Source organism: Exiguobacterium sp. SH0S7 (genome assembly GCF_004337195.1).
Classification (GTDB): Bacteria; Bacillota; Bacilli; order Exiguobacteriales; family Exiguobacteriaceae; genus Exiguobacterium; species Exiguobacterium aurantiacum_A.
The window spans coordinates 225,807-281,019 of the sequence record NZ_SJVA01000001.1; the positions used below are offsets into that span (position 1 = coordinate 225,807).

The window sequence follows — 55,213 nt, forward strand, 5'->3', positions numbered from 1 at the left end:
CCAGAGCCGAGACCAATTGACCAAAGTAATAGTCGCGACCGCAACAAGACCGGTCGTAACAAGTAAACGAGCGTGATCACGAGCAGCCAACCGAGAAACTGGTACAAAACGAACGGACCAAGGCCGAGTAAAAGCCCAGATAAAATCGGGACGAATAAAGCGAGCATGCCTGCACTCGTCCATCCAAAATAGAGCGCGGTCAGCATCAATAGTGCGGTCGTCGGTTGCACGTTCGGGATCGCCATGAAAAGCCACCGCCCGATGACGGCGAGCGCAAGAAGCTGCGTCAATACAGAAATAGGTGACTTCGTCCGCTCAAACTTCGACAAGAGTGCGAACGCGATTATGAGGGCGAGGACGTAAGTGACCATAACGCACTCCGATCCATGTACTGTTCGCGCGTGCCGTCAAAAACGACCGCTCCGCTCGCCATACATAAGACATGACCTGCCGCCGCAATCAAGCGTTCATCGTGGGTCGCACATAAAATACGCGCCGTCTCGGCTTTTTGTACGATTGCCGCAACGAAGGCGTCTCGTTCGTTCTCCGACAGTCCGACCGTCGGCTCGTCGAGGACGATGAGTGACGACGTGGACGCGAGTACCGCCTGCAACTGTTCGACCCGTCGATTCAACGATTTTGGGAACGGCCCGTACTCGGGGTCTGCCGGAAGATAGAGCGGCCGCTCTGATAACTTCACTTTCCCGTATAGCGGACGCAGACTCTTCGCCATCAGTTCTAGGAGTGTCGACTTGCCACTGCCGTTCGTCCCGATGCACACCGTTAACCCTGGTCCGTCAGACCGGTACGACACGTGTTCGACCGCGTAGGCGGGTTGCAACGGATGGCGATAGGACACGTCTTTGACGTTAATCGATGCTTCACTAGACGACTTTACGACCGTGAACGCATGTGTTGCACCGCCTTCACGCGACCGGTCCGTATAAGCGACGCTAATCCCGAGCTGTCCTAGCCGCCGAAGCAGCATCGACAAGTGTTCGCTTCGGAATCGATCGAGATAACGGAACGGCTCGATGAGAACGAGCGCATCGGGATTTTCGCCGAGCACGTGAGCGATTCGAACGAGTTGTTGTTCTCCGCTCGAGCATTCATCAAATCGTTTTTTGGACAGATGATCGATTTGCAAGAGAGCTGCCAGTTCGGCGCCGCGCATCGCATCATCACCGGCGAGCAGTGAGGCGACCGAACCAGCGAGCGGGTCATCGAGATTGACGATGTGGGCCCGCTCTGAAGCGACCCACTCCTCAATTGGCTGACGTCCGTGCTCTGAGGATAACCAACGCATCTCGCACACCTCCTTTCGTCAAATACGGGTAAAGCAACCAGATGAGTGGTGACCACTTAAGCGCCGCCACAAAACAACTAAACAAGATGAACAGATGAACGAGATCATCACCTTGGAATGGACGTAAGCGCGGCAACGCGTAAACGGGTTCACGGCGCTGGCTGTCAATCCCGACGACGATCGCTTCTCGCCAGTCTTGTCGCTGGTGACTGCGAAGCGACAAACGGATGGCCCGTTCCATCGACGGGACGAGCGCCCAAGCGCCGTACAGCAACCGGGTCGATTGCGGAAAGCGTCGCAAGAGCGGCAATAGCCGTTCTAATCGCATGAAACGGCTCGCCCAAACCATTCCGAATAAAAACGTCGCCAAGCGGACAATTTGGTCGCTGAGCGCACGGATGGAGACGTCCCACTGGAGCAAGATCGGTGCGAGCGAGATCAGCGCGAACGCGACGAGCAGACCGAGCATCGCGACGGGAAAGCGCCGCTCCAACAGTAACAACAAGACCAGCCCGGCGAGCAGACTTAACGAACCGTTCACATGGATCAAGACGTACAGATGGACGAGTAGAAAGAAAAGGAGCGTGACAGCATGTCTACGCTCCCAATCCGCCTCATTCGAAGAAAGAAATCGCATCTTCTTCAAACCGCCATTGGATGATGTCGGTGGACTCGACTTCTTTCGCAGCCGCCCCTTCATCGCCAGGGCTTCCGTTAAAGGCGTACACCCAACCAGATGACTGACCGGCCGATTTTTCTTGAATCCCGTCGATTGCCGTGACGTAGGTCATCTCCCCGCTTCCGACCGAATCAATCGGCAATTCTGTCGCCTTGAGGGCATCGAGCACTGTCGAGCCATCCTCTAGGCAGACACTTTTCTCATGGTACAACGTCTCTTCTGTCGACGCGTCGTAAACGGAAATCGTCGGTTCGACGTCACAAGACTCACTTTGTCCGTTCGATGTCTCTTCTCCAGCACAAGCTGCCAATAAAGGTATCATCATACCCATGATGAGCAATTTTTTCATTGATCCGTCAAATCCTCTCGTTGGTGGATGGAGTAGTTGTAAAGAATCGTATATTTTTCGCCTGTTGTTCTGCCTTCACGGGTCAAACCGGTCAATTGAATACTGTTGGCGAGCACGGGTTCCCGCTGAAGCCAGAATTTGACGATTCGTCCGTCCCGGTTGATCATGAGCATCGCTTCGTTCTCGAACGTGTACATGTCGTACAGTCCGTCAAATGAGAGCTGCAAGAGCGGTGCCTCGACTTGTTTGGCAAAGTCTTCCCACGCTGTCCCCCGTACGGCTTCGATCACGTGTTCGAAGTCGACGAGCTTCTCGAAAAAGGCTCGACCGGAACTTTTGTTCATCTCATCGACTTGACGATATTCAAGTTCCCCTGAGTCGTCATAGTTGATGCGGATTTGCTGGAACGAGCTGTTGCGTTCGACCATGAGCAAATACTCGAGTGATTGCAGTTCACCGTCCCGGTCGACAATCATCTTGCTGCGATCGAGCTTGATCACCTCGCCGTTGATCCGGCGTAAAATCGTATCTGTCATCCGGTCGAACGACTCGTCTTGCACCGACACCGGCCCGATTTGTTGAGATTCGGCCCGGAATTCAGATTGGTCGAACAAAGGTACGAACAGTAAAACGATAAAGAAGAAGAAGCCGACGAGCGCCCCGTACCATTTATACCGGCTGTTTCGTTTCGGAAAGAACAAGAATGACATCAGAAATCCGATTGGGATATGAAACCCGCCGATCGGAAACGAAACAATTCCGAGTAACGAGTAGAATAAGAATTTCGCGAAAAAATTTGGTTCTGGCTCTTTCAACTGATTCAATCTTACACCTAGCAACAGGCTGATGACGATGAAACCCAGCCAAACGTATAGTTGTATTGTCACATCAATCCCCCACTATAAACTCGGAAAAATCGGTTGCCACATGGCTATCCGCAAACCCAGACACGACCTCGTCCTCAAATTCTGCCTCTCGGCCTTGGTAGCGGGCTGAGATATGGGTGACGATCAAGCGGCCCGCGCCCGCCTTGTTCGCGAGCATTGCGGCTTCGACAGTCGTCGAATGACCATATTGTCTCGCAAGTTTTGACTCCCCTTGCATAAACGTCGCCTCGTGGACGAGGACGTCGGCAGCTCGTGCGAGCACGAATGCGTTCTCGCACGGAGTCGTATCCCCTAAGATGGCAACGATCGCACCGCGGACCGATTCTGTGACGTATTCTTTAGACGCGTATGTTTTCCCTGCAAATTCAAACGTGTCCGCTTGTTTGATTGTCCGATAGATGGGACCGCTCGGAATACCGAGTGCTCTCACCTTGTCGACGAGAAGCGTCCCCGGACGCGCCGGTGCCTCGATGCGAAACCCGTAAGATGGAAAGCGATGCGCGAGCTTCCGCACCGTGACGAGATGACCGTCTTGCTCGAACGTGTCCCCGTCCTCATATTCGACAATCGTCAGGTCATAGCCTAAATATGAACCGGTCAGTTTCAACGTCAGCTCGAGCCATTGCTTGATGCCACGCGGCCCGTACAGTGTGAGCGGACCTTTTCCGTCAAGGGCGGAACGCGTCGATAAGAAACCTGGCAACCCGAAGACATGGTCCCCGTGTAGATGCGTGATCCAAACGGCCGATACTTTTCGCGGTTTGATCGCGGTATGGAGAATCTGGTGCTGGGTCGCCTCCCCGCAATCGATCAGCCACGTCTGTTTAGGCAATGTGAGCGCGAGCCCGGAAACGTTCCGTTGTTTCGAGGGCATGCCTGACCCAGTTCCTAAAAAATGTAACTTCATAAATATATTTGTCCTTTCTGCTAGCCTAATCCATGCTATACTTGAGTCACTCGTTGAAAAGGATGTGATCCGTGATGAATAAAGTTGAACATTCCGACGCTTTGTATGAAGTGATTCGGGAGCGAGCGACTTCAATGAATCGCAAACACCAACAAGAAGCTGGCACCTCGATCCGAATTCACGACATAGCGACCGAACTTCACTGCTCAGACGAACTCGTCTTAGAATCGTTGGAGTTCGCCGCATAAACACACGAACACATAGGAAGAGCCGACTTAGCGTCGGCTCTTTTTTTAGTTTGTTTCCCGTGTTGCGACTTGCTCTACAATTTCAACAACGAGTTCAATCAACTTATACAGTTCGACGAGCGGCATGCGTTCGTTCGTCGTATGGATTTCTTCATACCCGACAGCAAGGTTGACCGTCGGAATGCCTCCACCGGCGATCACGTTCGCATCTGAGCCCCCGCCCGAATGAAGGATACGAATCGGACGTCCAATCGCTGTCGCGGCTGACTTCGCCACTTCGACGACCTCGTCGCCTTCTTCGAACTTGAAGCCCGGGTACATGATGTCAATCTCGACTTCGGCACGACCGCCGTGCGTCTCAGCCGCTTCAATATACGCTTGCTTCATCGCTTCGGCTTGCGCTTCCATCTTATCATGGATAAGCGAACGAGCCTCGGCGAGCACTTCGACGTAATCACAGACGATATTCGTCGCACGTCCGCCTTCGAAGCGTCCGATGTTAGCCGTCGTCTCTTCATCGATCCGGCCGAGCTTCATTTTTGCGATCGCTTTCGCTGCGATTTGAATCGCCGAGACGCCTTTTTCTGGGGCGACACCGGCGTGGGCCGTCTTCCCGTAAATTTTCGCGTTCACTTTTGCTTGGGTTGGAGCTGCCACGATAATATCGCCGACCGGTCCGTCCGAGTCGAGTGCGAAACCGAATTTCGCATCGATTTTCGAGAGGTCGAGCACTTTCGCACCGACGAGACCCGATTCTTCACCGACCGTGATCACGAACTGGATCCGACCGTGTGGGATTGCCTCCTCTTTCAAGACCCGAACGAGTTCGATCATCGCTGTAAGCCCCGTCTTGTCGTCGGCACCGAGAATCGTCGTCCCGTCCGTGACGATATAACCGTCTTTAATACTCGTTTTGATGCCTTTACCTGGTGTGACCGTATCCATGTGGGCCGTGAAGTAAATCGGGTCAACGCCCTGTTTCGTCGCAGCCAACGTGACGATAAGATTGTTTCCTGAATGCGCAGTTTTTGTCGATGCGTCGTCTTCGTAGACGTCACATCCGAGTTCTGTGAAGACCGACTTTAAATGCTCACAGATGACCGCTTCTTCTTTTGTCTCTGAATCGATGCTGACCAACTGTAAAAATGTGTCCAGCACACGTGTCTCGTTTACCATAAAAACATCCCTCCATCCAAACATTTCTTGGTTATTATAACAAACTCATGTCGTTTGCACGAACCTTTTCCATTCTGTACAATGAGGTCAAACACGTTTTGGAGGATTCTCATGAGAAAAAAACAACAAAAACGACAACGCATCATTCAAATCGGCGTCGTCGTCATCGTATCAATCTTCTTGCTTAGCACGTTTTTGTCGGGAATGGCCATGTTCCTGTAACAGGAGAATGTATCGTTCTTTCAAGATCAAGTAACTCTTTACATCTGACAAAATATTGAGCAGTGACGAGCGTACCTCAAATTCCTCACGCGATGTGGGGAGAGGTACGTTTTTTCGATAATGGTCGATGATCTCCTCGAGCTCGCGAAGAAACGCCGAGGCGTCAGCCTGCTCGTTGACGTTGTCGCCGACGCGGCGTAAAAATGTGGCGACGGGTTTCGCCTCATTGACGACCATCGTGATTTCCCGCGCATTATCAGCAATCCGCTTCAAAATGTCGTACTGGCGCTCGCGCATCCGGAAGTATAGATAGTCCATGTCTTCGTTGCGCTTCCCGATCGAGTTCCCCATCCGGCGGAGCGCCAAGTCTTTCCCGTTCTTTAAATAGTCACGCGTCTTCAACAGCATCATCGAATGGTTATTGTACACACCGGTCTCGACACAGGCTGCGACGTCATAGAAGTGGACCGCGAGCGCCCGGTTGATACTCTCTTTAATGCGCTCGATGTCTTTATCGAGCGTCGGCATGTACATGTTGACGACGAGTCCGACGCCAACCCCGATCGCGATCAACAGGAGTTCGTTCAAGAACAAGTCGAGTGAGAACCGTCCTTCGGTGTACAGATGGGTCAAGATGACGACACTTGTGATCATGCCGTCCTGCAGTTTGAGCTGTTGAACGAGCGGGATGAACATGACAAAATAAAGTGTGAGCGTCGCTGGAGAATAGCCGAGTAACGTGAACATCAACGCGCCCATCCCGATGGCGAGCAAACTTGCCATGACACGTTCATATGAGGCCCGAAATGACTTCTTGCGCGTCTCTTGGATGCTGAGGATGGCGATGATGGCCGCGAAGACGTAGTAATCGAGATGGATCGTCTCAGCGATGAGCATCGCGATCCCAGCCGCGACCGCCGTCTTTAACGTACGTGTACCAATTTTCATATCATTCCCTCCTCTCATACAAAATTGTTTACTAGTTTTCTCTGTTTGGCAATCCTCAAGTTTGGAAGTGATCCTATTGAAGAAAAAACAACGACGCCGGCTCTTGCCCGCCCTGCTCAGCTTAGCACTTGCCATCTTCGGCTTTCTTTGGTTACAAGAGCGGGGCAACGGGACGTACACCGTCGAGACGTTCGCAGATGGTGACGTCTCGTCCCGTCACTTCGAGTCGCTCGCTGAAGCCCGCACTTACATGGAACGCGGCGACAATCGCGCCTTGCTCGGCCCGTCCGGCGAAGTCATCGACTTTACCGGCACCGGCATCGCCGTCACGCCGACCGACCGGGTCACGAACCTGTATAAAGATGCCGCGTTCAAAGAGCGGCAGTCGTACGTCGCCGGCGGCACCCGGCTTAGGCTCGTCGGAAAGGGTTCTGACCATTTGCGAGTCACCATCTCCGGTGCCGACGTGTACGTACCGCTGGCCGACATGACGCTATACCCGGACGCCGTCGTCGAGAAACGCGGCTACTACGAGATGCGAGACGGACAAGTGCTCCATACCGTTGAAGCGAACGGGAACTTGGCTGGGACGTTCTTGGTCGGACCGGCCCCTCAGGAAGCGTCGGACCGGTTTTATACAGAAAACGTCCGGGACGTCTTCGATTCACCGTACCAATTCGCCTCGATTCAGTCCAAATCGCCGTACTCGGCCCGCGAACTCGATCAATTTCTTGCCACGCTCGGTGACAGTCCGCTCACCGGAAAAGGTGATGCCTTCAAGGACGCCGAAGCCGAGTTCGGTATTAACGCCCTGTTCTTACTCGCCGTCGCTGGTCACGAGTCGGGATACGGGACGTCCGCGATCGCCCGCGATAAAAATAATCTCTTCGGGTTCAAAGCGACAGATGACGACCCGAGCGGTAACGCCTCGACGTTCGCTTCAGTCGAGGCGAGTGTTGATGCTGCGGCCCGCTTGTTCGCCGAGAAGTATGTGACCGGATCGTACGACCGCGGCCCGTTCCCCGGCAACAAGCAAGAAGGTGTCAACGTCTTCTACGCCTCGGACCCGTATTGGGGCGAGAAAGTCGCCGGGACGATGTATCGCATCGACCGCGAGCTCGGATTAAACTATTTGGAACAGCTCCAGTGACGGCCAAACGGCCGTCGCTTTTTTTTTGCAGGAATCCCAAGAGTCAAACCCGAATACTAAAAATGAACGACCATTCATTCGAAGGGGGAGATTCATTTGAAAACGATTTGGATTACCGGCGGTTCGTCCGGCATGGGGAAAGCGATGGCGCTAAAATTTAAAACAGAGGGCTGGAACGTCGCCATCAGCGGCCGCAACGAGGAACGCCTACAAGAAACGATGACTGAACTCGAGACGATCGGTGCGGGACAAGCGTTACCCGTCCAACACGACGTCCGCGATTACGAGGCGTGCGCCCAAGCGCTCGATCAGATTGTCGAACGATTCGGTCCGGTGCATGCGCTCGTTAATAACGCAGCCGGCAATTTTGTCTGTCCGATGCTCGATTTGACACCGAACGGTTGGACGAGTGTCATCGACATCGTCTTGAACGGCACGTTCAACTGTACGCACGTCCTCGGAAAGCACTGGGAGCGCGAACAACTCCGTGACGGTTCGATCATCAACATGGTCGCGTCGTACGCGTGGCAGGCGGGTGCTGGTGTCGCACCAAGCGCCGCCGCTAAAGCAGGCGTCCTGAACTTGACCCGGACACTCGCCGTCGAATGGGGCTATCAGTTCGGGGCCCGCGTGAACGCGATCAGCCCGGGACCGATCGAACGGACTGGCGGGGCCGACAAACTCGCGGTCCACGTCAAAGAAGTCGAGCGCATCCGCCGCAACGTCCCGCTCGGCCGCTTCGGGACACCGGAAGAGATCGCCGACCTCGCTTTCTGGATGACGTCGGATGAGATGCGTTACTTGAACGGTGAATGCATCTCGCTCGACGGCGGGCATTGGCTCAATAAACATCCATTTTAACGCCAAACGGCCGAGGATCCCTCCTCGGCCGTTTTACATATCTTCGCCAACCCATTCCGCCTCGAACTGCTTCAAGAAAGACGTCATGAACGCGTGACGGTCGCGGGCGATCGCTTTCGCCCGGTCCGTATGCATCCCGTCTGCGAGCAAGAGCAGTTTGTCACTAAAATGCGCGATGGCGCTCGAAGGGTCGTCCGGATCATAGAGCGGTGTGCCTCGTGATCCGGCATACTGGAACGTCCTGGCGATGCCGATCGCACCGACCGCATCGAGCCGGTCTGCGTCTTGAATGATCGCACTCTCGAGCGTCGTCGGCAGTCTGCCTTGCGAGAACGACGTCTCCGCGATGACGGCGAGTACGTGATCCGTCTGGCTTGTACTGAGGGCGATCGTCTCGAGATGATGCCGGACGAGCCCTTTGGCTCGTCCGAGTTTCGCGTCCTCGACGTCATGAAGCAGCGCTGCGAGCGTGACGACGAGCGGGTCGACCGCCATCCCTTCAGCGAGATGTTCGGCGAGCCGACGCACCCGTTCGAGATGACTCATGTCATGCCCGGTATGATCTCCGGTATGAAGCTTCGTCACGAAACGTTCGGTCGCTTGAATCGCTTGACGCGTCATCAAATCTCGATCGTCGTGTTCGGTTCGATCAACAGACCGCGCTGATGTAACTGGTCACAAAAGGCACGTGCATCTTGTTTGATCGGTGGGAACGTATCGAAATGGATCGGGACGATTCGTTTCGCCTGCAGCCAATGGGCGGCATCGAGCGCGTCAACCGGACCCATCGTGAAGTTGTCCCCGATCGGCAGGAAGGCGACGTCGATCTCGAACCGTTCACCGTACAGTTTCATGTCCGAGAACAATGCCGTATCACCCGCATGGTAAAGCGTTAGTGAGTTCGTCTCGATGATGAAGCCACCCGGCATCCCCATATAGACCGGGACGTCGCCCATGTCAAGGCTCGAGCTGTGGAACGCCTGCGTCATCGTCACACGGCCGAACGGGAAGGAATACCCGCCCCCGATATTCATGCCGTGGACCGAATAGCCTTTTTTCTCGTAATAGGTCGCGAGTTCATGTGTCGCGACGATCGTCGCGCCCGTTTCTTTCGCGATCAGTTCGACGTCCTCGATATGGTCGAAATGCGCATGCGTCAACAAGATGTAGTCGGCTTTCAATGTCGCCGGGTCGACGTCCGTATGCGGGTTACTCGTCAAAAACGGATCGATCAAGACGCTCGTCCCGTCGATATCGAGCTGGACTGTCGCATGGCCATAGTAAGTGATCTTCATTCGAATCCTCCCTTTCTGGTGTCAGATGGAACGTGTCATCACAAGACTTTTTCTAAGAACCGTTTGGCCCGGTCCGTCTGCGGGTTGAGGAGCAGGTCGTCCGGTTTGCCTTCCTCCATCAAGATTCCTTCATCAAGGAACAGGACACGGTCAGCCACTTCACGGGCAAAGCCCATCTCGTGCGTGACGACGACCATCGTCATACCTGAATCGGCGAGTCCTTTCATGACGTCGAGCACTTCATTGACCATCTCCGGGTCGAGCGCCGACGTCGGCTCGTCAAACAACATGACGTTCGGCTCCATGGCAAGCGCCCGGGCGATCGCGACACGTTGTTTTTGTCCGCCTGACAACTGACTCGGATAAGCATCGATCTTCTCCGATAATCCGACACGCTCGAGCAACGTCTTCGCTCGTTCGATTGCTTCAGCCTTGCTGACTTTCAACACGTTGATCGGTGCGTACGTCAAGTTGTCGAGCACGTTCATATGCGGGAACAAGTTGAACTGTTGGAACACCATACCGATATTTTGCCGTGCCTTCGAGACGTTGGCCCCTTTTTTCGTCAACTCGTATCCGGCGACGCTGACCGTTCCGCTTGTCGGCACTTCGAGCATGTTCAAGCAACGTAAGAACGTCGACTTACCGGAACCCGACGGACCGATGACGGCGACGACTTCTCCTTGTTCAATCGAAGTCGTAATCCCTTTCAACACTTCAAGGTCACCGAACTGTTTGAATAAATCCTTTACTTGTATCATCTGCCATCACTCTTTCTTAACCGTTTTTCAAGACGTTGACCAAAGTATGTCAACACCATCACTATCGTAAAGTATATCACACCAGCGAACAGGAGCGGTTCGAAGTAGATTGCCTTTTGTCCTCCGACGATTTGGGCCCGGCGCATAATATCGAGGACGCCGACCGTCGAGACGAGTGCCGACTCTTTCGTGAGCGTGATCATCTCGTTGACGAGTGCAGGCAAGATGTTTTTAAACGCCTGCGGCAAGATGATCGAGCGCAGCTGTTTGACATATGGAACACCTAGCGCGTCAGACGCTTCCCACTGGCCTTTGTCGACCGCTTGAATCCCGGCCCGAATGATCTCCGAGATGTACGCCGCCGAGTTGAGCGAGAAGGCGATGACGGCCGATTGATAAGGTGTCGTGATAAAGCCCGTCAACTGCGGTAAGCCGAAGTGGATAATGGCGAGTTGCAAGATGAGCGGTGTTCCCCGGAACACGGCCGTGTAGGCGTGTCCGATGAAGTTGACGAGACGGTTCGGCACGATCTTGAACGTGGCCACGATGACACCGAACGTGATCCCGAACAGCGCCGAGACGAGCACGACTTGAAACATGACCGGGATCCCTTCAAGAATGTACGGGATAGAATCATAAATCCGACTAAAATCCATTATAAGTTCCTCCTAAAAAAGGCTGACTGATGTTTTCAGTCAGCCTTAATCCATAATTATTCAGCTGGTGCTGCTTCTTCTTCGAACCATTTTTGAGCTAACTTCTCGATTTCTCCTGATTCGATCAATTTGTTCAACTCTTCGTTGAACTGATCGCGGAGCTCATCGTCTTTACGGAAAGCCGCGGCCGAGCCGGCTTCTTCTTCGTCAACGATTTCAAACGTCGCTAGTTCGCTGTCTTGGTCGAGGTACTTCTTCGCGACCGTATCTTCGATGACCATTGCGTCGATGCGGCCTGTCTTGATTTCTTGAATGATCTCAGGGATTTTGTTCAAGGCGACGATTTCCGCTCCGGGGATCTGGTCTTTGGCGATCCCTTCTTGGATCGAACCGAGTTGGACGCCGACTTGTTTCCCGTCTAGGTCTTCAAGCGTTTGAATCGCGTCGCCTTTTGATAAAATCAAGTTTTTCGCCGTAAAGTAAATATCTGTGAAGTCGGCGTTCTCTTTCCGCTCTTCAGTCGGTGTCATGCCCGCCATGACGAAATCGACACGTCCAGCGTTCAAGGCCCCGAGCAAGCTACCGAAGTCCATATCTTCAATTTTCAATTCATAGCCCATGTTGTCGGCCACTTGTTTGGCGATGTCGATATCGAATCCGACGATTTCGTCACCGCTCGCCGTATCGACGAACTCATAAGGGAAGTAGTCCGCGCTCGTCCCCATGACGAGGACTTTGTCGTCTTCCTCATTCGTCGACGATGACCCGCCTTCATTGACGTCGGCGCCACAGGCGACCGAAAATGCAGCCAGTGCTGCGATACATAATGCTAGAAGACTTTTTTTCATGTTCATTTTCCCCTTTTCAATAAGATGGAATTGTCAGAACTTTAACAAAATTATGACATATTTGTTTTTCTGTCTCAATAGTTCTTTCGCTCTTCATATGTCTGACTTGTTCTTCAACCACTATATACACATAATTATTAATTGTAAAGTATATTCATGCATAAAAACCAAAAAAAATACGGTCACATCCGCTCGTAAGCGAAATACGTGACCGTACCATTATCTGTCGACCCATAAGGTTGCACCCGTTTCACCGATGTGATCGGGATGGCGCTATACACGTGCGGATAGCGATCTCCGTCCTCATCTAGCTCGTAGTGGAGCAAGCTGCCGAGGCGCCCAATATGAAACGAGACGAGCACGACCCGCTCCCCATGATAGTGGCGCCTCGCGACTTTACTGATCTGTTGCGGGGTGCAGCAACGAACGTATCCTTCCGTTTGGAGCGATTCTTCGTTGATCTCACCTCGCGACAAGGCGATCGCATATTCCGCCTCACTCATGATTTTAACGACTGGTTCCATTCGATCGATCCCTTCTTAAGGAAAAGCGCAAAGGCAAAGCCTTTGCGCCCACACATTGATTACGCGTAATAAATATCGAACAACGTCTGTAACTGTTCGACGAGCTCTTCAGCCGTCGACGACTCGATCGTGCTCCGTTCGACCATCGTGACGATGTTACCATCTTCGAGTAGCGCGATCGATGGTGACGACGGGGCGTACCCTTCGAAATACTCACGAGCCCGGTCCGTCGCTTCCCGGTCTTGCCCGGCGAAAACAGTGACGAACTGATCCGGTTTCGTGCCTTCCATCTTGTTCACGTAGGCCGCCGCCGGACGAGCGATCCCGCCGGCGCAACCGCATACCGAGTTGACGAGCACGAGCGTCTTGCCTTCTTTTTTCAGTGCCGCATCGACTTCTTCCGGTGTCGTCAGTTCGGTGTATCCTGCTGCCCGTACCTCATTGCGTGCCTGTTCGACTACATCTTGAAAGTATAATTGAAAATCCATATTGTTTCCCCTTTCGACTTTCGTCTTATCTTTCTTATTTTACGTCTTGTGGATCGGTTAGGACAAGTCTATCGCTCAACTGACCTTCAAGGAACGGGTCCGCACCGAGTAACGACTTGAACGCTTTGTAGCGGACGCGCTGCTCTTCGGTCGCTTCGCGGTTCGTCAAATAGGCGCGGATCAAAATATTTTTTGGCGTATGTTCCATATCGATAAATTCGAGCAACTGCGCTTCGTAGCCGACGAGACCTAGCAGTTCGGCTCGGATCGAATCAGTAGCGAGCGCCGCGAACCGTTCCTTGACGAGGCCATGTTGTAGCATGACGTCTAGGCTCGGCGCCGCGAGTTGCCGGTTCAGTTCTTTCTGGCAACACGGCACGCTCAAGATGACTTTTGCCCCCCAGCGGACCGCTCGCGCGAGCGCCATGTCGGTCGCGACGTCGCAGGCATGGAGCGTGACGACCATATCGACCGCCGACTCGCCTTCAAATTCATTGATGTCCCCAACGAGAAACTCGAGCCGTTCGTAGCCGAGGTCGCGGGCAATCCCCGCGCACTCCTCGATCACTTCCTTCTTCAAATCGAGCCCGGTAATGTGTACGTCATACCCTTTCATCTCATGCAAAAAATGGTACAAGGCGAACGTGAGATACGATTTGCCCGAACCGAAATCGAGAATCCGGACAGTCCGGTCGGTCGGAAGGTATTTGATCGAATCCTCGATGAACTCGAGGAACCGGTTGATTTGTTTAAACTTATCGTACTTCTGACGCTTCACTTTCCCATCTGCCGACTGGACGCCGAGGCGAATCAGGAACGGGACCGGCTCATCGACCGGCAGCACGTACTGCTTTTCGCGGTTGTGCGTCAGTTTCACTTGCTTCATGTCCGTTGGCCGCTCTTTATACGTCACTTTAAACTTTTTCGAGAGTTGGAAATGGAGCTCGGTCGCTTTCAGCTGAAACTGTCCTTGCCGGAAGTTTTCGAGCAGCTGTCCAAGCTCTGCGATCGCTTCTTCCGTACGTAAATTTTTATGTTTCATGACGCGCTCAAATTGGTATTCAAACTGTATGTGGTACTCATCTTTCAACAATACCGGCTTCAGTTTCACCCGGCGTAAATCGTTCGATTTTTGACGTGGTTGACTGATTGTCGCCGTCACGAGCTCCCCATCTTCGATCAGACCGTTGAGCCGTTCCATCAAATCTGTATATTCCACTTGATTCATCCTTTTTTTAAGTAGTTTCGAAACTTTTTAAACGTGCATCCGTACATACTATTACACGAACACGTGCAAACGTCAAAGGAGGATCACCATATGTTTAAAAAGTTACTTTCATCGATTGGAATCGGGGCCGCGACCGTCGATACGCGCCTAGCGGAGAACAGTTGTGTTCCCGGCGGTACGCTCGACGGGGTCGTCCACATCAAAGGCGGCAACGTCGAACAATCGGTCGACCGTATCTACATTTTCTTCAATACGCTCTACAAGCACGAGGTCAATGACAAGACGACCTATTCGACGTTCACAATCGAAAAAATCCTGTTGAACGAGGCACCGTTCATGATCGGACCGGACGAAGTGAAAGAGATCCCGTTCACGATCGAAGTACCGTTCAACACACCGATCTCCGTCAGCCAGTCGAAGACATGGATCGAGACCGGCCTCGATATCGCCCAAGCGGTCGACCCGAAAGATGAGGATTCGATTCTCGTCAAACCGAACCACGAGCAGCAAGTCATCCTCGACGTGCTCGACGATATCGGTTTCCGGCTAAAAAAAGCCGACACCGAGATGCTGCCGGCTAGACATCGCTCGGGACGACTCCCGATCGCTCAAGAGCTCGAGTATTCGCCTAACGGCACAAGCTTCGGGCGCCGGCTCGATGAACTCGAGGTCATCTTGCTCCAAGACGAGACGAACCTTGACTTGTTGATCCAAGTCGACAAGAGCGTCCATAGTTTAGGCAGTCTATTCGCCGACTTGACCGGGACCGACGAATCGACACATCGGCTCAGCTACTCGCAGGCCGACTTGTCTTCGCCCGAACGCATTCGCCGCGACATCGAGTCATTGATTGAACGGTCAATTTAACGAAAGGAGCCACGGACATGCGTCCGCGGCTCCTTTTTAGATCAATAAAGTGTGTACGTGTTCGGGTCGATTGATTCGAGCGACTGTTTGATCGCCTGTAAAAACTGTCCGGCTACGAGACCGTCGAGGACGCGGTGATCGACCGACATGCACAAGTTGACCATGTCGCGTGCTGCGAACATACCGTTCACCCAGACTGGACGCTTCACGATCGACTCGACCGAGAGAATCGCCGCTTGCGGGTAGTTCAAGATCGGGGCCGATTGGATCGATCCGAAAGCGCCCGTATTGTTGATCGTGAACGTGCCGCCACGCATCTCGTCGGCTTTCAAGCGGTTCGCACGGGCACGGCCGGCGACGTCTTGAAGCGCGACGGCGAGCCCTTTGATGTTCTTCTCGTCCGCATGCTTGATGACCGGGACGTAGAGCGCATCGTTCGCCGCGACGGCGACCGATAGATGGATATCTTTGTGGACTTTGATATGGTCCCCAGCCCACTCAGAATTCATCATCGGATGTTTCTTCAGACCTTCGACCGCAGCCTTCATGAAGAACGGCATGAACGTCAACTTGACGCCTTCCCGTTCGAAGAACTCATCTTTCAATTTGGCGCGCGCCTCGACGAGGTTCGTCACGTCGACTTCGATCATGAGCCACGCGTGCGGTGCCTCGTGCTTCGAGCGGACCATGTTGCTCGCGATCGCTTGACGGACACCCGCCGTCGGGATCATCTCGATACGGTCTGACGATTCACTCGGTGTCGAAGCGGTCATTGGCGCGACGACAGGCTTCGTGACGGTTTCTGGCACATCGAGCTTCACTTGCGTCATCGTCTCTTGAACCGGTACTTGCGTCGCCGGTTCCGGTTGGCGCGGACGACCTTCCGATAAGTAACGAAGGACGTCTTTGCGCGTGATCCGGCCACCGAGTCCTGAGCCGTCGAGTTGATCTAAATCGATATCGTTCTCACTCGCGAGACGGATGACGGCCGGTGAGAAACGCCCGTTCGCGCTTCTATTACGCGGCGGCGCGGAAACAGGAACGGTCGCGACGACCGCAGCCTGTTCCGGCTGCTTCGTGTCTTCAGTTGTCACTTCGGCGGGCTCATCGGTAGCGCTTGTGACTTCCATCGTCAAGACTGGCGTGCCGACGCTGACCGTATCCCCTTCACCAATCAACAGCTCTTTAATGATCCCAGCACTCGTCGCCGGGATCTCGGCCGTCACTTTATCGGTCATGACTTCAGCGAGTGGTTCATACTCTTCGACCCGGTCGCCCGGCTTGACGAGGAATGTCGTGATCGTCCCTTCGGTCACACTTTCCCCGAGTTGTGGCATTTTGATTATCTGTTCCATGAGACCCCTCCTTAAAACGCAGCGAGCTGACGGGCCCGCTCCGCAATTTTTTCAGGGGATACGATGAAGTATTTCTCCATCGGTGGAGCGTATGGCATCGACGGCACGTCCGGTCCTGCCAAGCGCTCGATTGGCGCATCGAGTTCAAACAGCGCCTTTTCGGCGATGATAGCTGCAACTTCCCCGATGATGCTGCCTTCTTTGTTGTCTTCGGTCACGAGCAGGACTTTCCCCGTCTTCTTGACGGCTTCGACGATCGCGTCTTGATCGAGCGGATAGACCGTGCGTAAATCTAAAATATGCGTGCTGATCCCTTCTGCCTCGAGCGTCTTCGCGGCTTCTTGGGCCATGTGGACACAGAGGCCGTACGTGATGATCGTCACGTCGTCGCCTTCACGTTTGACGGCGGCCTTGCCGATCTCGACCGTATAGTCGTCAGTCGGTAAGTCCGCCTTTAACAAGCGGTACGCTCGTTTGTGCTCAAAGAACAGGACAGGATCGTTCGAACGGATCGCCGCCTTGAGCAGTCCTTTGGCGTCGACCGGGTCGGACGGGATGACGACTTTCAAACCAGGCGTCGAGTTGAACATGCCCTCGACCGACTGTGAATGATAGAGCGCGCCATGGATCCCGCCCCCGAACGGCGCCCGGATGACCATCGGACACGTCCAGTCATTGTTCGAACGATAACGGATCTTCGCCGCCTCGGACACGATTTGGTTGACGGCCGGCATGATGAAGTCGGCGAACTGCATCTCGGCGATCGGCCGCATCCCATACATGGCCGCACCGATCCCGACGCCTGCGATCGCACTTTCAGCGAGCGGAGCATCGATGACACGGTCCTCACCATACTTTTCAATCAAGCCTTGCGTCGCCCGGAAGACACCACCGCGGACGCCGACGTCCTCACCGAGCACGAACACGTTCTCATCGCGCTCCATCTCTTCATGGATTGCTTCGTTGATCGCTTCAATAAACGTTTTCATCAGTTATCCCCCTCGTACACGTGGTCCATCGTCGATTCCGGTGACGCGTAAGGCGCCTTGTCGGCGTATGTCGTCGCTTCGTTCACTTCGACGTCGACTTTCGTCTCGATGTCTGTGAGTTCGGCCTCGGTTGCGACGCCATCTTCGAGCAATCGCTTCCGGAACAACTGAATCCCGTCGCGGTTTTTCAGTTCGGCGAGTTCTTCTGACGAGCGGTATGCCTTGTCATCGTCATCCGACGAGTGCGGCACGAGCCGTTCGACTTCCGCCTCGATCAACGTCGGCCCTTCTCCGCGGATTGCGCGGGCGCGCGCCTCTTTCACGGCGACGTAGACGGCGATCGGGTCTGTCCCGTCGACCGTCACTCCTGGCATTCCGTATCCTTTCGCCCGGTCCGAGACGCGCTCACATGCGAGTTGCTTCGACAGCGGTACCGAGATCGCGTACTTGTTGTTCTCACAGAACAAAATGACCGGAAGTTTATGCACGCCGGCAAAGTTCGCCCCTTCGTGGAAGTCCCCTTGGTTCGACGAGCCTTCACCGAACGATACGAACGTGACGAGCTCTTCTTTTTTCAGTTTGGCCGCAAGTGCGACACCGACCGCGTGCGGTACTTGTGTCGTCACCGGAGACGACCCCGTCACGATTCGAAGTTGTTTCGAGCCGAAGTGACCTGGCATTTGCCGGCCGCCCGAGTTCGGGTCTTCCGCTTTGGCGAACGCCGACAACATCAAGTCACGCGCCGTCTGACCGAAATGCAAGACGACGGCGACGTCCCGGTAGTATGGGAGGATGTAGTCGGTCCCTTTCTCGAGGGCGAACGCCGCCCCGACTTGGGCCGCTTCTTGTCCTTGACACGAGACGACGAACGGGATTTTTCCGGCCCGGTTCAATTTCCACATCCGTTCATCGATTTTACGGGCCCGGACCATCGTCTCAAACATCGCGGTGAGGTCTTGTTTCGACAATCCGAGCTCTTCATATGAATTCACAGTCATTTGTTCCATTTCCTGTTTCCTCCTTAGGCGTGAATCGGTAACCCGTCCACGGCGAGCGCCGCTTCTTGGAATGCTTCGCTCAGTGCCGGGTGCGGGTGGACGAGCTGACCCATCTCCCAAGCCGTCGCGTTCAAGACGAGGGCGAGCCCGCCTTCCGTGATCAGTTCTGTCGCTTTCGGTCCGACGATGTGCACTCCGAGCAGGTCGTCAGTGTCCGAATCTGAGATCAGCTTGACGAATCCGTCGGCTTGTCCTTCGATCCGGGCTTTCCCGAGACCGTTGAAACGGTATGTCCCCGTCTTGACAACGTGTCCCGCTGCTTTTGCCGCCTCTTCGGTCAATCCGACCGATGCGACTTCGGGTACACCGTACACACAGCGCGGGATGACGTTGTAGTCGAGCGGTGTCGGTTCTTGACCGAGAATCGCTTCGACCGCTTTGACACCTTCAGCTGACGCGACGTGGGCGAGCTGGAGTTTTCCGATGCAGTCGCCGATCGCAAAAATGTGACGCTCTTTCGTCCGATATTGCGAGTCGACTTGGATGACGCCGTTCTCGACGATGATCGACGTGTTCTGTAGCCCGAGGTCTTCCGTATTCGCGATCCGACCGATCGAGACGAGCACACAGTCGACCGTAAGTTGTTCGTCACCGACCGCGAGCGCGACATCGTCCGCTGACACGGTCGTGCGTTCCGGGTCGACCGTCACATTTTTCTTCACACGCACGCCGCGCTTCTTGAGCAGTCGCTCGACTTCTCGCGAGACGGCCTTGTCTTCGAGCGGTAACAGACGTTCGCCGACCTCGATCAGCGTCACGTCGACATCGAGGTCGATCAGCATCGATGCCCATTCGACGCCGATGACGCCGCCTCCGATGATGGCGATGGACGTCGGTAACTGCTCGAACCGGAGCAAGTCGTCTGAATTGAGGATGCGCTCATGATCGAACGGCAACCCTGGGAGCTCCCGGGGGATCGATCCCGTCGCGATGATCAACTGGTTCGGCAACAACAGCTCCGACTCGCCGGTTTCATCCTCGACCGCGACCGTTCCCGGTTGGGGCGAGAAGATGCTCGGTCCGAGGATCGAGGCTTTGCCACGGAACACTTCGATTTTTCCTTGCTTCATCAAGTGCTCGATGCCTTTCTCAAGGCCGGAGACGAGCTCTCGTTTGAACGTTTGTGCCCGTGCCATGTTGAACGTGACCGCCCCGACTTCTACGCCATACGTTTCGCCATGTTTCGCCGTTTGATAGACGTGTGCTGCCTTCAAGAGCGCTTTTGTCGGGATGCAGCCTTTATGTAGACATGTCCCGCCTAGTTTTTCCGCCTCGACGATCGCGACGCGCTTACCGGCCTGCGCCGCTTTGATCGCAGCGACGTAACCACCAGGTCCGCCGCCGATGACGATGACATCAAATTCTCGTGCCATGTGTATCCCCCTCATATGCTTTTACAGCTTCTTCTTGCCGGATGATCCGGAGGGCCCCTTCCGTGAGCGCCTTCAATTCATCCTCACCCGGATAGACGTGGACGGGTGCCAAATAGCCGACCCGGTCTTTGATCTTCCCGGTCAGCCAATCCGAGTAGGCGATCCCGCCCGTCAAGATGATGGCATCGACGTTCCCTGACAGCGTGGCCCCGTGCTTGGAGATCTCTTGGGCGACTCGGTACGCCATCGTCTCATAGAGAAGTGCGGCCTTATCGTCACCTGCTGCCATCCGGTCTTCGATCTCGATGGCGTCGACCGTACCGAGATGCGCATATAACCCACCGCGACCGACGATTTTCTGTTTCATGTCGCCTTTATTATACCTGGTACTATAACATAGTTCTACTACCTGTCCAACAGGAATCGAGCCGGCTCGTTCCGGTGCGAGCGGACCGTCCCCGTCGAGTCCATTGTTCACATCGATGACGTTCCCGGACGCGTGCGCCCCGACCGTGATGCCGCCCCCGAGATGCGCGATAATCAAGTTGAGCTCGTTGTAATCGCTTCCATTTTCTGCTGCGAAGCGCTTGCCCACGGCTTTTTGATTCAAGGCGTGGAAGATGCTCCGTCGATTGATTTCTGGCATGCCCGTCGCTCGAGCGAGGTCATGCATCTCGTCGACGACTACCGGGTCGACGATAAAATTCGGTACTTGAAATAATTCTCCGAGCTTATGGGCGATCAAGCCGCCCAAGTTGGATGCGTGCACGCCGTAGCGCCCGCTCGTGAGATCTTCGCGCATGAGTTCATTGACAACATATGTCCCCGAAGTCATTGGGGCGAGCAGTCCGCCGCGACCGACAATCGCCGACAACGATTCGCCGGCGATGCCTGATTCAATTAACAAGTCCCGTACTTCTCGCTCCCGGTGAGGCAATTGTTCCGGGAGTGACAATCCTGTGACATCTTCTCCGTGGCGGACCGTTTTCGACAAAATTTCGTCTGAGCCCTCAAATAAACCGACTTTCGTTGACGTCGATCCCGGGTTGATCGCTAGAACGAGTTGTCTCGTCATGTTAGCGCCCACCTAACAGGCTCTTTTCGACTTTCAAGAACTGGCTGCGCGAACGCGACATCATCTGGATACGCTCTTCGGCCATCTTCTCTGCCGCGACGTGAGTCGGTACCCCGTCCCGTTCAGCGATTTCGAACACACGTTGCATGTTGTCATAAATCAAGTCGACTTTCTTCATGGCCCGCTCGCGGTTGTACCCTTCGAGCTCATCGGCCACGTTGATGACACCGCCTGCATTGATGACGAAGTCAGGTGCGTACAGAATACCTCGCTCCTCTAACACATCGCCGTGACGGTCTTCAGCGAGTTGGTTGTTGGCCGCACCGGCCACGATTTGAGCTTTCAGTTGCGGGATCGTCGCATCGTTGATGACCGCACCGAGCGCACATGGCGCGAAGATGTCACACTCAACCGCATAAATCTCATCCGGTTTGACGACTGTCGCCCCAAAGTCCGTCTCGGCCCGTTTGAGCGCGTCTTCGTTAATGTCCGTGACGATCAGATGCGCGCCTTCCTCATGCAAGTGGCGGCACAAGTTATAGGCGACGTTCCCGACACCTTGGACGGCGACCGTCTTGCCGGCGAGCGAGTCGGAACCGAACTTCCACTTCGCGGCCGCCTTCATGCCGCGATAGACACCGTACGCAGTAACAGGAGACGGGTTGCCGCTCGAGCCGAACGCCGGGCTGACGCCCGTCACGTAGTCGGTCTCCATATGGATGAAGTCCATATCGGCGACGGTCGTGTTGACGTCTTCAGCCGTGATGTAGCGACCGCTGAGCGACTGGACGTAGCGGCCAAAGGCACGGAACAATGCTTCCGATTTGTCCGTCTTCGCGTTCCCGATGATGACGGCTTTTCCGCCGCCGAGGTTGAGTCCCGCCGCCGCATTCTTGTACGTCATCCCTTTGGCGAGACGTAGCACGTCTGTGAGCGCCTCTTCTTCTGATGTATAATTCCACATCCGCAGTCCGCCGAGGGCTGGTCCGAGCGTCGTATCATGAATCGCGATGATCGCTTTCAAGCCTGATGCTTGATCTTGGCAAAATACGATCTGCTCATAGTCTTCAGCCTGCAATACGTCAAAAATTCGAAAGCGTGGTTCCATGTTTGTTTCCATCATTTTTTATTCCTCCTGAGTCATCAGTTATTTTTTAGCGTGCAATAGGGCGAACGCGAGCGAATAAAGTTTCGCCTCGGCCGTGTCGGCCCGGCTTGTCAAGACGACGGGGGCACTGGCCCCGACGACGATCGCCGCGACGCTGGCCCCGGCGAAGTACATGATCGATTTATAAAGGACGTTGCCGACCTCTATGTATGGAACGAGCAATAAGTCGGCTTGTCCGGCCACTTCACTAGCGATCCCTTTTTGTTTGGCGGCAATCATGTCGACTGCGTTGTCGAGTGCGAGCGGTCCGTCGACGACGCAACCCTTGATTTGACCGCGCCGGTTCATCTGGGCAAGGAGTGCGGCGTCCATCGTCGCGGTCATTTGCGGATTGACCACTTCAACTGCCGCGATGGCAGCGACACGCGGCAACTCGTAACCGATGTCTCGCATCGCGCCGACCGCGTTATGAATGATATCGACTTTTTCTTCGAGCGTCGGAGCGATATGGATTGCCGCGTCGGTCACACCGATCAACCGCTCCCGATTTGGAATTTGGAACAAGGCGACGTGGCTTAGCGTCCGGCTCGTCCTGAGTCCCGACTCCCGGCTGAGCACCGCCTTCATAAAGACCGAGGTCGACACCATTCCTTTCATGAGAACATCAGCCTCGCCGTTTCGAACCGCAAGTGTCGCTCGTTTGGCGATATCGGCTTCTCCCTTGACGTGCAAAATATCGATTGTCGACTCGGCAATGTCATGTTCATCACACAAGCGTTTAATTTCCCGGGCGTCACCGAATAGGATAAATCGTGACAATCCATGGTCGGTCGCAAGCTTGACGGCGCGGATCACTTCCACGTCGGCCGCCCCGGCAATCGACACGGTACATCCATCTAACCGTTTTGCCCGTTCGAGCATCCTGTCAAAGTTCATCGTTGTCCCCCCTAACCTGTCTACACTTTATATTATGCAAGTTTGTTTCCATTTTTGAAAGCGCTTTAAACAAGAGGTCACCCTGCAATATATTACACAGTAAGCAAAATTATGCATGCATATTACTGCAGACGTTCAAGTTTATTATACAGCGTCCGGATCGAGATGTGTAACCGCCGCGCTGCTTCTGATTTGTTCCCGTCCGCTTCAGCGATCGCCCGGTCGATCAAATCTCGTTCATAGCGAGCGACGGCGTCTTGAAGCGATACGGCTTCGACTGATCGCGCCGTGACGGTCCGTGTCGATAGTTGAAGGTGATGGGGAGCGATCCATTGCTCAGAACTCGCCATATAAATCATCGCCCGGCCGATCACATTCTCAAGCTCACGGACGTTCCCTTTCCAGTATTGACTCTTTAATAGTTCAATCGCAGCTTGATCGACCCCGTGGACGAGTCGACCGTACTCTTGATTCAGTTTACGGATGATCCGCTCGCAAAGCGGCTCGATCTCTTCAAGTCGGTCACGGAGCGGTGGGATGTGGATCGGCATCCGGTTGATCCGATAATATAAATCCTCACGAAACGTCCCGTCCGCCACTTTCTGTTCTAAGTTCGCGTTCGTCGCCGCGATGATCCGGACATCGACCGGGATCGCGTTCGTGCCCCCGACTCGAACGATTTCATGTTCTTGGAGGACACGGAGCAGCTTGACTTGAACGTCGACCGGGAGTTCGCCAATCTCGTCTAAAAACAAAGATCCGCCGTCCGCCTCCTCGAAATAGCCGACTTTCCCGCCGCGCCTTGCCCCGCTGAACGCACCGTCCTCATACCCGAACAGTTCGCTCTCTAACAGCGTCGGCGAGATGGCTGCACAGTTGACCCGGACAAACTTTTTAAACTTCCGCGGCGATTCGCCGTGAATGGCGTGGGCGAACAGTTCTTTTCCGGTGCCGGACTCGCCGCGTATGAGCACGGTGACCGGCGTGAGCGCCGCTAGGCGGGCTTGTTCGATGACAAAGCGCATCGCTTCGCTCGTCGCAATGATATCTGTAAATTGATATTTCGCCTCCAAGTTGCGAATCCGCGTCTTCGCTTCCTTCAACTCATCACGCAACGCCCGAATTTGTGACACGTCGCGAATGACGCCGACGGAACCGCGCAGTTTCCCTTCGACCACAATCGGTTCGGCGTTGACGAGGATGTCTCGGCGCGTCGCCCCGATCTGCATCCGAATATCACGTACGCCTTGACCGGTCGATAACACTTTCAAGTGCACGCTCTCCTGCATTCCAATGTCGGCCGTCGCCGGTTTATCAACGACATCTTCTTTTTTAAATCCGGTCAAGCGGGTATAGGACGGATTGATTAAAATCGTATTCCCGTTATGGTCGGCGACCGAGATCGCCTCGCTCGTACAGTCGATGATCGCTTCGAGCATCTGTTGGTTCTGCTTCAGCCGCTCGACGACGATCCGAATAAACTCGCCTGGCAGCACGACCGCCTCCGAAAAATGGTCCTTCAGTTCAACGAACGTCTCGCTCTGTCCGGTCGTCTCGATCACAAAGTCGACTTTTTTGTCGGCACACGCGCGCCAATCGCTCGAAGTCTGGATCCCCCAACTCCGTGCAAGCTTCAATCCCTCTGCCTCTATGTCCGAGTCGATGACGGCAGCGACGGTGACAAGTGGGGAATCAAGGAGCATCTTGAGCACCTCGGTCCCGCCTTTCCCCGCTCCGACAATCAACAATCGTTTATTCATTTTTAAAATCCCCCATTTTCCTAATCTATATTCATGCTACTCAACCGCCTTCCTTTTCGCAACTCTTCGAAAAAGGCAGTGTCTCCGCTCTCGTTTTCTGTTAAAATAATGAATGGAAAAGGAGGAGATACTATGCGTGTGATCGCGCTTCTGATCCTAATCATCCCAGGCCTATTCGGTGTTTACGGCATCAAACTTTTACGTGACAGCTTCTTTTTAAAAACGAGTGCCCCATTCACATGGATCGAGTCGGTTGCTGCAGCATCGATGTTGCAAGGAACGTTCGGTCTGTTACTGGCAATGGGCGGTATCGGTTTCGTTGCAGGATATATCTTTAATCGCGACAAGAAGACAGGAAAAGTCCCACGAATAGATTCTTGAACACAAAAAAAAGGTTCCCTAACTTGACTTCATTTCAAGTGCGGAACCTTTTTATTCATATTGAATTGTGATCACTACGGATGATCTCCTTTCATACTTGCTATACTGCTTTGACATGAGATCCAATGGTCTTCTTAATGAAGAAGTTTGAAAGAAATTAGTAACTGCCGTCTTGCGTGAACGGAAACGTACTCATTCGAGTTACTAACAAATGTTCATCGGGTCATGTCCAACCATCCATTGTGAAGTCGAACGCTTGCCATTGAGATGTTCAACGATTGACAACACTCCTTTTGGTCAACTGAACGATTCGTTTTACCCTGACATGGGTCCCTAGCTTCGAACCGATGTCGGAATCGTCTCGCAAATGAGCGAATGTCGCGACCTCTCGTCGGAACAATAACGATTTGAGATGTCGTTCGCACCTCTGAGCTATTAACGGATAGCGAGCCGAGATGATTTCTTGCTCTAACCTGTTCCGGAACATGTTAGAAAGCGTTCATCTGACGCTCGTCCAAGTAACTTGGTACACCTTTATTATAACAAGAGTCATCAAAAATGCAAGCGCTTTCTTTATAAAACAGAAAAGAAATCAGGGGGATTCCCCTGACTCCTTCACTGTTGTTTGAACGATTGGTACGTTACGAAATACGAAATAAATTCTGAGTTTTTCGGGCTGCGCTCCCGCTCTGGACGACCGTCAAACATCTCGTGATCCCGCATCCCGTTTTCCCAAGCCGTCTTAATCGCGTGACGCATCGCCCGCTCGACCCGAGACGACGTCGTCTCATGTTCTTTGGCAATCATCGGATACAATTCCTTTGTGATCAACCCTAAAAGTTCTTGCCGCTCCCTCACATAGACGACCGCTTGGCGGATATACTTAAATCCTTTGATCCGCGGCGAGATGCCGAGCTGTTGCAACAAGAGCGAGATGTCGAGTTCTTCTGGCGACATCGGCTCGAATTCGCGGCTTGAACCCGCAGCCAGCTCGCGGATTTTAGAGATCAGTTGTTGAATGTTGAACGGTTTGACCAAGAAATAAGAAGCACCCAGTTGAACGGCTTGTTTCGTGACTTCATCTTTTCCGAAAGCGCTGAGCATGATCACTTCCGGCTTCGTGTGCGGCAAGTCTACTTGAAGCCGTTCTAGCACACCGATCCCGTCAAGATGCGGCATGATGATATCTAGCAGTAGCACGTCCGGCTGGTGTGTCTTGACGACGTCTAGGCATGCTTCGCCGTCGAAAGCGGTCCCTACGACTTTCAAGTCGGACTCGGACTCAAGTTGTCGAGTCAACAAGTCGACGATTTCACGATTGTCGTCCGCAATGCATAATGTAATCAATTAAGACACTCCTTCGATAAACTTCCGTTTTAATTGGAGGGACATATCAAGCAGCTCCTCCACATGCTGTTTCGTCAAATCGGTCATTTGCGCACCGGCAATCATTCTTCCGAGTTCATCGATGCGGTCCTCATGGCTAAGCGCGGCGACGTTTGTCTTCGTCCGTTCGTCCGTCTCGGTCTTCGTAATATACAAGTGATGATCCGCCATGGCGGCCACTTGGGCCAAATGCGTGATACAAAGCACTTGTGAACCGACCGACAAGCGGAAGATCTTCTCTCCCATCGCTTGGGCAACCCGTCCCGAGACACCCGTATCGACTTCGTCAAAAATAATTGACGCGACACCGACCGTCCTTGAGAAAATCGATTTTAACGCGAGCATGACCCGTGACAGCTCTCCGCCTGAGGCGACTTTCGCTAGCGGCTTGAACGGCTCTCCGACGTTCGTCATCATATAGAATTCGACTTGATCGAGCCCGTCCGCCTTGCACGACACTTCTTTGAATCGGACCTCAAATTTCGTCTTCTCCATATAGAGCTCTTTCAACTCACGCTGAATTGCCTTCTCAAGCTCGCCGGCTGCTCGTTTCCTTGCTGCCGACAACTCGAGGCCGGCCGAACGCATCAAATGTTCGAGCCTGTCGAGACGATCTGTTATTTCTTGAAGATGTTCTTCCCGATTTGTCATCGTTTTTAACTCTTCTGTGATTTTTTCTCCGTACGTGATGACGTCGTCAATCGTCGCCCCGTATTTCCGTTTCAATTGTTGGAACAACGCGAGGCGCGTTTCAATCTCATCGAGCCGGATCGGATCAAATTCAAGCGAATCGAGTTGGTCGCGCAATTGGAACTTGGCGTCTTCAAGCAGGAAGTATGCGTTCGAGATCATCTCGGCCATCGGCGCAAGTGATGCCGTGAGCGCCGAACCTTCTTCCATCTCCCGCATCGCGATGCCGATTTGATCAATCCCTTTCCCCTCGTCCGCAACGGCGTCGTAAGACAAGCGGACGTGCTGATGAATCCGTTCAAAGTTTGCAAGTTCGTTCCGTTCTTCAGTCAACGCCTGCTCTTCCCCGACTTTGAGCTCGGCCGCGTCGATTTCATTCGTTTGAAACGATAATAAGTCCATTCGTTGGGCCAATTCCTGCTCGCTCTGACTGAGTCGTTTCAGTTCATCAGCGACACGTTTCCAATCGGTGTACGTCTCGTGATAACGCGCTAACAACGGGGCCAAATCCGTTTCGCCGAAACTGTCCAATATGCCGAGATGATGCTCGGCATCCATCAAATGTTGATGCTCGTGTTGTCCATGAATATCGACCAAGAGACGTCCCAACTCACGCAACGTCGACAGCGGCATCATTTTGCCGTTGACACGACACACACTCTTGCCGCTACTATGTAAATCACGGCGCAAAATGACGGTCCCTTCCTCGATCTCGATTCCGTACTGCGTCGCCGCCTCGATGATCAAATGATCGGGTTCGACGACGAACAGCCCTTCGATTTCCGCTTTATCTTGACCGTAACGCACGAATTCACTCGAACCCCGTCCACCGACGAGCAGTCCGATCGCATCCAAGAGAATTGATTTTCCCGCCCCGGTCTCCCCGGTCAATACGGTCATCCCGCGCTTGAACGTGACGTTCAATTCATCGATGATCGCAAATTGTTTGATCGATAGTTCTGCTAACATCCGATAATTCACCTCATAACATTCCGAGTAGTCGTTCGATGATTTGTTTCGCTTGGTCCTCATCCCGCGCAATCATCAAGATCGTATCATCCCCGCACACTGTCCCGATCAATTCATCCCATGACAGGTGGTCAATCAAGACGCCGATCGCGTCCGCATTACCAGGCAACACCTTCATGACGACCAAGTTTTGGGCCGAGTCGACTGAGACGAAGCTGTCGCCGAGTATCCGTTTCATCTTGCCATACGGGTTGAAGCGCTGGTCGGCCGGCAGACTATACTTATAGCGGCCGTCGTTGAGCGGCACCTTGACGAGATGAAGTTCTTTAATGTCACGCGACACCGTCGCTTGCGTCACTGGGTAACCAGACCGATGGAGTTCGTCCACGAGTTCATCTTGGGTCTCAATTTCACGATTCGTAACGATTTCTCGAATTTTAATCAATCGCTGTCCTTTGTTCATACGCCCTGACACCTCATTTTTCGTTTCACATATACAGTATCATTCTAAAGTATTGACGAAAAAAGGTCTACCATTCCAAGGTTGAAAAGGAAAGATATGGTGAGCAACCACCTTTAAAAACAGCTGCAGACAAATCGTCTGCAGCTGTTCATACGGTTTTCTTCAGTTGAGTATGTGCCTTGTCGATGACCGCTGACACGTCGAGAGCTGGTTCGACCCCACCGATCCCCGTGTAACGGGCGAACAGCAAGAATTCGATATTGCCGTCACCGCCAGTGATCGGCGAGAAGTCGAGCCCTTCGACCCAGAACCCTTCAGATGCGAAGTAGCGGACCATCTCATTGACGACGCGTTCATGAATCGACCGGTCCCGAACGATGCCTTTTTTACCGACATCCGCTTTACCGGCCTCAAATTGAGGCTTGATGAGCGCCATGACGACACCGTCCGGTTTTAAAATTTGTTTTAACGGCGGAATCATCAGCCGAAGCGAGATGAACGAGACGTCAATCGTCGCAAAGTCGGGTTGAATCGGGAACTGCTCGTTCGTTGCGTGCCGAAAGTTCATCCGTTCCATGACGACGACACGTTCGTCGCTCCGAAGCTTCCAAGCCAACTGATTGTAACCGACGTCGACCGCATACATTTGCGTCGCCCCGTTTTGAAGGGCACAGTCGGTGAAACCACCCGTCGACGAGCCGATATCAATCCCGATACGTCCGGAGACGTCGAGCGGGAACACTTGGAGTGCTTTTTCAAGCTTTAATCCGCCACGGCCGACGTAAGGCATCGTCTGCCCTTTGACTTCGAGCGGGATGTCGTCAAACACTTTATCGCCGGCTTTATCGAGCCGCTCCGTCCCGCTGTATACGATTCCGGCCATGACGGCCCGTTTCGCTTTCTCTCTCGTCTCCGCTAACCCGCGATCGACGAGCAATACATCTAATCTTGTTTTATTTCGTTTTTCCATAATTCCTCACACATTCTGTCGATTTGTCATTTGAATGAACTGCTCTACCGATTCCGCGATTTGAGACGGTCTGAGTCCGATCTCTTCTAGCAGTTGATTGACCGCGCCATGTTCAATATAACGGTCCGGAATCCCTAGACGAAGGACGCGCGGGAACTGTCTCGCATCACTCGCATGCTCGAGCACGCTGCTTCCGAATCCTCCGGCAAGAACGGCCTCTTCGAGCGTGACGAGCGGGATGCCTTCCTCATAGAGTGCGGTAAGCATCGCATCGTCGAGCGGTTTGATCGTACGGCAGTTGATGACCCGTACGCTCCGTTGTCCTTCGAGGAGCGTTCTCACTTCTAGCGCATCTTGCACTTGCGGCCCGAACGTCAAGATGGCCACGTCCGTCCCGTCAGCCACGACTTCCCACTCATCGAGCGGAAGTTCACGCAACGTCTCACTCATCGGGGTACCGATGCCTTCTCCGCGCGGGAACCGCACAGCGATCGGTCCATCATCATATTTTAACGCCGTGTAGACGAGATGTTGCAATTCTTCCTCATCTTTCGCCATCAAAATCCGAATGTTTGGCACATGGCGCATGAAGGCGATATCGAACACGCCTTGGTGCGTCTCCCCGTCGGCGCCGACAAGGCCCGACCGGTCAATCGTGAAGACGACGTTCAAGTTTTGGCGGCAAATATCGTGTACGAGCTGATCATAGGCGCGCTGGAAGAACGTCGAATAGATTGAAACGACCGGTTTGAGACCTTGTGTCGCTTGACCTCCGGCGAGCGTGACCGCATGTTGCTCGGCGATGCCGACGTCAAACATGCGTTCCGGGAATTGCTTGTTGAAACAGTCCAGTTTCGAACCGACGCTCATCGCTGGCGTGATCAACGTCACACGCTCATCCGTCTCCGCGACTTTCGTGATCGTTTCGGCAACGACTTTTGAATAGCTCGGTCCTTTGACTTTCCCTTTAATGACTTCACCAGATTCAATCTTGTACGGTCCGAGACCGTGCCACGTCCCGATGCCATCTAGTTCGGCCGGACGATAGCCTTTGCCTTTTTTCGTGATGACATGGACGAGTACCGGTCCATCAATTTTTTTCGCATACTCGAGTGTCTCGAGCAAATCTTTCAAATCGTGACCGTCCGTCGGTCCGAAGTAAGTGAAGCCAAGTTCTTCGAAGAACGTACCCGGTATGAGTGCCGACTTCAACATGTCCTTGACTCGTTCGCCACTGCGTTCGAGCGAACTTCCGACAATCGGGATGTGCTTGATGAGCGCTTCGACTTCCTCGCGGGCATGCTTCAGTTTACGTGACGCCCGCATCCGGCCGAGCATATTATGCATCGCCCCGACGTTTGGCGCGATCGACATTTCATTGTCATTTAAAATGACGATGACGTTTTGTTTCTCGGCCCCGATGTGATTGAGTGCTTCGAGCGCCATTCCGCCCGTGAGAGCACCGTCTCCGATGATGGCGATGGCGCGATCATCCGCTCGCCCTTTTAGCTCGTTGGCGATGGCAATCCCCATTGCCGCCGACAACGAGGTCGAACTGTGCCCCGTCTCCCATACATCGTGCTCGCTCTCACAGCGCTTCGGGAACCCACATAAGCCATTATACTGGCGAAGCGTGTCGAACTGGTTCGTCCGTCCCGTTAAAATTTTGTGGACATAGGCTTGATGCCCCACGTCCCATACGAGTTGATCTTTCGGACTGTCAAATACACGGTGTAAGGCAAGCGTCAACTCGACAACGCCGAGGTTCGGTCCGAGATGCCCTCCCGTTTCTGCCAATTTTTCAATCAAGAACCGTCTGATGTCTGCGCCAAGCGCTTCGATCTCGGTCACCGACATTTTCTTTAAAAATGACGGGTCTTGAATGGATGTCAGGTCCATGATGACCATCCTTTCTCCTGTCGTATTACTGATTCGTACCTTACATTTTACAAGAATGTGTCCATATATGCTATACATACAGAAAAACAAAGGTGACACGATGTGCTCATCGTGTCACCTAAAGTCAATGATTGCGTTTGACGACAAAATAAAGTAGCTCATGCAAACGAGGTGAAGCGACCGACAGTTCGGCGAGCGCAGCTTCAGCTTGCGCGACTTCTTGAGCGAGCGCTTGTTTCGCACCGTCAAGACCGAGCAGCTTCGGATACGTCGATTTATCGTTCCCTTCGTCCGAACCGACGCGTTTCCCGATCAACGCCTCATCGCCTTCGACGTCTAAAATGTCATCTTGGATTTGGAACGCAACACCGAGATGCGCTCCGAAACGCTTCAATGCCGCTTGGTCGCTTGCGGACGCATCGGCCAAAATCGCTCCTGCTTCGAGCGCATAGACGAGCAGCGCCCCGGTCTTGCGGGCATGAATCGACTGAAGCGTCTCTAGCGATACGTGTAGTCGTTTCTCGGCTAGCATGTCGTCTAGCTGTCCACCGACCATCCCGGCGCTACCGGCCGCCTCGCTGAACCGTGAAATCAAACTCACTAGTTTTTCAGGCGCGGCGTGCGTGCGGGTGATCACTTGAAATGCGTCCGTCAAGAGCGCATCGCCCGCAAGGATCGCGGTCGCTTCATCAAACTGGCGATGGTTCGTCGGACGGCCTCTGCGGACATCGTCGTCGTCCATCGCCGGCAAATCGTCATGAATGAGTGAATACGTATGTACCATCTCGAGTGCGACGGCGGCTTCGTGACCAATTTCAATCGGTCGGCCGTATGTATCGAGGACGGCGTACAGGAGGGCCGGACGAATCCGTTTCCCACCCGCCTCTAATGAATAGGTCATCGCTTCGAACAGTCGCTCCGGCATGGAAGCGTCGTCAACGAGACGACTCATCGCCTGTTCGACCGCACGTTTCCACTCATCGAGCATCAACTGACTCATACGGCGCCTCCTTTGTCACGGAGCGTACCGTCAAGTTCTAAAATTTCGTCCATTTTCTTTTCGGCAGCCGTCAATTTTGACTGACAAAGCGCCGACAGACGAACACCTTCCTCGTAGAGCGTCATCGCTTCTTCAAGCGCGACTTCTCCAGTCTCAAGTTTCGCCACGATGTCTTCGAGTCGGGCTAGCGCCGTCTCAAACGTCTGTTCTTCTTGTTTCTTCGCCATAATGTCTCTCCTTCACTTCCGCGACGGCGTGACCGTCTCGGAAACGGATCGTCACGACTCCGTCATGTAGTTGTTTGACATCTTTCACGTACGTCCCGTCTTGCTCGGTAAGCGTATAGCCTCGGGATAGGACCGCGAGCGGGCTGACCGCATGCAACCTGCCGACCTGCGCGGCAAAGCGTTCGGTCGGCCGTTCGAGCGGCCGAATCCGGTTCAGTCGTCCTTCAAATTGACGGTACCGTTCATCGTTCGTCCGCAGTGCCCGAGCCAAATTCCGGACATCGAGCCGCTGCTGCGATTGAGCGAGACGATGGCGGGCGAACGTCAGTTGTTTGGTGACACCTTGCTCGAGCCGGATCTCAGCCTGAGCGAACCGGTCCCGCTTTTGTGAGAGCGTGAACCGCGGCGACTTCAACCCGTAGCTGTTCGCCGCCCGTTCGAGCCGGTCGCGCACAGCTGTCATTTGATTCGTGACGGAACGCTGCAACTGCATCGTCAAACGCTCGACGTCTTTTCGCTGCGCATCGATCGTCGCCGTCGCAAGTTCCGCCGCAGCCGTCGGTGTGGCCGCACGTAAATCGGCGACAAAATCGGCAAGCGTGAAGTCGGTTTCGTGACCGACGGCCGAGATGACCGGAATCGTCGAGTTGTAAATCGCTTCAACGACGATATCTTCGTTGAACGCCCACAGTTCCTCGATCGAGCCGCCGCCCCGGCCGACGATCAAGACGTCACAGTCCGTCCGTTCGTTCATCCAGCGAATCGCACTCGCCACTTGCGGGGCCGCCAAGTCACCTTGGACGGCAACCGGGGCGAACGTGATGGCTACGTGTGGCGCCCGGCGCCGCAGTGTCGTCGCGATGTCGTGCAAGGCAGCACCTTTGGGGGACGTGATGATCCCGATTCGTTCAGGGAAGGCCGGGAGCGAACGCTTCCGGCCCGCGTCGAACCACCCCTTCGCTTCGAGTTCGCGTTTTCTCGCCTCGTAACGTTCAAACAATAGACCGACACCGTCTTGACGCATCAGTTCAACGTACAGCTGAACGTCACCCGTCGCCTCGTACATCGTCACGCGCGCGACGACGACGACGTTCATCCCGTCTGTCGGTTCGAACGTGAGCGTTCTGGCGTCACGTGAAAACATGACGGCTTTCATACGAGACGCCTCATCTTTCAACGTGAAATAGCAATGACCCGAAGCGTAACGTTTAAAGTTCGAGATCTCACCGACGACCGCGATTTGTTGTAAAATCGGATCGTCGTCAAGCTGTCGTTTGACGTAACGGACGACTTCGGACACTTGAATCGCATTAGCCACGCGAAGCGACCTCGACCGTGTTATGCATGAGCATCGTGATCGTCATCGGTCCGACGCCGCCAGGTACAGGCGTGATGGCGCTCGCCACGTCTTTGACACCTTCATAGTCGACGTCCCCGACGAGACGATTGTCGACACGGTTGACACCGACGTCGATGACGATCGCACCTGGTTTGACCATGTCGGCCGTGACGAGTCCGGCCCGTCCGACCGCGACGATCAAAATATCGGCCTGTCTCGTCATCGCTCCGAGGTCAGCCGTCTTCGAATGGCAATACGTGACAGTCGACGACTCGTTCAAAAACAGCATGCCGACCGGTTTGCCGACGATCTGACTTCTCCCGACGACGACGACATGCTTCCCGACGAGGTCGGTCTGCGTTTTGACGAGGTGTAAAATGCCATGCGGCGTGCACGGCAACAGCGTGTCAAGACCGAGCATCATCTTCCCGACGTTCTCTGGATGGAAGCCATCGACGTCTTTGTCTGGTGAAATTCGCATGATGACGCGCGATTCATCGATATGGTTCGGTAACGGGAGTTGGACGAGAATCCCATGTACCGCTTGATCTTCATTCAATAAATCAATCAGCTTCAGTAAATCCGCTTCGGTCATGTCATCATCAAATCGAAGTATTTGCGAGTCGATGCCAATCTCTTTGGCCGCTCGCTCTTTCCCGCGAACGTAACTGTGGCTCGCTGGGTCGTCCCCGATTAAAATGACTTTTAATTTCGGGGTGATACTGCGCGCCCGAAGAGCTGTCACCTGATCTTTCAACGTTTCCCGATACGATGCTGCGATTTGTTTCCCGTCGATCACTACTGCCATCTCTCTCATCCCCCGTTATGTTAGGTTTCTCTGTAGTTGGTGTGGTGTCTTCTCTGTTTATACTTACGCTTTAATGATGTTTCCGAGTACGCCGTTCACGAGTTTGGCCGCTTCTTCGTCAGCGAATGACTTAGCGAGTTCGACCGCTTCATTGATCGTGACTTTATCTGGAATCGTTTCGACATACAGCAATTCATATGTCGCCATCCGAAGAATCGTCCGCTCGACGTTGCCGAGTCGGTCAAGCCGCCAGTTCTTTAAGTTCTCGATGAGCAACGCGTCGATCTCGTCTTTCTTCTCCAACGTTTCAACGACGAGTTGCTCGTAGAATGGATCTGTTTCCATGCCGTCGAGGGCAAATTCGATAGCCTCGTCTACCTCAAGTTTTGATACTTCGATTTGAAAAAGCGTTTGAATCGCTTTTTCCCGTGCTTCATGACGTTTCATTCAGATACTCTCCTTTTGCTTGCTTTCATCTTTAATCGGCAAGGATACCCCTACTTCAATCGTGCTCCGGGCACAGCCCGACGATAAGTGGGGGAGAAATTGCCGCCGGGACTGAATCACGCATGTCCGTTTTGGCAGACAACGTCGCTATCGATACCGGCCTCATCTCTTGCCCATCCTCTCCGGTTGTTCGTTTGTAAACTGTTCTCTACGGGAAAAAAATATTATCTCTAGTGAAAGGCGGTGAACCCAATGTCCACCATCACTGCGAAGGTCCAACTCTTCGTCCCGCCCCCTCAAGCGGCTATCCTGAGGGCAACGATGGACGCATACCGGTCGGCTTGTGACTGGCTGTCGGGACACGTCTTCGAGACGAGGGACCTGAACCAGGCGAGCCTCAACGACTCGCACTATGCCGAGCTCCGGCAACGGTTCGGCCTGAAGAGCCAGATGGCCCAGTCGGTCATGAAGACGGTGATCGCTCGGTACAAGTCGGCGAAGTCGAACGGGCACGCGTGGTCCCGTGTGGAGTTCAAGCGTCCCGAATACGACCTCGTCTGGAACCGCGACTACTCGCTCACCCAGGACCGGTTCAGCGTGAACACGCTGGACGGACGGATCAAGCTGGACTATGCGCGTAAGGGCATGAGGCAGTACTTCAACGGAACGTGGCGGTTCGGCACAGCCAAACTGGTGCACAAACACGAGAAATGGTTCCTACACATCCCCGTGACGAAGACGTTCCCCGAACTCGACGACGCTTGCGTCACAAACATCGTCGGTGTGGACCTCGGCATCAACTTCCTGGCGGTCACGTACGACAGCCAGGGCGAGACCACCTTCTACGACGGAAGAATGGTGAAGCACAAGCGAGGCACGTTTAAAGCCACCCGCGAACCGGGACAAGAAGCTGCACACGTTCCAATGCAAGAACTGCCGGTACCGATCGAATGATGACCGCGTCGGCGCGATGAACCTGCATCGGAAAGGCATCGAACACATCGGTACAGGTGCCACGGGAGCATGACCCCCATGGAAGGGGCGAGGTCAACCGTCCCGATGTTCCGCCACGCGAAGGTAGGAGGCGCATGAGCGCCGTCCGCACTACCGGGCAGGAACGAGCGTAACCGTACTCTACGAGGGTAGAGGCGCCGTCGAGTCCTCGATGGACGCAAGCCCCCACCTCAAACGGACCGTCAAGGCGTTAAGTGGCGGGTTGTTGACTGTGATAGTTTAGCATAAAGCACTCACAAATTCAGTACAAAAAACAAGGAAGCCCGAAATAATGTTCGGGCTTCCTCGTTCGACTCATTTCGTCAGTATCATTTCTTTTTCGACAAATTTCGTGTCGAACGCACCGTTACGGAAATGTTCGTGCGCCATGACTTGTTGATGGAACGGAATCGTCGTATGAATACCCGACACCGTGAACTCGTCAAGGGCACGGAGCATCTTCGCAATCGCTTCCTCGCGCGTAGGGGCGTGGACGATCAACTTCGCCACCATCGAGTCATAGAACGGCGGGATGACGGCACCTGCGTATAAGCCGCTGTCGACCCGTACCCCCATTCCTCCTGGAACGATATATTGATCGATCTTGCCGGCCATCGGACGGAAGTCGGTGAACGGGTCTTCGGCGTTAATGCGGCATTCGATCGAATGACCGCTAAAGACGATATCGGCCTGTGAGATGGCGAGCGGATGCCCGAGCGCGACTTCAAGTTGCGCTTGGACGAGATCAAAGCCGGTGATCATCTCCGTGACCGGATGCTCGACTTGGATTCGCGTGTTCATTTCCATAAAGTAAAACTCGTTCGATTCAGGGACATAAATAAACTCGATCGTCCCGGCGCCCGAATATTGGATCGCTTTCGCCGCTTTGACGGCCGCTTCTCCCATCGCTTGACGCGTCGCCTCGTCGATCGCAGGCGACGGGGCCTCCTCGATCAGTTTCTGCATCCGGCGTTGGATCGTGCAGTCCCGTTCTCCTAAATGAATGACGTTCCCGTACTGGTCAGCGAGCACTTGCACCTCGACGTGACGGAACGATTCGATATATTTCTCTAAATAGACGTCACCGTTCCCAAAGGCTTGCTTCGCTTCTTTACGGGTCGCGACGAGTCCTTTGATGAGCTCTTCTTCGTCGAAAGCGACACGAATCCCGCGTCCGCCGCCTCCTGCCGTCGCCTTGATGATGACCGGATAACCGATTTCTCGGGCGAGTTCAATCGCCTCATCGTCCGTCACGACACCGCTCGATCCCGGGACGACAGGCACACCTGACTCGATCATCGTCCGTTTCGCTTCATCTTTAATGCCCATCTTCCGAATCGCATAGCTGCTCGGACCGACGAACTGGATCCCGCACGCTTCGCTCATCTCGGCGAACTCGGCATTTTCTGCCAAAAATCCATACCCAGGATGGATCATCGTCGCATCGACCGCACAAGCGACCGACAAGATGTTCGGGATATTCAAATAAGAGTCTTTCGACGGGTTCGGTCCGATACAATACGCCTCGTCCGCGAGACGAACGTGCAACGCCTCACGATCTGCCTCCGAAAAGACGGCGACTGTCGGGATATTCATTTCTTTGGCTGCCCGAATGATTCGTACCGCGATCTCGCCGCGGTTTGCAATGAGTAATTTCATAGCACCCTCACTTCACGCTAAAGAGCGCTTGGCCATATTCGACTAGATCGCCGTCGGCGACGAGGATTTCAACGACTTCCCCGCTGATTTCGGCCTCGACATCGTTGAACAGTTTCATCGCTTCTAATATACAGACGACCTGACCCATCTCGACACGGTCGCCTACTTTGACGTATGTGTCTTTATCCGGGGCCGGGCGTGAATAAAACGTTCCGACCATCGGAGATGTGATGGTACGTAAGTTGCTCACTTCCGCTTGAGGCGCTTCGCTCTCTTCTACGGCTGGTCCAGATAACGGAGCAGTACTCGGTTGAGCAAGCGGTGTGCTCGCGACGATTTGCTGCGCCGTTTCTTTTTTTAATGACAGTTTGAACTCGGACGTCTCGAGCTCCATCTCATGGATAGACGTCTGGTCGAGCAGTTCAATCAGCTCTTTAATATGATCGATTTGCATGAAATAAACCCCCTATTTATACCTGGTACTAATCTCTACTCTACTATAACTGGTCAGACCAGTGAATGCAACGACAAAAAAAGTGCCCATTCGTTTGAATGGACACTGCTCGTATTACCCGTTATAACGTCCCATGAAGTCGCCGGTACGTGTGTCGACCGTTACTTTTTCACCTGGCTCGATGAAGAGCGGGACTTGAATGATATGGCCTGTCTCGACCGTAGCGTTCTTTTTGACGTTCGACGCCGTATCCCCTTTAACACCTGGGTCAGCTTCTGTGATCGTCAAGACGACCGTCGTCGGAAGCTCGATCCCGAGGATCTCACCGTTATAATCAGCGATGCTCACTTCCATGTTCTCGAGCATGAACGGAAGCGCCGCTTTCACTTGCTCGCCCGTCAATTCGAGCTGCTCATATGACTCCGTATCCATGAAGACGTACGTGTCGCCCATCGGATACAAATACTGCATTTTTTTACGTTCGATGTGAGCGCGTTCGACCCGCTCGCCGCCCCGGAACGTCGTCTCTTGAATCGCACCAGAACGTAAGTTGCGCATTTTTGTACGAACGAACGCTGCGCCTTTACCTGGTTTGACGTGTTGGAACTCGATGACTTGCCAAATCGAACCATCTGATGTTTTGACTGTTAATCCTGTCTTTAAATCGTTTACTGATACCATATTGATTTCCTCCTAAAAATGAGCTGAGACTTAAGCCTCGATCGTGATTAACTCTTTTGGCGACTGCGTGAGACGGACATTTCCATCCTTCGTGATGACGATATCATCTTCGATGCGGCAGCCACCGATGCCGGCGATGTAGATCCCTGGCTCGATTGTGACGACCATCCCAGGTTCGAGCACCGTGTCAGACCGGAATGACAACCCTGGCGCCTCATGTACTTCCATTCCGAGTCCGTGACCGGTTGAGTGGCCGAAGTACTCGCCGTACCCAGCTTCTTTGATGACGTCACGCGTCAACGCGTCAGCCTCGATGCCAGTGATGCCGGCCCGAGTCCCTTCCACGCCTGCCAGTTGGGCACGTAACACCGTGTCATAAATCTCGCGCAATTTGTCTGAGATCTCGCCGACTGCGAGCGTGCGCGTAATATCCGAACAGTACCCTTTGTAGTACGCTCCGAAATCGAGCGTCACGAGTTCACCGGCTTCGATGACTTTGTCACTGGCCACACCGTGCGGCAATGCCGAACGATGACCAGAAGCGACGATCATATCGAATGAAGACGAATCCGCACCTTGGCCGCGCATGAACATCTCCAACTCATTGGCGACTTCTTTCTCAGTGCGTCCTGGGCGAATGAACGTCTGGATGTGGGCAAACGCCGCATCAGCAATCGCCGCAGCTTCCTTCATTATCTTAATCTCTGCCTCGTCCTTAATCAAGCGCAGCTTTTCCACGATTCCTGACGTCTCGACCAGTTCAGCCGCTACTTCTTTTTCATAAGCCCGATACGTCCCGACCGTCATGTCATCTTGTTCGATCCCGAGACGCTTCACCCCTTCTCGGCTCGCGATGTCAGACACCGACTTGATGAGCGATGTTTCGAGCTCGATGATGTCATAACCGGTTACTTGGCTAGCTGCCTGCTCGGTATAGCGGAAGTCCGTGATGAAACTCGCCGCCTTCGCTGTGATCAAAATGACCCCACTCGACCCGGTAAACCCAGACAAGTAACGAATGTTCTCTCGTTTCGTCACGAGCAATCCATCGATCCCGTTCATTTCTAACTGAGCTTGTAGCTTGTTGACGCGTTCAATCATGTCGATTCCTCCAATGTTCGATGAGTGCATGCAACGCGAGCGTATAGCTCGTCAATCCGAAGCCGCTGATGACGCCGAGGCAGACACCGGCAAGTTTCGATTCGTGACGAAACGACTCACGGGCATGCACGTTCGAGATATGTACTTCGACGACCGGGGCTGAAATAGCGGCAATCGCGTCCCGCAATGCAATCGACGTATGCGTATACGCCCCGGCGTTCAAGATGACGCCCGCGTAATCATACGCCTCATGCAACGCATCGATCAGCTCACCTTCATGATTGGACTGGATGAACGTGAGACGAACATCTCCCGGTGCTTCGAGCAACAGTTCTGCCGTCAAGCCTTTCAGCGAGACATCCCCGTACACATCCGGTTCCCGTCTACCTAGCAAGTTCAAATTCGGTCCGTTCAAGACAAGTATATGCACAAGCCTTCCCCCTCATTCGTCAAGTCTTTCTTATTGTAACAAATTTATGCGACGAGCGATAATCGCGTCACCTGAGGTTTCGTTTTTCGATCGAATCACGTTATAATTCAACTATATACTTGTCAGAATCGAGGAGAACCTATGAAAAATAAAAAGTTGATCCCCGTCGGCGGTCAAGCACTCGTCGAAGGCGTCATGTTCCAAGGACGCACCGAGAGCGCCTCGGCCATCCGGCGTAAAGACGGATCGATCGAGACGTTCAAACAGCCTCGACTCCTCGTCCCGTGGGTCCAATCGTTGAAAAAAGTCCCGTTCCTTCGCGGCATCGTCGCTTTATACGAGTCGTTAAAGAACGGATCGGCCCACATGAACTTCGCGAGCGATCGCTATGACGTCGACCCGAGCGAAGACGTCACGGAGAAACCAGAGCAGAAGCAAAACATCCTCATGGTCATCATGATCGCCATCGTCGGTGTCATTTCTTACATCTTCGGAAAATTGATCTTCAACGTCACCCCGGCGCTCCTTGCCGCTATGTTCCAAAACGTGCCCGCACTGTCCGGTCACGTGATTCAAAACCTGCTCGAAGGGGGAATTAAACTAGTATTACTGCTCAGCTACCTATACTTGATTTCATTGACCCCGCTCATCAGACGCGTCTTCCAATATCATGGCGCCGAGCATAAAGTTATCAACTGCTACGAATCCGGACGACCGATCACCGTTGATAACGTCCGTTCAAGCTCACGCCTCCACTATCGGTGTGGTTCAAGCTTCATCCTGTTCACCGTTTTTGTCGGCATCGGCGTCTATATGGTCGTCCCGATCGACCCACTTTGGGTCCGGCTCGTCAGCCGGATCGCGCTGTTGCCGGTCGTCATCGGCATCTCGTTCGAGGTGCTTCAATTCACCAATCGCTTCCGGGAGCATCGGTTTTTATCCGTGCTCGGTAAACCAGGACTTTCATTGCAACTATTAACGACGCGAGAACCGAACGACGAACAGATTCGCGTCGCCATCGAAGCGTTCGAGACGTGGGAACGTTCCGAACTCGGTCAACTGGACGTCCAAAGAGAGGGATAAAGAGGAGGAAAACACCATGATCAGACAAAGAATCGGCTCGACCGCGGCGACCATCGTGTTCATCTTAGGCTTCATCGGAGTCGGACATATGTTAGCGACCGATCCTGGTCGATTGTTCAGACAGCTACTCTTCATCGGTATTTTCGGGTTAATCTTTTACGTGATTTACCGGGTCTTCATGGCTCCTAAAATTTCGGCCGAGGACGTGCGTTACCGGAAGACCGCACAAGCGTCGAAAAAACGGATGGCGCGACCGGGCAATAGCCAAAAAGTCAAACCTTCCGCAGCGGCCGCTAAGAAAAAGAACACCAAATCAGGCTCGAACGTGACCAAACTGTCGAAGCGCACGAGCGTCCATCGCAGCGACGCCCCTCACCTGACCGTCATCGAAGGGAAAAAGGGCAAGAAGAAAAAGAAAGCGAACATGTAAAAGGAGCGCCTCGAGAGGCGCTCCTTTTAGTCTGTCTCGACAAATCCGATATACGGTAAGTTGCGGTATTGTTCCGCGTAGTCGATGCCGTACCCGATGACGAACTCATCTGGAATCTCGAATCCGACATAATCCGCGTCAAGTTGGACGAGGCGACGAGCCGGTTTATCGAGCAACGTGCAAATTTTCAATTCTCCCGGTTGATGCAGCTTCATATGCTGACACAAAAATTTGAGTGTCTGACCGGTATCGATGATGTCCTCGATAATGACGACATATTTCCCTTCGACGTCGAGGTCGAGATCTTTCCGAAGTTGGACGTTACCGCTCGAGACCGACTTTTTCCCGTAAGACGAAGTCGCGACCGTGTCCAGTTGGACGCTCCCTTTCATCTGTCGCATCAAATCAGCAGCGAACACGAGTGAACCTTTTAACACGGGTACGAGGACGATTGGTGTCCCGGCCGCATCACGTTCGATCTGTTCCGCGAGTTCAGCGACGCGCTGTTTGATCTGCGCTTCATCAAATAACTTCCCTTTGATTTGAATATTCATTTGTCGGCGATTGTTCGCCGTCACCCCCTCGTTTATCTATCCAGCAATCATTTTATCATACAACCAATCAAAAAAAAGGATTTAATTCAATAAAACGATGTTAATGTTCGGATTTTGGTTAAGGCGCATAAAAAAAAGACCACTATCCGCTTCAACAGTCGGCTAGTGGTCGATTTCACTCATCGCGTGTCATATTCAGTTCTTGAAACTGTCGAAACTGCTCCATCAGCTCGGGTTTGTCTTCAAAGAATTCGACGAATTGGGTCATGCAGTCAAGCGTGTTCGAACTCAAATGATGTTCGATGCCTTCAACATCCTCATAGACGTGCGCTTCATCGACTCCGATCAGCCGCAAGAACGACTCGAGCATCGTATGCCGCTCGACGAGCCGCTTGCCGATCTTCTGCCCTTTATTCGTCAACATTAGGCCTCTGTATTTTTCATACACCAAATAACCTTCCCGGTCTAACTTTTGCACCATTTTCGTGACTGAGGAGGGATGCACCCCTAAATGTTCGGCGATATCAGATACACGGGCGTATCCTTTCTCGACCATCAGTAAGTAGATTCGTTCTAAGTAGTCTTCCATACTCGGTGTCGGCATGGGCGTAGCCTCCCCTTATGTTCCGTTCTCCAATCTCCATTTTAGCGTAACCCGTGTAAAACAGAAAGCAGAACGGGCAAATCGTCTAGTCAATCATTGTCTCATGACCTTAAATTCTTTATAATGAATGTTGGTGAAACTTAATAGAGAAAGGGAGAACATCAATGGGAATCGAAACAATCCTCGTCATCATCCTCTGGGCTGCGCTCATCGCATACATCGTCTGGCGCTTCATGCCGGCTCGTGGTTTGAAAAAAATGAAACAAGAAGAATTTCGCGCTTCGCTCCGCAAAGGACAATTGATCGACGTCCGTGAACCGAACGAGTACAAAGGAGGCCACATCATCGGGGCCCGTAATATCCCGGTCGGCCAGATGAAACTTCGGATGAAAGAGCTACGGAAAGATCAACCGATCCTCATGTACTGTCAAGGCAAGTCGCGTACGAACCAAGCGGCCAAACTGCTCATGAAAAATGGCTACACCGATATCTATATGCTTGAAGGCGGATTTAAAAACTGGAAAGGGAAAGTCAAAAAAGACTGACCCTCACAAACAAGCGTTGCTCCAACATTCGTTGGGGCAACGCTTGTTTGATTGAACGTTCAAAAGAATTTAGCGATCGATTTTGGTGTTAAAACTTTCCCTACCGATTTGATTTCCTCATTGACGACGAGGCCAGGCGTGCTCATAATTCCATACGACATAATTTTCTCGATGTCCGTCACTTTTTCAACCGTCGCTGTCTTCCCAGTTAGTCGTAACGCTTCTACGACGTTTTGCTCCAGCGTTTTGCAATTGCGACACCCGGTCCCTAAAATTTTTATGTTCATGTTTGACTCCTCCTCATAGTATAAAATTGAATAAGTAACCAATTATCGTGATCCCTAACGTCACAATGACGAAGAAAATGATGACGAGCTCTTTCTTCAACACTCGGCTCAACAATAGACCTTCAGGTACAGACAAAGCGACGGTCGACATCATGAATGCAAGAGCCGTTCCGATCGCCATCCCTTTCCCTACGAGCACTTCGATGACTGGCAACGTCCCGATCGCATTGGAATAGAGCGGGACCCCGATCAACGTTCCAACGATTGGGCCATACCAGTTATCTCCCCCTGCGACACGCATAATGAACTCGGCCGGGATGAACCCGTGAAACCCTGCCGCGATCGCAATCCCAATCAGTAAATAAGGTCCCACTTTTTTTACGGTCTCATAGACGCTATTGAGCGCTGTCACTAAACGATCTGCTTGTGATAATTCAATTGTGACCGCGACTTGTTGACTTTTGATTTGATATACGTAGTCTTGCACATACTTTTCAAGATGTAACTTTTCAATTAGCAGGCCAGCGAACAATGCGACCATCACCCCTGCAAATACATATAAGAACGCGATCTTCCAACCGAACATCGAGATGAGAAGGACGATGGAAACTTCATTCACAATCGGTGACGTGATGAGAAACGTGAACGTCATCCCGAGCGGAATACCCGCTTCCACGAACCCGATGAAAAAGGGGATCGTCGAGCAGGAACAGTACGGCGACAAGACGCCTAGACCAGCGGCACCAATATATCCGCCGATTTTCCGCTTGCCACTCAAATAGTCGCGAACTTTTTCTACAGGGAAATAACTGCGAATATATCCGATCACAAAAATCATAATGCTCATCAGGACGGTTATTTTTACGACGTCCATCACGAAAAATTGTACAGCTTCACCGAAACGGCCACTTAGATCAAGGACGTCGTATGCGATAAAGTCTCCAATCCGATCAAACATGTTCACCCACTTCTTTCTCTGTCAATTGGAAAACGGTGTTCCGTCCCAAGCGTGTAGAGCGAATGACTTCACCACGCTCTAGCAAACGGAGGTGATGTGTCAACGTAGAGTTCGGCATCTCGAGCGCGCTCGACAGTTCACATAAGCACATCGGGGCTATGCCTAACAGGCGGACGATCTTTAACCGAGTTGGATCTGCCAGCCCTTTATGGAAGGCGGCTTGTCGCTCGAGCTCTCCCTCATCAAATTGACAGATACGCAAAGATTCGCGAAGTTCTTCGTCCGTTTTCAAAGTCCATTCCATCTTCATCACCTCCTCTTATATAACTAGTTTGCTAGTTATATAGTTTCAAGTCCACACACTTGTTCAACTATTCACATTTAAGACATTTTTTAGTTCATACAATCGTCACAACCACTCATCTTGGCACAAATCAAAAACCCGCTCGCGAATTGCGAGCAGGTTGTGGCTTAGTTGATTGAGGATGGTTGGCGTCGCTCATACTTCAATACCGGCTTACGGGCAGCGAGCGTCTCGTCGAGTCGTTTGACGACCGTCGTGTGCGGCGCCGTCTGAACGATCTCCGGATTCTCTTCTGCCTCTTTGACGATCTGAAGCATCGCGTCACAGAACGCGTCGAGCGTCTCTTTCGATTCCGTCTCGGTCGGCTCGATCATGATGCACTCCTCGACGTTGAGCGGGAAGTAGATCGTCGGCGGATGGTATCCGAAGTCGAGCAATCGTTTGGCGATGTCGAGCGTACGGACACCGAGTGCTTTTTGACGTTTACCCGACAAGACGAATTCGTGCTTGCAGTACGTGTCGTACGGCACATCGAACGCGTCCTTCAAACGGGCGAACATGTAGTTGGCGTTCAACACTGCTTCGCGCGAGACACGCGTCAGCCCTTCGGCGCCCATCGTCTTAATGTAGCTGTAGGCGCGTACGTTGATGCCGAAGTTTCCATAGAACGGTTTGATGCGTCCGATCGACTGTGGGCGATCGTAATCGAGCGCAAAGCCTGAGTCCGCTCTTTTTACGATCGGTGTCGGCAAGTACGGGATCAAGTCGCGCTTGACGCCGACTGGTCCCGAGCCCGGGCCGCCGCCGCCGTGCGGTCCTGTGAACGTCTTGTGCAAGTTCAAGTGGACGACGTCAAAGCCCATATCACCAGGACGAGCGATCCCTAGAATCGCGTTCGAGTTGGCACCGTCGTAGTACAGTTTACCGCCTGCCTCATGGACGACTTTGGCAATTTCAAGAATGTCTGCCTCGAACAAACCGAGCGTGTTCGGGTTCGTGAGCATGAGCGCTGCCGTGTCGTCCCCGACTTTCGCTTTTAAGTCAGCGAGGTCGACGAGTCCCCGCTCATCCGATTTGACCGTGACCGTCTCGAATCCGGCGACGACGGCCGAGGCCGGGTTTGTCCCGTGCGCCGAGTCCGGGACGAGTACTTTCGTCCGATTCATATCGCCGTTATGCTGGTGGAATGCTTTGATCAACATGAGTCCGGTCCATTCCCCGTGGGCCCCGGCTGCCGGTTGGAGCGTCACTTCGTCCATCCCCGTGATTTCAGCGAGCTGGTCTTGAAGGTCGACCATCATCTCGAGCGCCCCTTGCACCGATTCGATCGGTTGGAGCGGGTGGATGTGGGCGAACCCAGGCAGACGTGCCATATCTTCGTTCACTTTCGGGTTGTATTTCATCGTACATGATCCGAGCGGATAGAAGCCGGAATCGACACCGTGGTTCCGCGTCGACAGCGACGTATAGTGACGAACGACATCTAGTTCCGACACTTCCGGCAGTTCGGCCGCCTCTTGACGAATCATCGACGCCGGTAACAGCGCCTCGATATCAACTTCGGGCACGGTCGGTGTCGGCAAGTTGTAACCGGTACGTCCGGCACGTGACACTTCAAAAATGAGCGTTTGTTCGTGTTGCATCAGTTCGTCCCCCCAACCACTTCAATAAATCCGTCAATCTCTTCTTTCGTGCGCAGTTCGGTCGCACATAGCAACATCTGTGTTTGACGATCAGCATCATACGTTCCGAGCGGCAATCCACCGATGATCCCATTGTCAAGCAAGCGGCGTGACACGGTTTCCGCATCGGTACCGAAATCGACGACGAACTCGTTGAACATCGGTCCTTCATCGATGATTGGGTGACCGGCCGACTTCAGCGCCTCTTTCATATAGTGGGCCGTTTGAATGTTGCGGACGGCCATGTCACGAATCCCATATTTCCCGAGCGCGGACATCGTGATCGAGGCGGCGAGCGCATTGAGCGCCTGGTTCGAGCAGATGTTCGATGTCGCTTTATCGCGGCGGATATGCTGTTCCCGTGCCTGTAGCGTCAAGACGAAGCCGCGTTTCCCGTCCTCGTCGACCGTCTGACCGACGAGACGACCCGGCAGTTTACGCATGAGCGCCTTTTTGACGGCGAAGTAGCCACACGATGGACCACCGAAACTTTGCGGGATCCCGAACGGTTGGGCATCGCCGACCGTGATATCGGCCCCGAGCGCACCAGGAGACTCTAAAATACCGAGTGCGAGCGGGTTGCTCGATACGACAAAGAGCGCACCGGCATCATGGGCCGCTTTCGCGAGCGTCGCCAAGTCCTCGACGCGCCCGTAGAAGTTCGGGTACTGAACGACGAGACACGAGGCGTCCGTCAAATCGATGTCCGTCAAATTCGTCACGCCGGCCGCAACATGTGTATATTCAACGGAAAGTCCCGGTCCATCCGCGTATGTGCGGATGACGTCTTTCGCTTCCGGGTGAACAGCACCAGAGACGATGACACGTTTCTTCTTCGTATGAGCGCTCGCGAGGTACGTCGCTTCCGCGAGTGCGGTAATGCCGTCGTACATCGACGAGTTGGCGACGTCCATCCCCGTCAGTTCACAAATCATCGTCTGGAACTCGAACATCGCTTGCAGTTCACCTTGTGAAATTTCAGGTTGATACGGCGTATATGCCGTGTAAAACTCAGAACGGAGCAACATATGGTTCATGACGCTTGGCGACAAGTGGTCGTACATGCCGGCTCCTAGAAAACTCGGATGTGATTTCGTGTGAAGGTTCTTCTCGGCAAGCTTCGTCATGTGGCGGACGAGATCGACTTCTGGGAGCGGAGCGCCGATGGCAGACAACGATGCCGTCTCCCGGAGCGTGGCCGGGATATCTTCAAGCAAATCTTCGATCGATTCGACACCGATCGTCTGGAGCATATCGCGTTCGTCTTGCTCGGTCATCGGTAAATAACGAAATTCCATTCTGTTCATTCTGAATCCCCCTGTTTCATTTACGTTTATAAAACGGTGTCGGCACACGTTCGGCTTCTATTTGCTTGCCCCGAACTTCGACGATGAAGTTTGATTGTTCGATGAATCGGCGATCGATCCGGGCCCAAGCGATCGATTCGTTAACGGTCGGCGGCATCGTTCCCGTCGTGACGACGCCGATCGTCTCGCCGTCAAACAAGACGGGCGCACCTTGGCGGGCAATCCCGCGGCCGAGCAGCTTCAAGCCGATCAAACGGCGCGGAATATCTTCTTTTTGTTTGACGAGGGCATCTTTCCCGACGAAGTCGGTATCGAGCTTGACCGCAAAGTTCAAGTTGGCCTCGAACGGCGTCACCGTCTCGTCTAACTCATGCCCGTACAACGGTAGACAAGCTTCAAAACGGAGCGTGTCACGTGAACCGAGCCCGCACGGCGTCACTTGTTCTGCTTCAAGCGCAGTCCAAATCTTCGAGACATCTTCGGCCCGGGCGTATACTTCGAACCCATCCTCACCTGTATAGCCGCTCCGCGAGACGATTGCCGGCACACCGGCAACGTCGCCGCTCAAAAACCGGAAGAACTTGATCTCATGCAGCGGTAAGTCCGTGATGCGTCCGAGTACTGTTTCTGCAATCGGACCTTGGATCGCGATTTGACCGTACGCATCCGATTCATCGGTCACAGTGACGTCCCCTGATACGTATCGACGGACGTGGGCCACGTCTTTTTCAATATTCGAGGCGTTGACGACGAGCCAATACGCGTCTTCATCGAGCCGATAGACGAGCAGGTCATCGACGACCCCACCGTCAGGTAAACAGAACAAGTTGTATTGCGCTTGCCCGATATTCAGCTTCGAGACGTCATTCGTCACAAGACGTTGGACGTTTTCGAACGCGTCCGGACCTTCAATCCGAATTTCCCCCATGTGCGATACATCGAACATGCCAACCCGCTCCCGAACCGCTTGATGCTCTTCTTTGATTGACGAGAACATGATGGGCATCTCAAACCCCGCAAAATCCACCATCTTCGCCTTCGTAGAAATCAGGTCATACAAAGGCGTACGTTTCAACGTTAACTTCTCCATAATATCCCCCAATCCCGAACGTAATTAATCCATTTGATGAAATATTTCGTTTTCTATTCCACTCTATCAAGTTTTTGACGCGCTGCCTAGCAAAAATGGGCAAAAATAAAGAGGATTGAAAACGAAAACGTTTTCGTCCTCATTATTTCATATTTCAGTCTCAGTGGAAACGCCTGAACGATCGATTCCAGCGGTCCGCTTAATTTCTTTCGTAAGGCCGACCGTTGCCTGTTTCAGTTCGAGCGACTCGTCTTTCACTTTAACCGAGTAAGCCTTCATCTGCTTTACCGATGCGTTGACCGTGTCGACGTGCTGTTTGATCTCACCGACCAAGCTTTGAATCACGTTCATTCGAATCGTAAACCGTTCCGTCAACCGTTTCACACGGCGCAGATCGGTCTTCATTTTGTTCCGATACAATAAAAATCCGTATCCGCCTAGCCCGATGAGTGCGAGCACGATAATACCAAGATTAATCCAAATCATTTGTCTTCCTCCTTCAACCGATCTAGTTCACAAGCAATCGCTTCCGAGCTCAATGAGGCGTCGATTGTCACATCGGCGCAAGCGTAAAGCGGACGCCTGCGCTCGTACAAGGCCTCGACGCTTCTTTTTCCAAGTTGCACGAGCGGACGGTCCGAGTCTTTAATCCGTTCCCAACAAAGCTCGAACGGCAACTCAAGAGCGATGATGCGCCCATGCCGCCGCATCCATTCGATGTTTTCTGAGCGCTCGACGATTCCGCCGCCTGTCACGATATAGTCCGCATGAACGTTTCGAAGCATCGCCGTCTCTTCGGCCCGAAACGCGCTCTCACCGTGTCGGGCGAAATAAGCAGATAAACCCATTCCAAGATGCCGTTCGAGCGCTTCATCCAAATCGATGACATGATTCGATTTTTCAAGATATCGTTTTAAGCTTGATTTACCTGTACCCATAAACCCGATGATGTAAAACGGTCTAGTCATCGAAATAAATCACCTCTTTATGCTTTTCACCCGTCTTCAATCGGATCTCGACCTCTGTCGTACCTGGCCCGAGCGGTCGGCAGAAAATCGTACCGGTCGGTTTGACGATGACCTCTGCTTCTGTCTGGCACGAATGTTTGGCGACCATGAGATGGGATTCGAAGCGAATCGCCAAAATTTCGAGCGTCAGACGTTCCGTGCTCCGTTCGATATCAGTATACCAAAACAAAGCTGCAGCTAATAGCCACGTCAAGAGGACTAACGTAGAGATGACGAAGAACCCGCGCGCATGCACATCACGGACTTCTCCCGAGGGCCGATCGAGTCGGTCCACTGAATCCGGTAGCCGTTTCCTAACGGTTCGACGCGATAACCATCGATTCCTCTTATAAATAACAAGTTCCCTCCCTCTTCGCCCACCATGACTAAGTTCCGATTGATCTGCTTGAGCGTCCACGCCCACGTCGTCTCATCGGGTCGAACGTACGTGCCGACGAGTCTACCTTCTCGCACCTGACAGTCACGACTGTCGAACAGTTTGCGGACGATGAGTTGTGGTGTCGTGTTGACTTGACCGCGCGGTTGTTCGTAAAACGCCTCCCCGAGCGCTAAAAAGTGGACGAGCAGCCCGATGAACAAGGGGAGCAACAATAATGTGAACGTCATCTCGAGCAACGTGAAGCCATCCTCAGAGTGTCGGCAGACATATGTCTCGTTCACAAATTTCGACTTCACCGCTTGGATCGGCCGCATCGAGCAACACCTCCCCTTGAAGCCGTTCATAAGTCCGAACCGTCGCCTCGAGACGCTCCACCCGCTCCGTACCCGCCGTAACGAACGGCGCAATCACACCGACCCATCCGAGCAGGAGGGCTAGACTTAAACAAACTTCCCAAAACGTGACGCCTTGCTCATCCTCCCCCACTACGGATCACCTCCGGCTCATACGTGCCCATCCTGAACTTCAACGTGACCGCGACTTGACCCGTGTAAAATTTCCACTGTCCGGCATACGTCGCCGCCGACTTTGAAAAGACGATTTCGTTCGTTGTCGGCAAGCTCATCTCGACACCGTCGGGAACGACGCCTGAAGTGATCGACGTCGTCCCGCACGTGATGTGATACTGCCGTTCTTTCATGTACCATCTCAAGCGCGGGACACATCTTTCATCGGCGGCCACATACGGGTACTGACCGACCTCGGCGATGTCTTGGACGAGCGCCTCCGTGAAGTCGATGAGTGCGAGCCGATCCATCGAACGGACGGTAGGCGTCGCCACTAAAAGGAGTAACGACAGGACGACGAGCACCCAAGCCATCTCGACGAGCGTATAGCCGCCTTGTCTCATTTCAGCGCCAACGCACCCGTGCTCGGTGTGTACGTGTACGTCACCGACTGACAGCTATATTCGAGCGGGTTCTCGGTCGAAGCACGTTTGATGACGGCGAGCGATTCTGGATACGCCTTATGTTCCGCATAGTATAAATTGATTTCAGATTCGACAATCCGTACGCTCCCTTCACAGCTGACGCTATCCGCCCGTGACTTCCCGTCCGACATAGACGGGACGAGTAGCAGCAACAAGACCGAGATGATCAGTAACACTGCCGCCATTTCAACGAGTGTGAATCCTTGCTCTGCCTGACGGTCTGATTTGAGTTTTGCCACGATAATTCTCCTCCTCATAGTTGGGCCATAATTAGTTTGACCGGCAAATAAATCGTATAGAACATCATCGTCACCATGACGGTCAAGAAGCCGTACAAAAGCGGCTCCGTCTTGGCGATCAGTTGCTTCCAATACAGTTCCATCTCTTCAAAGATCAAGTCTCGATGTAACGCCATAATCAATCCGAGGTCTCCGCTCACCGTCCCGACCCCGAACAAGCTGACGACTTCATGATCGAGCAGACGCTCCTCTCGGGCCGCCGCCTCCAACTCGATCCCACCAGACATCCGATCATGGATGCGCCGGGCGATTTGCGCCACTTCCCCGTCCCCGTGAGCAAGACGCTCGATGACGTGACGAACCGAAATTTGACCTTCACTCAGTAAGGACAGTTCACTGACAAACAAATACGTGATATACAGTCGTCTTCCCCGCTCGACGAATCGGATCGGGGCGGACCGGCCTCGCTTCACGACCCAATAGTCCCAGCCGCCCGTCAAGACGAGCGCGACGAACAAGCCCGGGAAAAAACCTCGTGACAAGAGGATGGCGCTGATTCCGTCTAAATCGTCGACCTGCACCATCGAGAGCAATTTCGGAAAGATGTACAGCGCATAAATGGCACCAAGACCTAAAAGCATCGTCAAGATGACGAGCGGATACCTCGCCAGTTGTTTTAACTCTTGCTGCAAGCCTCGACGCATCATCGATAAGGCAAGCACTTGTTCTAGACCTTCAATGAAATGATGTCCCCGTTCCGCCGTGACGAGCATGTCTCGCATGCGGGCATCCGTGACGAGTTCAGAGAAAACGTCGGCGAGTGCCTGACCACTCTCGAGCTTTTGCCGCATCACACGAATCAGTTGTTTTTGCTTCCCCCGCTCATGCAACTCGAGCGTCTCGAACGTCTTTTTCAACCCGACCCCTCGTGCTTGCAGTCGCAGGAAGCGCCGGATCGTGTTCAGCTCCCTACTGGAACGGACATCGACCATGAGCAAGTCACCTCCTCTCTCCGCTGCAACACACACCAATGGCGCGGCACCTCTACTTTACCGACCAACTGTTCGAGACGGCGTTCACCGTCTTCGATACTCGCCGTATGAAACGTCGCGATCGTCAAATGTCCGCTCAGTGCCGCATCATGCGCGACACGCAGTTCTTCACTCGTCCGCACCTCCCCGACAACGATGATATCCGGGTCGGCGCGCAACGTTTCTTTCAACAAACGCCTATGATCCAGTCCTGCCAATACATTCACTTCGAGCTGGATCACACCCGTCAATTGCTGTTCGGGAGGGTTTTCGATCGTCACGATCCGGTGGTTCTTCAAACTTTCAAGAAAAGCATAGAGGACTGTCGTTTTCCCGGCCCCCGTCGCGCCACCGATTAAAAACAAGCCGTGCCGTAGTTCAGCCATGCCTTTAAAACGCAACACATCCACTTCAGATAACAACTCTTGAAGTTGGAACGAGACGTTCGGCAGACGCCATGACATGAGCACATCAGTAAATGACGGCAAAAACGTGACCCGGATCATTTCTTTGTTTCGATCATATATCCCGGATTGTGGAACCCGATGATCCGTTTCAGCGAGCGAACACCAATATTTCATATGTAATGTGAGCCGTTCGTAGTCTGGACGTGGTATCGTCTCAAGCTTTGTGATCGACGTCCCGTGACGCGCCTGTACGATAACGGCGTCTTTGCCTGGCATGAAATGGACATCGCTCGCCTCGAGCCGTCGCGCCGCTTTAATCAATCGATCAATCACTTGTTTCATTGTCCCCACCTCATAAATGAGCATAAAAAAAAGCCCACTCTTAAGAAAGTGGACTTGTCTTATGAAACGTTTACCGAAGTCAAATCATGGCGGCGGGCATACGTCTCGATTGACGCCTTGTCATAGCCGACAATGACTTCTTTACCGTCTGTCAAAATCGGGCGTTTCAACAGCTTCGGATTTTCGCTCATCAACTTCAGCAACTCGCTCAGTTTCAGTTCATCGACGTCAACGTTGAGCTGTTTGAACGCTTGACTTCTCGTTGCCAGGAGTGAATCGACTCCGTCTTCGCTAAGTGCAAGCAGCGTCAAGAGTTCGTCTACCGTCGGAGCGTCTCGGAAAATATGGCGTTCGTTCACATCAAGTTGTTGCTCTTGTAAAAACGCTTTCGTTTTTCGACACGACGTGCAGCTTGGATACGTATAAAACATAAGTTCACTTGCCACTTTCAGCGCCTCCTTTTATTTGACAACCTGTTCCGTTCAATGTTTGTAAGTTGATTATACAACCTATTCCACTTTTTGTACATAGTTTGTACAACCTTTTTTGAATTTTTGTACAACTTTATATAACATATCGATTTCACATATTTTTCACGATTATTTTGCTCAATTCACACGTTTTCATAGCATTTTTCTGAATGTGTTGGTAAAATAGTGAATGAGAATGGAATAATGTACGTATGGGGGGATTAACATGGCGAGAATGTTCCGTGTCCTAGGCTTTTGGACTGGGTTGATCGCGGCGCTGGCTTTCGTGGGCGCACTCGGTGGAGATCAAAGCAGTAGCGAACATACTGGTGACTTCGTCGTAATGGGTCTTGTCTTTTTAGCTCAAACAATTTTCTTTGTCGCACTAGGCTACTTGAAACTGACTGAAAAAACGTATGTATACGTGTTCGGCGCTTATTTGACTGTTTTCTTCGTCGTCTTCACGTATTGGAGTAACTTCCAAATGTAAAAAAAGATTGTCTCTCGTTGAGACAATCTTTTTTTATGTTT

The 55,213-nt window shown here is 53.1% G+C and carries 67 protein-coding genes and 1 pseudogene (2 of these 68 only partly in view); 10 read left to right on the forward strand and 58 right to left on the reverse strand.

Annotated elements, in window-relative coordinates:
* The 6 genes in view from EVJ22_RS01205 to rnz are tightly spaced (at most 14 nt apart) and all read right to left on the reverse strand, a layout consistent with a single transcriptional unit that may run on beyond the window.
* On the reverse strand, positions 1-371 hold the 5' portion of the coding sequence (locus EVJ22_RS01205) for a hypothetical protein (protein WP_071397687.1). 175 nt of this gene lie to the left of the window's left edge; the window shows 371 of its 546 coding nt (coding positions 1-371); the start codon lies at positions 369-371; its stop codon lies off the left edge, out of view.
* Positions 344-1,306 (reverse strand): ATP-binding cassette domain-containing protein, encoded by a 963-nt coding sequence (locus EVJ22_RS01210; protein ID WP_071397688.1) that lies wholly within the window; start codon positions 1,304-1,306, stop codon positions 344-346. Before EVJ22_RS01210 ends, EVJ22_RS01205 begins: the two co-directional genes overlap by 28 nt.
* A complete protein-coding gene (locus EVJ22_RS01215; RefSeq protein ID WP_071397689.1) occupies positions 1,266-1,943 on the reverse strand; it encodes a hypothetical protein in 678 nt (225 codons plus the stop codon). Before EVJ22_RS01215 ends, EVJ22_RS01210 begins: the two co-directional genes overlap by 41 nt.
* Positions 1,921-2,316: a DUF4430 domain-containing protein gene (locus tag EVJ22_RS01220; protein ID WP_233589555.1), complete on the reverse strand. Its 396-nt coding sequence runs from the start codon at positions 2,314-2,316 to the stop codon at positions 1,921-1,923. The genes EVJ22_RS01215 and EVJ22_RS01220 overlap by 23 nt, the downstream gene beginning before the upstream one ends.
* Before the next feature lie 14 nt (positions 2,317-2,330).
* Positions 2,331-3,221, reverse strand: a complete 891-nt coding sequence (locus EVJ22_RS01225) for a hypothetical protein (protein ID WP_071397691.1) — start codon at positions 3,219-3,221, stop codon at positions 2,331-2,333.
* Between the two features lies 1 nt (position 3,222).
* Complete coding sequence (gene rnz / locus EVJ22_RS01230) at positions 3,223-4,128, reverse strand: ribonuclease Z (RefSeq protein WP_071397692.1); 906 nt, start codon at positions 4,126-4,128, stop codon at positions 3,223-3,225.
* A gap of 74 nt (positions 4,129-4,202) precedes the next feature.
* Here rnz and EVJ22_RS15530 point away from each other — a divergent pair, with 74 nt between their 5' ends.
* A complete protein-coding gene (locus tag EVJ22_RS15530; RefSeq protein WP_173647369.1) occupies positions 4,203-4,376 on the forward strand; it encodes a hypothetical protein in 174 nt (57 codons plus the stop codon).
* 45 nt (positions 4,377-4,421) lie between these two features.
* Here EVJ22_RS15530 and EVJ22_RS01235 read toward each other — a convergent pair whose 3' ends face one another.
* Positions 4,422-5,552: a M20/M25/M40 family metallo-hydrolase gene (locus tag EVJ22_RS01235; protein ID WP_131442937.1), complete on the reverse strand. Its 1,131-nt coding sequence runs from the start codon at positions 5,550-5,552 to the stop codon at positions 4,422-4,424.
* A gap of 171 nt (positions 5,553-5,723) precedes the next feature.
* Positions 5,724-6,722: an aromatic acid exporter family protein gene (locus tag EVJ22_RS01240; RefSeq protein WP_071397694.1), complete on the reverse strand. Its 999-nt coding sequence runs from the start codon at positions 6,720-6,722 to the stop codon at positions 5,724-5,726.
* 67 nt (positions 6,723-6,789) lie between these two features.
* On the opposite strand from EVJ22_RS01240, the gene EVJ22_RS01245 reads away from it, so the two are divergent.
* Together EVJ22_RS01245 and fadH are read left to right on the forward strand one after the other, a co-directional pair.
* On the forward strand, positions 6,790-7,872 hold the full coding sequence (locus tag EVJ22_RS01245) for an N-acetylglucosaminidase (RefSeq protein WP_233589587.1): 1,083 nt from the start codon (positions 6,790-6,792) through the stop codon (positions 7,870-7,872).
* Positions 7,873-7,962: 90 nt separating this feature from the next.
* Complete coding sequence (gene fadH / locus EVJ22_RS01250; RefSeq protein ID WP_173647370.1) at positions 7,963-8,733, forward strand: 2,4-dienoyl-CoA reductase; 771 nt, start codon at positions 7,963-7,965, stop codon at positions 8,731-8,733.
* Between the two features lie 33 nt (positions 8,734-8,766).
* Here the strand turns inward: fadH and EVJ22_RS01255 are convergent, their stop codons facing one another.
* From EVJ22_RS01255 to EVJ22_RS01290, 8 genes are all read right to left on the reverse strand, one after another.
* Positions 8,767-9,354, reverse strand: a complete 588-nt coding sequence (locus EVJ22_RS01255) for an HD domain-containing protein (protein WP_071397697.1) — start codon at positions 9,352-9,354, stop codon at positions 8,767-8,769.
* On the reverse strand, positions 9,354-10,028 hold the full coding sequence (locus tag EVJ22_RS01260; RefSeq protein ID WP_131439827.1) for a metal-dependent hydrolase: 675 nt from the start codon (positions 10,026-10,028) through the stop codon (positions 9,354-9,356). Before EVJ22_RS01260 ends, EVJ22_RS01255 begins: the two co-directional genes overlap by 1 nt.
* 38 nt (positions 10,029-10,066) lie before the next feature.
* Positions 10,067-10,789 (reverse strand): amino acid ABC transporter ATP-binding protein, encoded by a 723-nt coding sequence (locus EVJ22_RS01265; RefSeq protein ID WP_071397699.1) that lies wholly within the window; start codon positions 10,787-10,789, stop codon positions 10,067-10,069.
* The gene (locus EVJ22_RS01270) at positions 10,786-11,445 is read right to left on the reverse strand and encodes an amino acid ABC transporter permease (protein WP_071397700.1); all 660 of its coding nucleotides are present in this window, start codon (positions 11,443-11,445) and stop codon (positions 10,786-10,788) included. Before EVJ22_RS01270 ends, EVJ22_RS01265 begins: the two co-directional genes overlap by 4 nt.
* A 56-nt stretch (positions 11,446-11,501) precedes the next feature.
* Positions 11,502-12,293, reverse strand: coding sequence for a transporter substrate-binding domain-containing protein (locus EVJ22_RS01275; protein WP_071397701.1), 792 nt, complete (start codon positions 12,291-12,293; stop codon positions 11,502-11,504).
* A 182-nt stretch (positions 12,294-12,475) separates the two neighbouring features.
* Complete coding sequence (locus tag EVJ22_RS01280; protein ID WP_071397702.1) at positions 12,476-12,817, reverse strand: DUF952 domain-containing protein; 342 nt, start codon at positions 12,815-12,817, stop codon at positions 12,476-12,478.
* Positions 12,818-12,876: 59 nt separating this feature from the next.
* Positions 12,877-13,305 carry a BrxA/BrxB family bacilliredoxin gene (locus EVJ22_RS01285; RefSeq protein ID WP_070327072.1) on the reverse strand — a complete coding sequence of 143 codons (429 nt, stop codon included), beginning with the start codon at positions 13,303-13,305 and terminating at the stop codon, positions 12,877-12,879.
* Positions 13,306-13,339: 34 nt separating this feature from the next.
* The gene (locus tag EVJ22_RS01290) at positions 13,340-14,524 is read right to left on the reverse strand and encodes a class I SAM-dependent methyltransferase (RefSeq protein WP_071397703.1); all 1,185 of its coding nucleotides are present in this window, start codon (positions 14,522-14,524) and stop codon (positions 13,340-13,342) included.
* A gap of 99 nt (positions 14,525-14,623) precedes the next feature.
* Here EVJ22_RS01290 and EVJ22_RS01295 point away from each other — a divergent pair, with 99 nt between their 5' ends.
* Positions 14,624-15,400 carry a sporulation protein gene (locus tag EVJ22_RS01295; protein ID WP_071397704.1) on the forward strand — a complete coding sequence of 259 codons (777 nt, stop codon included), beginning with the start codon at positions 14,624-14,626 and terminating at the stop codon, positions 15,398-15,400.
* A gap of 41 nt (positions 15,401-15,441) precedes the next feature.
* Here EVJ22_RS01295 and EVJ22_RS01300 read toward each other — a convergent pair whose 3' ends face one another.
* The 8 genes from EVJ22_RS01300 to EVJ22_RS01335 form a co-directional block, all read right to left on the reverse strand.
* Entirely contained in the window at positions 15,442-16,755 is a 1,314-nt protein-coding gene (locus EVJ22_RS01300) for a dihydrolipoamide acetyltransferase family protein (RefSeq protein ID WP_071397705.1), read from the reverse strand.
* A gap of 11 nt (positions 16,756-16,766) precedes the next feature.
* Positions 16,767-17,744, reverse strand: coding sequence for an alpha-ketoacid dehydrogenase subunit beta (locus tag EVJ22_RS01305; protein WP_071397706.1), 978 nt, complete (start codon positions 17,742-17,744; stop codon positions 16,767-16,769).
* Positions 17,744-18,742: a thiamine pyrophosphate-dependent dehydrogenase E1 component subunit alpha gene (locus EVJ22_RS01310; RefSeq protein ID WP_071397718.1), complete on the reverse strand. Its 999-nt coding sequence runs from the start codon at positions 18,740-18,742 to the stop codon at positions 17,744-17,746. Before EVJ22_RS01310 ends, EVJ22_RS01305 begins: the two co-directional genes overlap by 1 nt.
* A gap of 23 nt (positions 18,743-18,765) precedes the next feature.
* Positions 18,766-20,175, reverse strand: a complete 1,410-nt coding sequence (lpdA, locus tag EVJ22_RS01315; RefSeq protein WP_131442939.1) for a dihydrolipoyl dehydrogenase — start codon at positions 20,173-20,175, stop codon at positions 18,766-18,768.
* Positions 20,159-21,250 (reverse strand): butyrate kinase, encoded by a 1,092-nt coding sequence (gene buk / locus EVJ22_RS01320; protein WP_071397708.1) that lies wholly within the window; start codon positions 21,248-21,250, stop codon positions 20,159-20,161. Before buk ends, lpdA begins: the two co-directional genes overlap by 17 nt.
* Position 21,251: 1 nt before the next feature.
* On the reverse strand, positions 21,252-22,373 hold the full coding sequence (locus EVJ22_RS01325) for a Glu/Leu/Phe/Val family dehydrogenase (RefSeq protein WP_070327065.1): 1,122 nt from the start codon (positions 22,371-22,373) through the stop codon (positions 21,252-21,254).
* A 24-nt stretch (positions 22,374-22,397) separates the two neighbouring features.
* Positions 22,398-23,294, reverse strand: coding sequence for a phosphate butyryltransferase (yqiS, locus tag EVJ22_RS01330; protein ID WP_070327064.1), 897 nt, complete (start codon positions 23,292-23,294; stop codon positions 22,398-22,400).
* A 122-nt stretch (positions 23,295-23,416) separates the two neighbouring features.
* The gene (locus tag EVJ22_RS01335) at positions 23,417-25,054 is read right to left on the reverse strand and encodes a sigma 54-interacting transcriptional regulator (RefSeq protein ID WP_071397709.1); all 1,638 of its coding nucleotides are present in this window, start codon (positions 25,052-25,054) and stop codon (positions 23,417-23,419) included.
* A 132-nt stretch (positions 25,055-25,186) separates the two neighbouring features.
* Here EVJ22_RS01335 and EVJ22_RS01340 point away from each other — a divergent pair, with 132 nt between their 5' ends.
* Entirely contained in the window at positions 25,187-25,435 is a 249-nt protein-coding gene (locus EVJ22_RS01340; RefSeq protein ID WP_016510497.1) for a DUF2627 domain-containing protein, read from the forward strand.
* Between the two features lie 615 nt (positions 25,436-26,050).
* Here EVJ22_RS01340 and spo0A read toward each other — a convergent pair.
* The 10 genes from spo0A to nusB all read right to left on the reverse strand — a co-directional run bounded on the left by spo0A (position 26,051) and on the right by nusB (position 35,633).
* Positions 26,051-26,782 (reverse strand): sporulation transcription factor Spo0A, encoded by a 732-nt coding sequence (gene spo0A / locus EVJ22_RS01345; RefSeq protein ID WP_084812906.1) that lies wholly within the window; start codon positions 26,780-26,782, stop codon positions 26,051-26,053.
* A complete protein-coding gene (gene recN / locus EVJ22_RS01350) occupies positions 26,783-28,480 on the reverse strand; it encodes a DNA repair protein RecN (protein ID WP_070327062.1) in 1,698 nt (565 codons plus the stop codon).
* 13 nt (positions 28,481-28,493) lie between these two features.
* A complete protein-coding gene (gene ahrC / locus EVJ22_RS01355) occupies positions 28,494-28,943 on the reverse strand; it encodes a transcriptional regulator AhrC/ArgR (protein ID WP_016510386.1) in 450 nt (149 codons plus the stop codon).
* Positions 28,944-29,091: 148 nt separating this feature from the next.
* Entirely contained in the window at positions 29,092-29,913 is an 822-nt protein-coding gene (locus EVJ22_RS01360) for a TlyA family RNA methyltransferase (RefSeq protein WP_070327061.1), read from the reverse strand.
* A 6-nt stretch (positions 29,914-29,919) separates the two neighbouring features.
* A complete protein-coding gene (gene dxs / locus EVJ22_RS01365; protein ID WP_071397720.1) occupies positions 29,920-31,812 on the reverse strand; it encodes a 1-deoxy-D-xylulose-5-phosphate synthase in 1,893 nt (630 codons plus the stop codon).
* Between the two features lie 124 nt (positions 31,813-31,936).
* Positions 31,937-32,812: a polyprenyl synthetase family protein gene (locus EVJ22_RS01370; RefSeq protein WP_071397710.1), complete on the reverse strand. Its 876-nt coding sequence runs from the start codon at positions 32,810-32,812 to the stop codon at positions 31,937-31,939.
* Positions 32,809-33,039, reverse strand: coding sequence for an exodeoxyribonuclease VII small subunit (xseB, locus tag EVJ22_RS01375; RefSeq protein WP_016510387.1), 231 nt, complete (start codon positions 33,037-33,039; stop codon positions 32,809-32,811). Before xseB ends, EVJ22_RS01370 begins: the two co-directional genes overlap by 4 nt.
* Entirely contained in the window at positions 33,008-34,357 is a 1,350-nt protein-coding gene (gene xseA / locus EVJ22_RS01380) for an exodeoxyribonuclease VII large subunit (RefSeq protein ID WP_071397711.1), read from the reverse strand. Before xseA ends, xseB begins: the two co-directional genes overlap by 32 nt.
* Positions 34,350-35,186 (reverse strand): bifunctional methylenetetrahydrofolate dehydrogenase/methenyltetrahydrofolate cyclohydrolase, encoded by an 837-nt coding sequence (locus tag EVJ22_RS01385; protein WP_071397712.1) that lies wholly within the window; start codon positions 35,184-35,186, stop codon positions 34,350-34,352. Before EVJ22_RS01385 ends, xseA begins: the two co-directional genes overlap by 8 nt.
* Positions 35,187-35,249: 63 nt before the next feature.
* On the reverse strand, positions 35,250-35,633 hold the full coding sequence (nusB, locus tag EVJ22_RS01390) for a transcription antitermination factor NusB (RefSeq protein WP_071397713.1): 384 nt from the start codon (positions 35,631-35,633) through the stop codon (positions 35,250-35,252).
* 252 nt (positions 35,634-35,885) lie between these two features.
* Between nusB and EVJ22_RS01395 the strand changes: the two are divergent.
* Positions 35,886-36,660: pseudogene (locus EVJ22_RS01395) on the forward strand (nuclease/transposase family protein).
* A 281-nt stretch (positions 36,661-36,941) separates the two neighbouring features.
* Here the strand turns inward: EVJ22_RS01395 and accC are convergent.
* From accC to aroQ, 5 genes are all read right to left on the reverse strand, one after another.
* On the reverse strand, positions 36,942-38,285 hold the full coding sequence (gene accC / locus EVJ22_RS01400; RefSeq protein ID WP_071397714.1) for an acetyl-CoA carboxylase biotin carboxylase subunit: 1,344 nt from the start codon (positions 38,283-38,285) through the stop codon (positions 36,942-36,944).
* A gap of 7 nt (positions 38,286-38,292) precedes the next feature.
* Positions 38,293-38,739, reverse strand: coding sequence for an acetyl-CoA carboxylase biotin carboxyl carrier protein (gene accB, locus EVJ22_RS01405; protein ID WP_131442941.1), 447 nt, complete (start codon positions 38,737-38,739; stop codon positions 38,293-38,295).
* Positions 38,740-38,853: 114 nt separating this feature from the next.
* Complete coding sequence (gene efp / locus EVJ22_RS01410; RefSeq protein WP_070327053.1) at positions 38,854-39,420, reverse strand: elongation factor P; 567 nt, start codon at positions 39,418-39,420, stop codon at positions 38,854-38,856.
* A 30-nt stretch (positions 39,421-39,450) separates the two neighbouring features.
* Entirely contained in the window at positions 39,451-40,518 is a 1,068-nt protein-coding gene (locus tag EVJ22_RS01415; protein ID WP_131443280.1) for a M24 family metallopeptidase, read from the reverse strand.
* On the reverse strand, positions 40,514-40,951 hold the full coding sequence (gene aroQ / locus EVJ22_RS01420; RefSeq protein ID WP_070327052.1) for a type II 3-dehydroquinate dehydratase: 438 nt from the start codon (positions 40,949-40,951) through the stop codon (positions 40,514-40,516). The genes EVJ22_RS01415 and aroQ overlap by 5 nt, the downstream gene beginning before the upstream one ends.
* A 141-nt stretch (positions 40,952-41,092) precedes the next feature.
* On the opposite strand from aroQ, the gene EVJ22_RS01425 reads away from it, so the two are divergent.
* Positions 41,093-42,034, forward strand: a complete 942-nt coding sequence (locus EVJ22_RS01425) for a DUF1385 domain-containing protein (protein WP_131442943.1) — start codon at positions 41,093-41,095, stop codon at positions 42,032-42,034.
* Positions 42,035-42,050: 16 nt separating this feature from the next.
* Positions 42,051-42,464, forward strand: a complete 414-nt coding sequence (locus tag EVJ22_RS01430; RefSeq protein WP_131439864.1) for an SA1362 family protein — start codon at positions 42,051-42,053, stop codon at positions 42,462-42,464.
* A gap of 26 nt (positions 42,465-42,490) precedes the next feature.
* Here EVJ22_RS01430 and hpt read toward each other — a convergent pair whose 3' ends face one another.
* A complete protein-coding gene (hpt, locus tag EVJ22_RS01435; protein WP_070327050.1) occupies positions 42,491-43,018 on the reverse strand; it encodes a hypoxanthine phosphoribosyltransferase in 528 nt (175 codons plus the stop codon).
* A gap of 175 nt (positions 43,019-43,193) precedes the next feature.
* Positions 43,194-43,622, reverse strand: coding sequence for a transcriptional regulator MntR (gene mntR, locus EVJ22_RS01440; RefSeq protein ID WP_070327049.1), 429 nt, complete (start codon positions 43,620-43,622; stop codon positions 43,194-43,196).
* A gap of 164 nt (positions 43,623-43,786) precedes the next feature.
* Here mntR and EVJ22_RS01445 point away from each other — a divergent pair, with 164 nt between their 5' ends.
* Entirely contained in the window at positions 43,787-44,167 is a 381-nt protein-coding gene (locus EVJ22_RS01445; protein WP_016510373.1) for a rhodanese-like domain-containing protein, read from the forward strand.
* Between the two features lie 59 nt (positions 44,168-44,226).
* On the opposite strand, the gene EVJ22_RS01450 is transcribed toward EVJ22_RS01445, so the two are convergent.
* The 16 genes from EVJ22_RS01450 to EVJ22_RS01525 all read right to left on the reverse strand — a co-directional run bounded on the left by EVJ22_RS01450 (position 44,227) and on the right by EVJ22_RS01525 (position 54,643).
* Positions 44,227-44,454 carry a thioredoxin family protein gene (locus tag EVJ22_RS01450; protein ID WP_131442945.1) on the reverse strand — a complete coding sequence of 76 codons (228 nt, stop codon included), beginning with the start codon at positions 44,452-44,454 and terminating at the stop codon, positions 44,227-44,229.
* 13 nt (positions 44,455-44,467) lie between these two features.
* On the reverse strand, positions 44,468-45,412 hold the full coding sequence (locus EVJ22_RS01455; RefSeq protein WP_071397723.1) for a permease: 945 nt from the start codon (positions 45,410-45,412) through the stop codon (positions 44,468-44,470).
* Positions 45,405-45,716 (reverse strand): ArsR/SmtB family transcription factor, encoded by a 312-nt coding sequence (locus EVJ22_RS01460; protein ID WP_233589556.1) that lies wholly within the window; start codon positions 45,714-45,716, stop codon positions 45,405-45,407. Before EVJ22_RS01460 ends, EVJ22_RS01455 begins: the two co-directional genes overlap by 8 nt.
* A gap of 167 nt (positions 45,717-45,883) precedes the next feature.
* Positions 45,884-47,359 (reverse strand): aminomethyl-transferring glycine dehydrogenase subunit GcvPB, encoded by a 1,476-nt coding sequence (gcvPB, locus tag EVJ22_RS01465; protein ID WP_071397724.1) that lies wholly within the window; start codon positions 47,357-47,359, stop codon positions 45,884-45,886.
* Positions 47,359-48,696 carry an aminomethyl-transferring glycine dehydrogenase subunit GcvPA gene (gene gcvPA, locus EVJ22_RS01470; RefSeq protein WP_071397734.1) on the reverse strand — a complete coding sequence of 446 codons (1,338 nt, stop codon included), beginning with the start codon at positions 48,694-48,696 and terminating at the stop codon, positions 47,359-47,361. The genes gcvPB and gcvPA overlap by 1 nt, the downstream gene beginning before the upstream one ends.
* A gap of 25 nt (positions 48,697-48,721) precedes the next feature.
* Positions 48,722-49,795 (reverse strand): glycine cleavage system aminomethyltransferase GcvT, encoded by a 1,074-nt coding sequence (gene gcvT, locus EVJ22_RS01475; RefSeq protein WP_131442948.1) that lies wholly within the window; start codon positions 49,793-49,795, stop codon positions 48,722-48,724.
* 147 nt (positions 49,796-49,942) lie between these two features.
* The gene (locus tag EVJ22_RS01480; protein ID WP_071397726.1) at positions 49,943-50,281 is read right to left on the reverse strand and encodes a hypothetical protein; all 339 of its coding nucleotides are present in this window, start codon (positions 50,279-50,281) and stop codon (positions 49,943-49,945) included.
* The gene (locus EVJ22_RS01485; protein ID WP_233589557.1) at positions 50,278-50,763 is read right to left on the reverse strand and encodes a shikimate kinase; all 486 of its coding nucleotides are present in this window, start codon (positions 50,761-50,763) and stop codon (positions 50,278-50,280) included. Before EVJ22_RS01485 ends, EVJ22_RS01480 begins: the two co-directional genes overlap by 4 nt.
* Positions 50,756-51,058 carry a hypothetical protein gene (locus EVJ22_RS01490; RefSeq protein ID WP_071397727.1) on the reverse strand — a complete coding sequence of 101 codons (303 nt, stop codon included), beginning with the start codon at positions 51,056-51,058 and terminating at the stop codon, positions 50,756-50,758. Before EVJ22_RS01490 ends, EVJ22_RS01485 begins: the two co-directional genes overlap by 8 nt.
* A complete protein-coding gene (locus EVJ22_RS01495) occupies positions 51,022-51,516 on the reverse strand; it encodes a hypothetical protein (protein WP_131442950.1) in 495 nt (164 codons plus the stop codon). The genes EVJ22_RS01490 and EVJ22_RS01495 overlap by 37 nt, the downstream gene beginning before the upstream one ends.
* A complete protein-coding gene (locus tag EVJ22_RS01500; protein ID WP_071397729.1) occupies positions 51,452-51,688 on the reverse strand; it encodes a hypothetical protein in 237 nt (78 codons plus the stop codon). The genes EVJ22_RS01495 and EVJ22_RS01500 overlap by 65 nt, the downstream gene beginning before the upstream one ends.
* Positions 51,675-52,112, reverse strand: coding sequence for a prepilin-type N-terminal cleavage/methylation domain-containing protein (locus EVJ22_RS01505; protein WP_071397730.1), 438 nt, complete (start codon positions 52,110-52,112; stop codon positions 51,675-51,677). Before EVJ22_RS01505 ends, EVJ22_RS01500 begins: the two co-directional genes overlap by 14 nt.
* Positions 52,109-52,432, reverse strand: coding sequence for a prepilin-type N-terminal cleavage/methylation domain-containing protein (locus tag EVJ22_RS01510; RefSeq protein ID WP_084812908.1), 324 nt, complete (start codon positions 52,430-52,432; stop codon positions 52,109-52,111). Before EVJ22_RS01510 ends, EVJ22_RS01505 begins: the two co-directional genes overlap by 4 nt.
* A 14-nt stretch (positions 52,433-52,446) precedes the next feature.
* Entirely contained in the window at positions 52,447-53,424 is a 978-nt protein-coding gene (locus EVJ22_RS01515; protein WP_131442952.1) for a type II secretion system F family protein, read from the reverse strand.
* Positions 53,394-54,212 (reverse strand): ATPase, T2SS/T4P/T4SS family, encoded by an 819-nt coding sequence (locus tag EVJ22_RS01520; protein ID WP_233589558.1) that lies wholly within the window; start codon positions 54,210-54,212, stop codon positions 53,394-53,396. The genes EVJ22_RS01515 and EVJ22_RS01520 overlap by 31 nt, the downstream gene beginning before the upstream one ends.
* 59 nt (positions 54,213-54,271) lie before the next feature.
* Positions 54,272-54,643, reverse strand: coding sequence for a Spx/MgsR family RNA polymerase-binding regulatory protein (locus tag EVJ22_RS01525; RefSeq protein WP_016510368.1), 372 nt, complete (start codon positions 54,641-54,643; stop codon positions 54,272-54,274).
* 265 nt (positions 54,644-54,908) lie between these two features.
* On the opposite strand from EVJ22_RS01525, the gene EVJ22_RS01530 reads away from it, so the two are divergent.
* Complete coding sequence (locus EVJ22_RS01530; protein ID WP_070327035.1) at positions 54,909-55,172, forward strand: DUF2626 domain-containing protein; 264 nt, start codon at positions 54,909-54,911, stop codon at positions 55,170-55,172.
* Between the two features lie 39 nt (positions 55,173-55,211).
* Here EVJ22_RS01530 and EVJ22_RS01535 read toward each other — a convergent pair whose 3' ends face one another.
* Positions 55,212-55,213 carry a 2-nt sliver of an MBL fold metallo-hydrolase gene (locus EVJ22_RS01535; protein WP_131442954.1) on the reverse strand. 619 nt of this gene lie beyond the right edge of the window, so just 2 of its 621 coding nucleotides fall inside the window; the start codon falls outside the window, past its right edge — the gene reads right to left on this strand; only part of the stop codon is in view: it crosses the right edge, with 2 bases visible at positions 55,212-55,213.

Coding starts and splice junctions, on each gene's coding strand:
- EVJ22_RS01210 (WP_071397688.1), bottom strand. CDS start 1,306: ATGCGTTGGTTATCCTCAGAGCACGGACGTCAGCCAATTGAGGAGTGG.
- EVJ22_RS01215 (WP_071397689.1), bottom strand. CDS start 1,943: ATGCGATTTCTTTCTTCGAATGAGGCGGATTGGGAGCGTAGACATGCT.
- EVJ22_RS01220 (WP_233589555.1), bottom strand. CDS start 2,316: ATGGGTATGATGATACCTTTATTGGCAGCTTGTGCTGGAGAAGAGACA.
- rnz (WP_071397692.1), bottom strand. CDS start 4,128: ATGAAGTTACATTTTTTAGGAACTGGGTCAGGCATGCCCTCGAAACAA.
- EVJ22_RS15530 (WP_173647369.1), top strand. CDS start 4,203: ATGAATAAAGTTGAACATTCCGACGCTTTGTATGAAGTGATTCGGGAG.
- EVJ22_RS01235 (WP_131442937.1), bottom strand. CDS start 5,552: ATGGTAAACGAGACACGTGTGCTGGACACATTTTTACAGTTGGTCAGC.
- EVJ22_RS01240 (WP_071397694.1), bottom strand. CDS start 6,722: ATGAAAATTGGTACACGTACGTTAAAGACGGCGGTCGCGGCTGGGATC.
- EVJ22_RS01255 (WP_071397697.1), bottom strand. CDS start 9,354: ATGACGCGTCAAGCGATTCAAGCGACCGAACGTTTCGTGACGAAGCTT.
- EVJ22_RS01260 (WP_131439827.1), bottom strand. CDS start 10,028: ATGAAGATCACTTACTATGGCCATGCGACAGTCCAGCTCGATATCGAC.
- EVJ22_RS01265 (WP_071397699.1), bottom strand. CDS start 10,789: ATGATACAAGTAAAGGATTTATTCAAACAGTTCGGTGACCTTGAAGTG.
- EVJ22_RS01270 (WP_071397700.1), bottom strand. CDS start 11,445: ATGGATTTTAGTCGGATTTATGATTCTATCCCGTACATTCTTGAAGGG.
- EVJ22_RS01275 (WP_071397701.1), bottom strand. CDS start 12,293: ATGAAAAAAAGTCTTCTAGCATTATGTATCGCAGCACTGGCTGCATTT.
- EVJ22_RS01280 (WP_071397702.1), bottom strand. CDS start 12,817: ATGGAACCAGTCGTTAAAATCATGAGTGAGGCGGAATATGCGATCGCC.
- EVJ22_RS01285 (WP_070327072.1), bottom strand. CDS start 13,305: ATGGATTTTCAATTATACTTTCAAGATGTAGTCGAACAGGCACGCAAT.
- EVJ22_RS01295 (WP_071397704.1), top strand. CDS start 14,624: ATGTTTAAAAAGTTACTTTCATCGATTGGAATCGGGGCCGCGACCGTC.
- EVJ22_RS01300 (WP_071397705.1), bottom strand. CDS start 16,755: ATGGAACAGATAATCAAAATGCCACAACTCGGGGAAAGTGTGACCGAA.
- EVJ22_RS01305 (WP_071397706.1), bottom strand. CDS start 17,744: ATGAAAACGTTTATTGAAGCGATCAACGAAGCAATCCATGAAGAGATG.
- EVJ22_RS01310 (WP_071397718.1), bottom strand. CDS start 18,742: ATGACTGTGAATTCATATGAAGAGCTCGGATTGTCGAAACAAGACCTC.
- lpdA (WP_131442939.1), bottom strand. CDS start 20,175: ATGGCACGAGAATTTGATGTCATCGTCATCGGCGGCGGACCTGGTGGT.
- buk (WP_071397708.1), bottom strand. CDS start 21,250: ATGACGAGACAACTCGTTCTAGCGATCAACCCGGGATCGACGTCAACG.
- EVJ22_RS01325 (WP_070327065.1), bottom strand. CDS start 22,373: ATGATGGAAACAAACATGGAACCACGCTTTCGAATTTTTGACGTATTG.
- yqiS (WP_070327064.1), bottom strand. CDS start 23,294: ATGAACTTTGACAGGATGCTCGAACGGGCAAAACGGTTAGATGGATGT.
- EVJ22_RS01335 (WP_071397709.1), bottom strand. CDS start 25,054: ATGAATAAACGATTGTTGATTGTCGGAGCGGGGAAAGGCGGGACCGAG.
- EVJ22_RS01340 (WP_016510497.1), top strand. CDS start 25,187: ATGCGTGTGATCGCGCTTCTGATCCTAATCATCCCAGGCCTATTCGGT.
- recN (WP_070327062.1), bottom strand. CDS start 28,480: ATGTTAGCAGAACTATCGATCAAACAATTTGCGATCATCGATGAATTG.
- ahrC (WP_016510386.1), bottom strand. CDS start 28,943: ATGAACAAAGGACAGCGATTGATTAAAATTCGAGAAATCGTTACGAAT.
- EVJ22_RS01360 (WP_070327061.1), bottom strand. CDS start 29,913: ATGGAAAAACGAAATAAAACAAGATTAGATGTATTGCTCGTCGATCGC.
- dxs (WP_071397720.1), bottom strand. CDS start 31,812: ATGGACCTGACATCCATTCAAGACCCGTCATTTTTAAAGAAAATGTCG.
- EVJ22_RS01370 (WP_071397710.1), bottom strand. CDS start 32,812: ATGAGTCAGTTGATGCTCGATGAGTGGAAACGTGCGGTCGAACAGGCG.
- xseB (WP_016510387.1), bottom strand. CDS start 33,039: ATGGCGAAGAAACAAGAAGAACAGACGTTTGAGACGGCGCTAGCCCGA.
- EVJ22_RS01385 (WP_071397712.1), bottom strand. CDS start 35,186: ATGGCAGTAGTGATCGACGGGAAACAAATCGCAGCATCGTATCGGGAA.
- nusB (WP_071397713.1), bottom strand. CDS start 35,633: ATGAAACGTCATGAAGCACGGGAAAAAGCGATTCAAACGCTTTTTCAA.
- accC (WP_071397714.1), bottom strand. CDS start 38,285: ATGAAATTACTCATTGCAAACCGCGGCGAGATCGCGGTACGAATCATT.
- accB (WP_131442941.1), bottom strand. CDS start 38,739: ATGCAAATCGATCATATTAAAGAGCTGATTGAACTGCTCGACCAGACG.
- efp (WP_070327053.1), bottom strand. CDS start 39,420: ATGGTATCAGTAAACGATTTAAAGACAGGATTAACAGTCAAAACATCA.
- EVJ22_RS01425 (WP_131442943.1), top strand. CDS start 41,093: ATGAAAAATAAAAAGTTGATCCCCGTCGGCGGTCAAGCACTCGTCGAA.
- EVJ22_RS01430 (WP_131439864.1), top strand. CDS start 42,051: ATGATCAGACAAAGAATCGGCTCGACCGCGGCGACCATCGTGTTCATC.
- hpt (WP_070327050.1), bottom strand. CDS start 43,018: ATGAATATTCAAATCAAAGGGAAGTTATTTGATGAAGCGCAGATCAAA.
- mntR (WP_070327049.1), bottom strand. CDS start 43,622: ATGCCGACACCGAGTATGGAAGACTACTTAGAACGAATCTACTTACTG.
- EVJ22_RS01445 (WP_016510373.1), top strand. CDS start 43,787: ATGGGAATCGAAACAATCCTCGTCATCATCCTCTGGGCTGCGCTCATC.
- EVJ22_RS01450 (WP_131442945.1), bottom strand. CDS start 44,454: ATGAACATAAAAATTTTAGGGACCGGGTGTCGCAATTGCAAAACGCTG.
- EVJ22_RS01455 (WP_071397723.1), bottom strand. CDS start 45,412: ATGTTTGATCGGATTGGAGACTTTATCGCATACGACGTCCTTGATCTA.
- EVJ22_RS01460 (WP_233589556.1), bottom strand. CDS start 45,716: ATGGAATGGACTTTGAAAACGGACGAAGAACTTCGCGAATCTTTGCGT.
- gcvPB (WP_071397724.1), bottom strand. CDS start 47,359: ATGCAACACGAACAAACGCTCATTTTTGAAGTGTCACGTGCCGGACGT.
- gcvPA (WP_071397734.1), bottom strand. CDS start 48,696: ATGGAATTTCGTTATTTACCGATGACCGAGCAAGACGAACGCGATATG.
- gcvT (WP_131442948.1), bottom strand. CDS start 49,795: ATGGAGAAGTTAACGTTGAAACGTACGCCTTTGTATGACCTGATTTCT.
- EVJ22_RS01480 (WP_071397726.1), bottom strand. CDS start 50,281: ATGATTTGGATTAATCTTGGTATTATCGTGCTCGCACTCATCGGGCTA.
- EVJ22_RS01485 (WP_233589557.1), bottom strand. CDS start 50,763: ATGACTAGACCGTTTTACATCATCGGGTTTATGGGTACAGGTAAATCA.
- EVJ22_RS01495 (WP_131442950.1), bottom strand. CDS start 51,516: ATGCGGCCGATCCAAGCGGTGAAGTCGAAATTTGTGAACGAGACATAT.
- EVJ22_RS01505 (WP_071397730.1), bottom strand. CDS start 52,112: ATGAGACAAGGCGGCTATACGCTCGTCGAGATGGCTTGGGTGCTCGTC.
- EVJ22_RS01515 (WP_131442952.1), bottom strand. CDS start 53,424: ATGGTCGATGTCCGTTCCAGTAGGGAGCTGAACACGATCCGGCGCTTC.
- EVJ22_RS01520 (WP_233589558.1), bottom strand. CDS start 54,212: ATGAAACAAGTGATTGATCGATTGATTAAAGCGGCGCGACGGCTCGAG.
- EVJ22_RS01525 (WP_016510368.1), bottom strand. CDS start 54,643: ATGTTTTATACGTATCCAAGCTGCACGTCGTGTCGAAAAACGAAAGCG.
- EVJ22_RS01530 (WP_070327035.1), top strand. CDS start 54,909: ATGGCGAGAATGTTCCGTGTCCTAGGCTTTTGGACTGGGTTGATCGCG.